Genomic DNA, 56562 nt, shown 5'->3' with positions numbered 1-56562 from the left:
TACGTGGGAACCGATGCCGCCAAGCACCGCCCCGTGATGCTGCATCGGGCCATTCTCGGCTCGTTTGAGCGCTTCATCGGCGTGCTGATTGAGCATTATGCGGGCAAGCTGCCCATGTGGCTGGCGCCCAAGCAGGTGGCCGTGTGCACCATCACCGACGAGGCCATGCCCTATGTGCGCGAGCAAGTGCTGCCCGCGCTGGACAAGCAGGGCGTGCGCTGGCTGCTCAACATGTTTGGCGATGACGAGAAACTGGAAAAGAATTTCGAGGAAGGCGCCAACCAGAAGATCGATTACCTGATCCGCCACCATTCCACCGCCAAGGTTCCGGCCATCGTGGTGGTGGGCAAACGTGAGGCGGAGCAAGGAACGCTTGGCATTCGCCGCCTTGGCAGCCAGCAGACCGTAACCCTGCCGCTGGCGGAGGCCGTGGCGCAATTAGCGCAGGAAGCCACACCGCCGGATTTGAAACGTTAATTAAGCATCAAATCTTTATGGGTATGATGGGGTTTGTGCTGGCGCATATCCTTAAAAACCGCTAATCACGCGAATATCTACCGTAACAACTCCGCAGGAGAACCATGCTCGAGAAGAAGAATAGCAACGAACCGCGTATCAATAACCAGATAACGGCTCGGGAAATCCGCTTGATCGGCGCAGATGGTGAAATGATTGGTGTTGTTCCCCTGGCTCAGGGAATCCGCGCGGCAGAGACCGCCGGGCTTGACCTGGTGGAGATTTCTCCCGGTGCAGCGCCGCCGGTGTGCAAGGTGCTGGATTACGGCAAATACAAATACGAGCTTCAGAAAAAGGCCAACGAGGCCCGCAAGAAGCAGAAAATTGTGCAGATCAAGGAAATCAAGCTGCGCCCGACGATCGACAAGCATGACCTTGAGATCAAGCTGCGCAAGATCAACGAATTCCTTGAAGAAGGCGACAAGGTGAAGGTCTCCATGCGCTTCCGCGGCCGCGAGATCACCCACCAGGAATTCGGCGTGGAAGTGTTCCGCAAGGTGCGCGAGCACACGGCCGAAGCCGGTAAGGTGGAGATGGAACCCCGTTTCGAGGGTTCGCAGATGATCATGATTCTGGGATCAGCTAAACATTAGGCAAGGCCTAATGTTTAGCAGGCTTTTGCTGGCTCGCGCTGCGCGCTCCAGACTTTTTGCGATGTTTCCTGCGCAGCAAGCTGCGCAATGAAACAGCGGCATGCGCGCCGCGCTCACGGCTGTGTTCTTACACTAGGCACATGGCATTTCTTTTTAATTCGGCGTGGCGAAAATACAGTGAAGCGCTATAGTCCCGTCCATGCTTTGCTATGTGCGCTACATCGCCCGCAACATGATCGGGCCGACGCTGTTCATCACGCTCAGTTTGACGGGTATCGTCTGGCTGGCGCAGTCCTTGCGTTTCATTGATCTTATCGTCAATCAGGGCCTAAGCATCAGCCTGTTTTTGTATCTCACGCTGCTGCTGATGCCATCCCTGCTTTCGGTGGTGCTGCCGGTGGCGCTGTTCTGCGCCACGCTTTATGCCTATAACCGGATGATGGGCGAATCCGAGCTGGTGGTGCTGGAGAGCGCGGGCATCAGCATGATGCAACTGGCCAAGCCAGCCCTGATGGTGGCGGCAGCCATGACGGCGGCTGGTTATCTTTTCACGCTTATATTGCAGCCGGTATCATACCGCGAATTCAAGGATATGCAGTTTTTCATCCGTAATAACTATGCCTCATTGCTGTTGCAGGAGGGCGTGTTCTCCAACCCGGTGCCGAACATGATGGTCTACATCCGCAAGCGCGAGCCGGACGGCGTGTTGCGTGGCATCCTGGTGCATGACAATAGCGGCCATCAGCCGGTGACCATGATGGCGCGCCAGGGCTACCTGGTGAAGACCGACCAGGGGCCGCAATTCATTTTGCAGGACGGCAACCGGCAGGAAGTGAACCGCGACACGGGTCAGCTTTCGCTGCTGCATTTCGACCGCTATACGCTGAACCTCAGCATGTATACCGAAACCAGCGACATGCGCGAACGCGAGGGGCAGGAAATGTTTGTGCATGAGCTGCTGAACCCGCCCGCCAACACGAAGGACGACCTGCGCCTGCGTTATGCGGCCGAGGCGCATCAACGCCTGACCTGGCCGTTTTACAACATGGTGCTGGTGCTGATGGGCGCAGCGACCATCCTGTGCGGCGAATTCAACCGGCGCGGCAATATCAAAAAGCTGATCGTGGCGGCCGTCGTCGGCTGCGGAGTGATTGCGCTGGCTATCGTGCTGCAAAGCAACGCGGTCAAGCACAGCTGGGGTATTCCGCTGATGTATATCAACCTGATTGTGTGCAGCCTGATCGGCCTGCAGGCGCTTCACAAGCAGGCCCTGCCCTGGCATTATCTGATGAAGAAAACAGGCTGACATGGCTTCGATTCCCCTCATCCTTTATCGCTATATCGGCAAGCAGTTTCTGCTGAGCCTGCTGATGGTGCTTGGCGTGATGATGGGCCTTATCCTGGTAATCGATACGGTGGAGCTGATCCGCCGCGGGTCGGAACATGGAGAAATGACCACCGGCATCATCCTTCAGCTTTCCTTCCTCAAGCTGCCAAGCATGGCGCAGCGCGTACTGCCCTTTGCGGTGCTGATTGGCGGGATGCTCTGCTTCTCGCGGCTTACGCGCTCGCGCGAGCTGATCGTGGCGCGTTCGGCGGGTATTTCCGCCTGGCAGTTCATCACGCCGAGCCTGCTGGTGGCGGTTTCCATCTGCGTGCTGATGATCGGCGCGCTCAGCCCGCTGACCTCCACCATGCTGCTGCGCTACGAGCAGCTGGAGGCGCGTTATCTTAAAGGCCGCACCAGCCTGCTGACGGTTTCCACCTCCGGGTTGTGGCTTCGCCAGCATGAGGAGGACCCCGAGGGCAAACTGGAAGGCGCCGATACCATCATCCATGCATTGCGGGTTTCGGCCAAAGATATGCGGCTGTTTGACGTCATCATTTTCACGCTCGGCAATGAGGATAAATTCCTGCGGCGCGTGGATGCGCAATCCGCCCAGTTGCGCGATGGCTACTGGCTGCTGGACGAGGCGCTTGTCACCGCGCCGGAAACCACGGCGCTGCGCTACCCCAAGGTGACGCTGCCTACACGGCTGACCGTCAACCAGATCCAGGAAAGCTTCGCCCCGCCGGAGACCCTCTCCTTCTGGGCATTGCCCACCTTCATCCGCAATATGGAGGCATCCGGCTTTGCCGCGCAGCGCCACCGGCTTTACTGGTACAGCCTGATGGCCATGCCGCTTTTGATGTGCGCCATGGTGCTGGTGGGCGCCGTATTCGCGCTGAAATACCGGCGCGTGGGCAGCACGGGCATGCTGATCATCGCCGGGGCGAGCGTGGGGTTTGGGGTGTATTTCCTTTCCGACCTGATTGGCGCACTGGCGCTTTCGGGCACGATGCCGCCTGCCCTGGCGGCGTGGTCCATCGCTTCGGTGGCGACCGTGGTGGGGGTTATTACCCTGCTCCATCAGGAAGACGGCTAGGGTCAGCCTGGCAGCTTCATAAAAATTTCTTCCTATTTCACTGGCATTTTTATGGGCAAATGCGTAGGTTTCGGCGCTTTTTAGCGGCCTGGAACGGCTTTATGGCGGCCCGACCAGGCGAACCACTATCTGTAGATAAAAACTCGCTTTTTATACCAGATTTTGTTAAATAATGCTTACCTTACTGGGGAGAGTGTGACGGCATTTGGCGCATGGTTCAGGGCTTGCGTGAAACCGGCATGGCGAATGGCCATGCTGGCATTTGCTTTTTGTTGCCTGATATCCCCCCTGTCCCAGGCGCGCGAATCGGTCGGCAGCGAGGCCGAAGCCGCCGCCCAGACGCCCGCCGAAGGCAAGGAACCGGTTTATATCGAAGCCGACAGCATGCATTTCGACCAGACCAGCCAGATCGCCTCGGCGGTCGGCAATGTGGTGATTGTGCAGGGCAAGCGCGTGCTCAGGGCCGACCGTGTGGCCTACCATGAGCCGAGCGGCGCGGTGCGCGCCAGCGGCAATGTCAGCATGCTGGAGCCGGACGGCAACGTGTTCTTCGCCGAGCATGTGGAACTGCGCGACGGGTTGAAACGCGGCATCATTCACCAGTTGCGCGCCCGATTCATCGACAACTCCATGATGGCGGCGAATGAGGGTGAGAAGGTCAGCGATTCGGTGACCAAGCTGAAGAAGGCCGTTTATTCGCCCTGCAAAATCTGTACGGATGCCACCACGGGCGAGGAGGAATCCCCCCTGTGGCAATTGAAGGCCAGCAGCGTGACGAAGGATGACGAGGAGCAGCGCATCACCTACCGCAACGCGCGGATGGAAGTGCTCGGCGTGCCGATTTTCTACACGCCTTATCTTTCGCATCCTTCGCCCGATTCGGGCAGCAAAAGCGGCATTCTCGCACCGAGCTACAAGGTGTCCTCTCAGCTCGGCACGATGATCAGCGTGCCTTATTACTGGTCCATCGCGCCGAACATGGATGCCACCATCACGCCCACTACAGCTTCCAACGAAAGCCCGATTCTGGGAGGCGAGTTCCGCCACATGACGGATATGGGCCGTTATGAATTGCGCGGCAGCATCACCAATCCGGTGCGGCGCGACGATATAAGCGGTCAGGTTCTGCCGGGACATGAACTGCGCGGGCATATTGAAGGAACCGGGGATTTCAGGTTCAACGACGTGTGGAAAACCGGCTTCAACGCGCGTTATACATCCGACGACACCTACCTGCGCCGTTATGAAATCTCTTATGACCCGCTGCTGACCAGCAATGCCTGGCTGGAAGGTATCGGCGACGGGCAATATGACGAAAGTTACGCCCGCGCCGAACTGCTTGCATTCCAGGATTTCCGTACCGGCAGCGTGGATACGGCGGTGCCGGTCATTCATCCGCTGATTCAGGGCGAGCATGTGGTGCCGTTGAGTTTTCTGGATTCCACCCTGCGGCTGGAGGGCAATATTCTGTCGCTTTCCCGTCGCGACGGCAATGACACCAATCGGATCAGCGGTACGGCGGGCTGGGAAAAAAGCTTTATCACGGATAGCGGCAACCGCTTTGACGCCAAGGCCAGCGTGCGCGCGGACGGTTACTACACCCCGGAACTCAGCGTGAATGGGGGCCCGCGCGAGGACCAGGCCAATGGCCGCGTGGTGCCCAAGGCATCGCTTATGTGGCGCTACCCCCTGCTGGCCAGCGCGGGGGATGTGACCACGCTGATTGAGCCAATTGTGGATGTTGTCGCCATGCCGAGCGGCGTGAACCCGGAGGATATTCCCAATGAAGACGGGTTGCTGCCGGAGCTTTCCGACACGACGATTTTCAGCGACGAACGCAGCCGCGGGTATGACCGCATCGAATCCGGCTCACGCGTGACGTATGGGTTTCGCACGGCGACGAATATCGTCAATGACTGGGATATCGAAACCAGCGCCGGGCAAAGCTACCTGGTGGAGCCGGACCCGTTCTTTTATTACAGCACCGGGCCGACGGAACACTGGTCGGATTACACAGGCCGTGTATCACTGCGAAACAGCATGGTCGGCGTGACCTATGGCTTCCGCATGGACAAGGACGACCTGAAACTCACCCGCAATGAGGTGCTGCTCGACTTCAACTGGAAAGGCCTGAGCGCGCACCTGGCTTATAACGACTTTATCGAGAACCCGCTCTTCGGCGAAAGCGAGGAGATATATGGGAATGTCAGCTGGAAATTTGCCGATGAATGGCGCTTTTTCGCCAACTCCTACCGCGACCTGGATGACGAACGCTGGGTTGCCAACGGGCTAGGTCTGGCCTATCAGAATGAGTGCGTCACGGTTATCGGGCAGGCATCGCGCATTTATGCGCGTGACCGCGACCTTGAGCCGTCAACGTCTTACACCGTCAAACTGTTCCTGAAGAACCTGAACTGAGGCCCATTATGCTGCGACGTTTATTGCCTACGCTGCTGTTTGCCATGTGCATCATGGCGCTGGTTCCGATGAAGCATGCGGATGCCAAGGCCAAGCAAGCCGCCAGGCCCGCCACTGAGGCCGAGGCGCCCGCAAAAAGCGGCGGCACGTCCGATACTGTGAAAGTGCTGGCGCTGGTGAACCGCGATATCATCACCACGCAGGATGTGGATGAACGGGTGAAAATGACGCTGGCGCTGACCAGCATGAAACCGGACGACGAAAGCATCAGCCGGTTGCGTAAGCAGGTGCTTCAGAAGCTGGTGGATGAAACGCTGATGCGCCAGGAAACCAAAAAACAGGGCGTATCCCTGACCGAGCGCGAGCGCGAAGGCGGCTGGGCCATTCTTGCCAAAAGCCAGCAGAAGGAAGTGCCCGAGCTGAAGCAATGGTTCAAGGACCACGGGTTGAGCCCGGCCACGGCGCAGCGGCAGATGGATGCCGAAATGACCTGGAGCAAATACCTGTTCACCCGCGTGCAGCCGCGCCTTCAGGTTTCGGATGGTGAATTGCAGGAGGCGGTGGAGATCATCGCCAATGAACGCGGCTTTGATGAATGGCGCATCGGCGAGTTGCTGGTGCCAGCCAATGCCAACCCGAATGAAGGCGAGCAAGACCCCGAAGCGCTCGCCGCCGACCTGGTGAAGCAATTGCAGGAAGGGACCGATTTCAGCAAGCTGGCAAAACAGTTCCCAAGCGTTTCCGGCGGCCCGACGGAAGAGGACGGCACGCGCTGGGTGAGCCCAAGCCAGCTGGACCCCGATATCGCAAAAGCGTTGGAGAATCTGGAGCCGGGCCAGATATCCGCCCCCGTGCGCACGGCCGCGGGCGTGCATGTGCTGAAATTTTACGAAAAGCGTAAAATGCTGGAGGCGGACCCCAGTGATACGGAAGTGGCGCTGCGCCAGGTGATTTTGCCTGTGGCGGCGGACGCTTCGCAAAAGGACGTGGCCGCGCAGATGGAAAAAGCCAAGGCGATGGTGAAGGACGTGACCAGCTGCGATGCGCTTCAAGCGGCGGGTGAGAACACGCTGGGCGCCAATGTGCATGATCTGGGCCGCATGCAGATCCGCGAGCTGGATCCCAAGGTGAAACCCATCGTCATTCCGCTTGCCACAGGCACCCCAAGCGAACCCTTCATCAGCCCACTCGGCGTGCATGTGCTGATGGTGTGCGAACGCATTGAAGCGCGCTCCACGGCGGTGGATAAAAACCGCGTACGCGAGATGATCCTGCAAAAGAAGCTTGGGCTTGAGGCGCTGCGCCTGCTGCGCAACCTGAGACGCGACGCGCTGCTGGAAGTGCGTGGGCAACCGTGAGCCAGCTTCCCTCCATCCGCGACCATATGCAGCAGCATGGGTTGTGGGCAAAGAAAAGCTTTGGCCAGCATTTTCTGCTCGATGGGCAGTTGCTCGCCAAAATCGTGCGCGCGGCAGGCGGGCTTGAAGAGAAAACTGTGGTGGAGATCGGCCCCGGCCCGGGCGGGCTGACACGGGCCATCCTTGATGCGGGACCGAAGCGATTCATCGCGGTGGAGAAAGACCGCGACCTGGAGCCGTTGCTGCGCGAAATCGCCGAGCAGAGCCACGGGTTGATGGAGTTGCGCATGGGCGATGCCACGCGCGTGAACTGGCAGGAATTCGGCGAGCGCATCACCGTGATTTCCAACCTGCCCTACAATGTTTCCACGCTGATTCTCACCGGTCTTATCGAAGCGGGCGCGGCCATTGAAAACATGGTGCTGATGTTTCAAAAGGAAGTGGCGGAACGGCTTTATGCCGCGCCGGACAGCAAGGATTACGGCCGACTCAGCGTGCTGTGCCAGCACCGTTGCCATGTGACGCGCGCCTTTGATGTGCCGCCCGGGGCCTTTGTGCCGCCGCCCAAGGTGATGTCGAGCGTGGTGGTGGTGACGCCGAAAATGCCGGTTCCGTCCCTGCCGCTGGAATGGCTGGAACGCGTGACCGGCAGCGCCTTCGGCCAGCGGCGCAAGATGCTGCGCAGCAGCCTGAAATCGCTGAATGTGCCGGTGGAGGAACTGCTGGCCGATGCAGGGATAGACGGCACCCGCCGCGCCGAAACCCTAAGCGTACCTGAATTTGAGCTGCTGGCGCGGGCATATGGCAAACTTGGGCAGGCATCGGCCTGATTATTTCGGCGCGTTGAATTCCGTCATCAGCCCATCGACGAAGGTGACCAGTCCTTCCTGGCGGGTGCGGCGCACGCGCTCGGCATGGAGGATGGCCATCACGCGTTTGAGCGCATCGTCGATATCGTGGTTGACCACGACGTAATCATATTCATCCCAGTGGCTGATTTCGTCGGAACATTTCTGCATGCGGCCGCGCACCACGTCGTCGCTGTCCTGCGCGCGTTTGCGCAGGCGCTGCTCCAGCTCGGCGATGGAAGGCGGCAGGATGAATACGCTCACCAGGTCGCGCCGCTCGGTGGTTTTCAGCTGACGGGTGCCCTGCCAGTCGATGTCGAACAGCACGTCATGGCCTTTGCTTAGCTGGTCCAGCACGTTCTTTTTGGGCGTGCCGTAATAATGGTCGAACACTTTGGCATGTTCGTAAAATTCGCCGTTCATGATCATGTCGGCGAAGGTTTCCTTGCTGACGAAGATGTAGTCCTTGCCGTTCACCTCGCCCGGGCGGGGGGCGCGGGTGGTGACGGAGATGGAGATGTGCAGATTGGAATCCGCCGCCAGCATCAGTTTGGAAATGGTGGTTTTACCAGCGCCGGACGGCGACGACAGTACGAACATGATGCCACGGCGGGCAATGGAGGCTGGGCTGGTCATGGAACTCCCTATGTATATCTATGCCATAACGCATCATGCGCGGTTGTTCAATTCCACTGGCGCACCGCATGCGGATAGAATCGCACATCGCAGATGCCAAATCCGGGCTTTCATACTATATATGGATGATAATATCATTATACGGACAGGTCATGATCCCGCTGCATGTCATTCAAGCGCCGCAATTCCGCCATTGGCTGGGCAGCCAGCCCGCCGCCACCCAGCAGTGGGTGCGCAGCTTCTGGGGCGAAAAACCGCCGCTGGGCCAGGCGTTGATGGTGCCGGACGAAACCGGCAGGCCCGCCCTGGCGCTGGTGGTGGCCGACCCGCAGCCGTCGCTGTGGACATTGGGCGACGCACCGCTTCAGCTGCCCGCGCTGGATTACCGGCTGGAAAAGGACCAGTGGAAGAAAAATGACCTGCTTAAACTGAAGCAGGGATGGGAGCTGGGGAGCTACCGTTTCACGCGGTACAAAAAGGCGACCAAATCCCTGCCGCGCCTGCATGTGCCGGGCATCCCCAAGGATGATTCCAGCATGAAGCAGGCCGTGTATCTGGCGCGCGACCTCATCAACACCCCGCCGGCCGACATGATGCCACGCCATCTGGCCGAGGCGGCAAGGAAGCTGGCAAAGCAGCATAAGGCCGCCATTCGTGTCATCAAGGGCAACGCCCTGCTGGAACAGGGGTTTGAGGCCATCCATACGGTGGGCCGCGCCAGCGCCGAGGCCCCTCACCTGATCGACCTGACCTGGGGGGACAAGAAACATCCGAAAATCACCCTGGTCGGCAAGGGCGTGTGCTTTGATACGGGCGGGCTGGACATCAAGCCATCTTCCGGCATGAAGCTGATGAAAAAAGACATGGGCGGCGCGGCCATGGTGCTGGGGCTGGCGCATCTCATCATGAGCGACGCATTGCCGGTGCGGCTGCGTGTGCTGATTCCCGCCGTGGAAAATGCCGTGAGCGGCAATGCCTACCGCACCAGCGACGTCATCCATACCCGCAAGGGGCTGACCGTGGAAGTGGGCAACACGGATGCCGAAGGCAGGCTGATATTATGCGATGCGCTGGCCGAGGCCGACCGCGACAAGCCGGATGTGCTGGTGGATATTGCCACGCTGACGGGCGCGGCGCGCGTAGCGCTTGGCACCGACATGCCCGCGCTGTTCTGCAGCAATGATGCCGAAGCCCAGGTGGTGGCCGCTGTTTCCCGTCAGGTGGAAGACCCGCTCTGGCCTATGCCACTATGGCAGGATTACCGCACAAGGCTGAATAGCACTGTTGCCGATTTGCACTCAACCGGCGATGATGGAACCGGCGGTGCGATTTTAGCTGCTTTGTTTTTGCAATCATTCGTAGAACGTGCAAAACTATGGATGCATATTGACACCATGGCATGGAACCAGTCAAGCCGTCCCGGACGGCCAAAAGGCGGGGAAGCCATGGGAATGCGGGCCATCTACGCATGGCTCGCACAACGTTATGGGAGGTAGACGTAGATGAGCCAGCCGCAGCAACAGCAAGCACTCCGCTTCTGGAAACTGGTGCATGAAGCATGCCTGGAGCAGGACCTGGACGAGCTGTCCATGCGTCAGATGGCTATTCTGCTGAAAATCTATATCGATGCACCGCCGCACAGCGTCAAAACGCTGTCCGAGCAGTTGAACATCCCCAAAGCCGCCGTGAGCCGCGCCATCGACAGCCTTTCGGCCAAGAACCTGGTGAAGCGCGAGCGCAGCAAGCACGACAAACGCTGCGTGATCCTGCATCGCACGCTGAGCGGCATGACCTGCCTCGGCACGCTGGCAGACGCCATCACCAAGGCAAGCGGCGAAGTGAAACAGGGCGCCACCGTCGCGGCCTGATTCGCCACCTTCAGCAGCAGCCAGCCCAACCGGTCTGACGGAATTTAGATCGCAAACGGCAATTAGTGATTGCTTGGTTAGAAATTCGAACCGGAGCCGGGACGAGTAATCCTTCCTTCACCATCCTCCCTTTATGCTGCCACTCAGGAGGAAAAGCACATGCTGTTTTATATCATGCACGAAGGCCAGGAAACGGGCCCCTATGACATGGCCGGGCTGGTACGCAAGGTCAAGAACGGCAGCCTTCAACCCAATTCACTGGTGCGCACCGATGCAAGCCAGACGCACTTGCCTGCCAGCCAGTATCAGGAACTGCAGCAGTTTTTTCAAAACGACCTTGACCATTACCCCGCCAGCGCGCCCGCGCATCGCGGCCCGCTGGACCTCAAGCAGATCATCAAGGGCGGCTGGAAATTCGCCAGTACCAGCACCCATGCGCTGAAGGCAACGGGCATTGGCCTGATCATCACCGTGGTGTTGTGCGCCCTGCTGGTGAGGATTCCTTTTTATATCGGGCTGATTCCGGCATTTGCGATCGGCTTTTTGATTTACGGCATTCTGTTTACCTATATCGCCAAGTTCTCTCGTGGGCAGTTTCTTGAACTTTCCGAGCTGAAGGCCCGTGCGAAGGATAAGAAGAAAGACCTGTTTCTGGCAGGACTTGTACTCAGCATACCGGTGATGGTCGGCTCCGTGCTGTTTCTGGCACCGGGCATTCTGGTGCTCTCGCTGTTTGCCTTCACACCGCTCCTGATCATGGAACGCGGCATGGGCTTTAAACAGGCGATGGGTGCAAGCCGCAAGGCCGTGACCAGCATGAATGCGGATAATTTCGGCATTCTGTTCACGCTGATGGCCATCCTCACCCTTGGCGGGGTGATGGGAATTCTGCCTTTGCTGGTGATTCTGCCGATGGTGATTTACGGCCTGACGGAAATATTTGACGAGGCTTTTCAAGGCTAAAAAAATTTTCATCTGTTGATGATTTTTCCAACAGATTGCATTCCTATAGAATTTTTATGTGACCCACGAAAAAATATGCGAATACTAGGCAAATTTTGCCTATTGTTAACGAATTTTTCACTTCGCAAGTGTTAGTTTAGCATCTACATCCTGTATCAACAGGGATGCGAAGTGAAGGTGCCATGCTGCAGCAAATCAAAGATTTAGGCCCAATGAAACTCGGCATTATCGGGGGTGTTGCGGCCCTGATGCTGGGGTTTTTCACTTTTCTGGGCATGCGCGGAAGCAGCACCGGCCCGATGGAGCTGCTCTACAGCAACCTGAAGCCCGAAGAGAGCAGCGGCATTGTCACCTATCTGGAGCAAAACCAGATTCCTTATGAATTACGCGCCGGCGGCACGCAGATTTTTGTGCCGGACACCAAGGTGGACCGCACCCGCGTGCAACTGGCGGGCCAGGGCATGCCCAATGCCAATTCCGGCGTGGGTTTTGAGATTTTTGATAAAAACGAAGCGCTGGGAACCAGCCAGTTCGTCAATAACGTCAATTACATGCGCGCGCTGGAAGGCGAGCTCGCCCGCTCCATCGCCACGCTGGACCCGATTTCCGAGGCGCGCGTGCATGTGGTGATTCCCAAACGCGAGCTTTTCTCCCGCAACATGCAGCCGCCGACGGCCTCGGTGGTGGTGACCATGAAAAACGGCAAGACGCTGGCCAAGCAGGAAATCCAATCCATCCGTCATCTCGTTTCCACCGCTGTGCCGGGGCTTGAGCTCAACCGCATTACGCTGGTGGACAATACCGGCAAGCTGCTTGCACGCGGCGCGCTGGATGAAAATGACATCGGCGAAGCCGCCAGCGAGGCTGATGAATACCGCGTGCGTTACGAGCAACGCATGAAGAAGCAGATTGAGGAGCTTCTCGAGCAGACGGTCGGCCTGGGCAATGTGAAGGCCAACGTCACCGCCGATATCGACTTTGACCGTATTGTGAAAAAATCCGAGAATTTCAACCCGGACGGCCAGGTTGCGCGATCCACCCAGACGATTGACGAAAAAGAGCAGAGCAAAGAAAAATCGCAGGACACCAACGTGACGGTGAAAAACAACCTGCCCGACCCCAATCCCGAAAATGCCGGGCTGGTGACGGAAAACCAGAAGAGCAAAAGCGACGAGACCATCAATTACGAAATCTCAAAAGAAGAGATCAACCAGGTCCAGGAAATCGGCACAGTGCAGAAAATCTCGGTCGCTGTGCTGGTAAACGGCACGATGAAGGCAAGCGAAGACGGCGCTGCGATGAAATATGTCGAGCGCAGCCCCGAGGAGCTTGAGCAGATCGGCAAGCTGGTGAAATCCGCCATCGGGTTCGATGCCGACCGCGGCGATATGGTGCAGGTCGTTAATATGCCCTTCTCCGGCTCTCTGGACGATATGAAGCCGCCCTCCTCACTGGATTGGCTGAAGGATGACTTCCACAATATTCTGCAGACGGCCATCCTCGGGATTGTGGCTATCCTGGCTATCCTGCTGGTTATCCGTCCGCTGGTGAACCGCGCGATTGAGACGACGACCTTCACCGAAGAAGAGCCCGAAGACGTCAATGCGCTTCTGCCAAGCAACCAGGTGGCTGGGCAGTTGACCGACCAGCGCGGCGTGCCCATCGGCCCCGATGGGCAGCCCATGAACGATATGCTGGAAGACGATACGCTCGTCAGCATCATGGGGATCGAGGGCGGCATCAAATCCTCCTCGATGCGCCGCGTGACGGCACTGATCGACAAAAACCCCGAGGAAGCGCTGAACGTGCTCCGCGGCTGGCTCACCAACGATAAATAGGAACGGATATCATGGCGCCGAAGCTTGAAGATTACCGCAAACTCACCGGGCTCGAGAAGACCGCGATCTTCATGATGGCCTGCGGCGAGGAAAGCGCAGGCAAGCTGTTCTCCATGATGACGGATGACGAGATCCGCGACATCTCCCACGCCATGTCGAGCCTTGGACGCATCAGCAACGATTCGGTGGAGAAGATCTTCCTCGAATTCGTGGAGGATATGTCCGGCACCGGCGCGGTGGTGGGCACGTATGATTCCACCGAACGTCTGCTTGCCAAAGCGCTGGGTAAAGACCGGGTGGCACAGATCATGGAAGATATTCGCGGTCCGGCCGGCCGCACCACGTGGGACAAGCTCGGCAACGTGAGCGAGGAACTGCTGGCGGCCTATTTGAAAAACGAATACCCGCAGACGGTAGCCCTTGTCCTTTCCAAACTCAAACCAGACCATGCGGCCCGCGTGCTGACGCAATTGCCGGATGACTTTGCCATGGAAGCCATCATGCGCATGCTGAAAATCGAGCCGGTGAAGAAGGAAGTGCTTGATGGAGTGGAACGCACACTGAAAAACGAGTTCATGTCCAACCTCGCCAAAACCCAGCGCCGCGATACGCATGAGGTGATGGCAGAGATCTTCAACAATTTCGACCGATCCACCGAGGCCAAGTTCATGACTCACCTGGAGGACCGCGACAACGAAGCGGCCGAGCGCATCCGCCAGCTGATGTTCACCTTCGAGGACCTCACCAAGATCGACCCGATGGGCATCCAGACGCTCATCCGCGGCATCGACAAGGACAAGCTGGCCGTGGCGCTCAAGGGCGCATCGGATGCGCTGCGCGACCTGTTCTTCTCCAACATGTCCGAACGCGCGGCCAAAATCATGCAGGAGGATATGGAGGCGATGGGTCCTGTCCGCCTGAAAGATGTGGACGAGGCGCAGATGGCCATTGTGATGAAGGCCAAGGAACTGGCCAACAAGGGCGAGATCGTGATTGCCGATACGTCCGGCGAAGACCAACTTATCTACTGATGAATTGAGAGCTTATGCGTTTTGAGAAATTCAGCTTCCGCACCATCAACGACCGCGACCACCGCGAGCTGGCCGGCGTGGTGGTGGGCAGTTTTCAGGAAGCCGAGGAGGCGGCGCATTTTCAGCCGCTGTTCAAATCCAAACGCCAGATGATGCATGAGGCGGAACAGGCTGCGCTGCTTGAAAAACCGCCTATCAGCGACGAAGAGGTGAAAGAGGCCGCGCAGCGCGGCTATGACGAAGGCTACAGCGCGGGCCAGCATGCCGGGCTGGAAGAAGGCACGCAAAAGGGCCTGGAACAGGGCCGTGCAGAGACTAAGGCCGAATATGAAGTGAAAATGAAAGAAGCGGTGGAAAAGGCCGTTACCCGCCATCACCATGCACTGGAAGCCGCCACCCAGGCCTTGAACCTGCAGCTGATGCAGGCATTCGGCGAGGCAATGGAACATACGAAATCCCAACAGCAGGATGTGCTGCGGCTGGCGCTTGGCATTGCCAAAAAGCTGGCAGGCGCGGCGCTTGCGCGCTATCCGCTGGACTCCATTATTCCCATGCTCTCCAACGTGCTGGAGGCGCAGACCGCCCTGCCCGAGCTGCGCGTGCGCGTGACGCCGGATCTGGTGGAGATGATGAAGCCGGTATGCGAGAAACTGGCCAAGGAAAGCGGATTCAAAGGGCAGATTCATTGCACGGGCGACAGCGCACTGGGCGACGGCGACGCGGCGATTGACTGGAACCACGGGCATGTGGTGCGCGACAGCAATGCCATCCTGGCGGAGATCGCGGCCATCCTCAAGCATGCCGACGAAGGCGAGGCCGCAAGTGCTGCGAAAGAAACCAGCAACCATCCGGCAGCCGAGACAGCCGAAACAATGGAATCCGCAACGGCATCAGAAACCCCTGTTCAACCACATACGAGCGTGTAAACTGTCACGGTCAAGAGAGGAGCCCTTATGAGCGACATTATGGAAACGGAAGGCAACCTGACCCTGGAGGCGATGTATGACATCCCCGTGCAGGTGTCGGTAGTGCTGGGCCGCACGCAGATGCAGGTGAGCCAGTTGCTCAAGCTGGGCCGCGGGGCCGTGATCGAGCTGGACCGCAAGGTGGGCGAGCCGATCGACATCCTCGTGAATAACCGCCTGGTCGCACGTGGCGAGGTGGTGGTGGTGGAAGACCGTATCGGCATCACCATGACGGAAATCATCAAAAGCGACAAGAACGTCTAGCATGTCCCTGCAAGCTCCCGAACGCCGTTTTGACCTCGCGACCGCCTTCGGCATTCTTTTTGCTCTTGGCATCGTGGCGGCCGCCATTCTGGAAAACGGCGCCCTTGCCCCTTATCTCGACCTGGCCTCCGCCCTGCTGGTGCTGGGCGGCACGCTGGCGGTGACCACGGCCTGTTTTACGCTGGGTGATATGCTCCGCGCCACGGGGCTGGTTGGAAAGACGGTTGTGTACCCGCATTACAATGCGCTGCAAACGGCGGAATCCATGCTCGATCTGGCACGGCACGCCCGCAAAAACAACCTGCTGGCGCTGCAGAACAACATCGCCAAAGGCACGCTGGACGCCTTCATGGAAAAAGGCATGGCGATGGTGGTGGACAATGTGGCACCCGACAAAGTGGAACAATTGCTGATGCAGGATATCCACTCGCTCGCCGAACGGCATAACAAGGGGGTGTCCATTTTCCGCAAGGCGGCGGACATCGCCCCGGCGATGGGGCTGATCGGCACGCTGATCGGCTTGGTGCAGATGCTTGGCAACCTGTCGGACCCGAGCAAGCTCGGCCCGGCGATGGCCATTGCGCTGCTGACCACACTTTACGGCGCGCTGCTGGCCTATGTGCTGTTCATACCGCTGGCAACCAAGCTGGAACGCAACACGGACGAGGAACTGCTGGTGCGGCATATCCAGCTGGAGGGCATCCTTTCCATCGCGCGGCAGGAAAACCCGCGCAAGCTTGAGATGGCGCTGGCGACCATCCTGCCGCCGTTGAAATACCATGTTTCACCTAAACCGTTAGCGAAAGCATCGTGATAGAGGGCTAGACTATGCAATTGCTTATCATCGGCGAGCTGGAAGGCCAATTCATCGCAGCCAGCAAAATCGCGCGGGACCGTGGGGCGCGCGTGATGCAGGCGGGCGGTGTGGACGAAGCGCTGGACATTTTGCGCGGCGGCAAAAGCGCCGACCTGATTTTGATGGATGTGAAGGATAATATCGCCAAGCTGGTGCAATCGCTCGAGCAGGAGCGCATCTGCGTGCCGGTGGTGGGCTGCGGCTTCAACGCCACCAGCGACGACGCGGTGCAGGCCATCCGCGCGGGAGCGAAGGAATATCTGCCGCTGCCGCCGGAGGCGGATTTGATTGCCGCGGTGTTTGAGGCGATTGCCTCGGAAGATCATGATGTGGTGTTCACCTCCGATGCGATGAAAAAGACGATCGGACTGGCCGAGCAGGTCGCCAAATCCGACGCAAGCGTGCTGGTGACCGGTGAGTCCGGCACGGGCAAGGAAGTGATGGCGCGCATCATTCACCAGAAAAGCCGCCGCGCCACGCAAAAGCTGGTGTCGGTCAATTGCGCGGCCATTCCGGAAAACCTGATGGAATCCGAATTATTCGGCCATGAGAAAGGCGCCTTCACGGGTGCCGTGGCGCGGCGCATCGGCAAGTTTGAGGAAGCCAACGGCGGCACGCTGTTTCTCGATGAGATCAGCGAAATGGACATTCGCCTGCAGGCTAAACTGCTGAGGGCAATTCAGGAACGGGTGATCGACCGCGTGGGTGGCAACAGCCCCGTGAAAGTGGATATCCGCATCATCGCCACCTCCAACCGCGACCTGCAGGAGGCGGTGGCCAAGGGTGAATTCCGCGAGGATCTGTTTTTCCGCCTGAATGTAATCAATCTGCATCTGCCCCCGCTGCGCGAGCGTAAGGAAGATATCGAGCCGCTGGCCGAGCATTTTATTGCCAAATACGCCAAAGCCAATGGCATGCCGCTGCGCCCGCTCTCCGATGCGGCGCTGACCAAGCTGCTCAATTATCACTGGCAGGGCAACGTGCGGGAGCTGGAAAACACCATGCACCGCGCCGTGCTGCTGGCAAGCGGAACGGAAATCGGCCCTGAGGCGATCTTTCTTTCCGGCAATATTACGGCCAACAGTATCAGCCCGGCCATTGCGCCGACACCGGCCCCCGCCCCCGCGCCACAGCCGGCGGCCAGCAGCGGCGCGGCGGTGCCGCTTATCGGACGCACGGTGGAGAGCGTGGAGCGCGAACTCATCATCGGCACGCTGGATCATTGCCTGGGCAACCGCACACAGGCGGCGAATATCCTCGGCATTTCCATCCGCACGCTGCGTAACAAGCTGCGTGAGTATAATGACAATGGGTATGCCGTTCCGCCCGCGAAGGACGGTACGAATATTTAATTCGTCCCCTGCGAAATCCTCCTTGATTTCGCAATGGGACACCGCCCAAGGCTGAAGCGCGACGTACTGTCGCGCAGGCCGGGGCGGGTGAAGATACAGAACGGAGCGATTACTTGGCAACGGCCCAGAAAGCAGCATTGCCAGTTCCCTTTTCAGCCAGTGAGGCGCTGAAGAAATTTCCTATTCGCGGCGATATTATCTTTGCCCTGGGCATTATCGGCATTCTGACGGTGCTGCTGTTTCCAGTGCCGACCTGGCTGCTGGATTTCCTGCTCGGCCTTTCCATCACCTGCTCGGTGGTGGTGCTGATGACGGTGGTGTTCGTGGAACGGCCGCTGGATTTGAACTCCTTCCCTACCATTTTGCTGGTGGTGACGATGTTCCGACTTTCGCTCAACATCGCTTCCACACGCCTGATCCTTTCGCACGGGCATGAGGGGCCGGAATCGGCGGGGCATATCATCCAGGCATTCGGCAGTTTCGTGATGGGCGGATCGGTGGTGGTGGGTATCATCGTGTTCGCCATCCTTACCCTCATCAACTTCGTGGTGATCACCAAAGGTTCAGGCCGTATCGCCGAGGTATCGGCACGTTTCAGCCTGGACGCCATGCCGGGCAAACAGATGGCGATCGACGCCGATTTATCCGCCGGGCTGATCGATGAGGAAACGGCCCGCAAGCGCCGCAAGGACCTGGAAGATGAAAACACCTTCTACGGGGCGATGGACGGTGCGAGCAAATTCGTGCGCGGGGATGCCATCGCGGGCCTCATCATTACCTTCATCAACTTCATCGGCGGCATGATCATCGGGATGGTGCAGCGGGATATTACGTTTGAAGAAGCGCTGAACAGCTACACCATCCTGACGGTGGGCGACGGGCTGGTGGCGCAGGTGCCGGCCATTGTGGTGTCCATCGGCGCGGGTATGCTGGTGACCAAGGCGGGCACGAAAGGTTCCGCCGATAAGGCGGTATTTGAGCAATTAAGCGCCAATCCCAAGACGATGTACATGACATCGGGCGTGCTGGCCTCCATGGCCATGATTCCCGCCCTGCCCGCCACGCCGTTTCTGATTCTGGCCAGCATCATCGGCGGGTTCGGCTTTTTCTCTTACCAGGCCAACAAGGTGAAAAAAGTCGCCGAGGCGGAAACCGCAGCCAAGAGCGCCCAGCCCGCCAAGCCGGAAGAGGAGCCCATCAGCAATGTGCTGCATATCGACGCGCTTAAGCTGGAGCTGGGTTACGGGCTGCTGCCGCTGATCAATTACCAGAAAGGCCACCGCCTGACGGAACAGATCAAGGCGCTGCGCAAGCAGATCGCCCGTGAGTTCGGCTTCGTGATGTCGCCGGTGCGCATTCAGGACAATATGCAATTACCCGCCAACAGCTATGTGCTGAAAGTGAAGGACATTGAATGCGCGCGCGGCGAGGTGCGGCCGGACATGCTGCTGGTGATGAACCCTTCGGGCGAGAAAATCCAAATTCCCGGTGAGGCCACGCACGAGCCGACCTTCGGCCTGCCGGCCATGTGGATCACCGAGGATTACCGCGAGGAGGCGGTGTTCAAGAATTACACGGTGGTGGACCCGCCGACAGTGATCACCACCCACATCACCGAGGTCATCAAGGATAACATGGCCGACCTGCTCTCCTACTCCGAGACGCAGAAACTGCTGAACGACCTGGATAAGGAACATCAGAAACTGGTGGCCGACCTGGTACCCGCGCAGATCACCATCGGCACATTGCAGCGTGTGCTTCAGAACCTGCTGAGTGAGCATATCTCCATCCGCGATCTGCCGGGAATATTGGAAGCGATTGCCGAGGTGGTGCGCTCCACCAGCAATATCGTGCTGATCACTGAGCATGTGCGCGCACGGCTGGCGCGGCAGATATGCCACCAGCTTTCGCTGAATGACGGCTTCCTGCCGCTGGTGACGCTGGCGCCGCGATGGGAGGAAGAATTCGCCAAGTCTCTTTCCGGCAACGGTGAGGACCGGCAGCTGGCCATGGCCCCGAGCAAAATTCAGGAATTTATCGGCAGCGTACGCAAGATTTTCGACGAGCTTGCCATGCAGGGCTCCATGCCCGTATTGTTAACCAGCCCCATGGTACGGCCCTATGTGCGCTCGATCATCGAGCGCTTCCGGCCGAGTATCGTGGTGCTGTCGCAAAACGAGGTTCACTCGAAGGCAAAAATCAAAACCCTGGGGCAATTGGGTTAGGGAGATAGGTTTGTATGCGGGTAAAGAATTTTCATGGGGCCTCGGTGAATGAGGTGATGAAGCAGATCCGCGAGAGTCTGGGTGATGACGCGGTGATTATTTCCACCACGCGCCTGCCGGGCGGCGGCGGCGTGCAGGTGGTGGCCGCGCTGGAAGCCAGCGAGGATGACGAGGTGCTGGTGGCCACGCCACAGCCCGCCGCCCCAACCATTACCGACAAGACGGCAGAGGATGTGGCGAAAGCGCTGCTGGCGGCGATGCAGACAACCATTCCCGAGAAGCTGGCCAAGGCCACCAAGGCAGCAGCAGCCAAAGCTAAAGCAGCCAAACCGGCGGCAAAACCCGAACCGGAACCCCACCCTGTCGGCATGCATGACGGGCAGCTGGAGGCGCTCAGGGCGCTTTCCAAGGTGCTGAATTACCATAACTGCCCGGGCTATCTGATTCGCCAGCTTATCGGCCAGGCGGAACGGCTGAACGGCACAAACCCGGGCAAGCTGGTGCTGACCCTGCTGGCGCAGGCGTTCGATTACGACCCCGTGCAACTGCTGCCGGGCGAGACGCCGGTGATGCTGATCGGCCCGCCGGGCGTGGGCAAGACCATGACGGTGGCCAAAATGGTGACCAGCGCGATGCTGAAGAAGATCCCCATCGCCGTCATCACCACCGACAGCCACAAGGCCGGCGGCATCGAACAGCTGCAGGCCTTTACCGACATTCTCGGCCTCACCCTGCATGTGGCGGAAACGCCGAAGGAGCTGGCCGCCACCATCGACAAGCTGGTGCCGCGCCATGCGGTGATCATCGATACGGCGGGATATAACCCTTACGATACCGATGAGCTGAAAACGCTCGGCCAGTTCATCAGCTGCCACGACATTGAGCCCGTGCTGGTGTGCCATGCGGGCATGGACGGGCTGGACGCGGCGGATATCGCCAGCAATTTCGCCTATCTCGGCACGCAGAAGCTGATCGTCACCAAAATCGACACGGCACGGCGCTATGGCGGCATCCTGACGGCGGCGCACGCGGGCAACCTCGCCTTCAGCCATTTCAGCCGCCATGCGGGCGCGGTGGACGGGCTCGACCCCGTGACGCCGGAACGGCTGGCCAAAATTCTTCTCCACAGCAATGTAACCCAAAAGGTAGCGCCATGACGATGGAACTCTCCACTCCGCCAGCAACGGCTCGCACGCCGAATAATCTGGTGGCGATCGCCTCCGGCAAGGGCGGCGTCGGCAAGACGTGGCTTTCGGCAACGCTGTCGCACCTTATCTCGCGCTCGGGGCGCAGGGTGCTGCTGTTCGACGGCGATATCGGGCTGGCCAACGTGGATGTGCAGCTTGGCATTACCCCCACGCGCGACCTAAACACCTACATGCAGGGCAAGGCCGAGCTGAAGGATTGCATCACGCAGTATGACGAGGGGAACTTCGACGTGATCGCGGGGCGGAGCGGATCGGGCCTGTTGAACAATGTGGGGCTGGACAGGATGCGCCAGTTCGGGCGGGACCTGTATAAGATCGCCCCGAACTATGACGTGGTACTGCTGGATCTGGGCGCGGGGGTGGAAAGCCATGTGCGCTTCCTGGCTGGCATGGCGTCGCGCCTTGTGATGGTGATCACCGACGAGCCGACCTCGCTGACGGATGCCTATGCCTTCATCAAGCTGTGCAAGCGCGAGCACCCGCATGTAGATATTCAGGTGGTGGTGAACCAGGCGGGCAACAAGAAGGAAGGCGAGAAAACTTACGGCGCCATCAGCACGGCCTGCGCGAATTTTTTACGCTTCACACCACCGCTGGCCGCCGTCATCCGGCGCGACCCGAAGGTGAAAGACGCCATCCGTAACCAGACATCGCTCATCACCCGCTCGCCCAGCACGCTGGCGGCGACCGATGCCGCGGCGCTGGCCGTGAAGCTGATGGCGAAGTAGGAGACGCGTATGGTCAGCGCCCCGTTACCGCTGCTGGCCATCACCAATATCAGCGGCCAGTTGACGCAGCTGCAGACGCAGATTGCCGGGCAGCCGGGCATGCCCGTTGGGGATTTGCCGACCGATTTGCCCATCGGTAAAATCCTGGATGCCATCGTTACGCCGCGCGACCCGCTGAACCCGCAATCGCCCGTCAACCGGCCGGGCGCGGGCGGCAGCGAAACGGTGCGCCTGAGCCTGCCGCAAGGCACCATCACCCTGAAGCCACCACCGCAACTGCAGCAGTTTTTGCAGCCCAACACGCCGGTGGAAGTGAAGCTTGAACGTACACCGCAGGGATTGGCCGCGCGGCTTGTGAGCGTGGCCAGCGTGCCGGTGGAAAAGCTGATGGAAGCCACCACCAGCAAGGGCACGCCGCCTGCCATCATCACGCCCGGTGAGGTGGAGATTCCGCTGCCGACCACCACCACGGCCCTTCCGTACAATAAACTGAAACCACCCGTGCCGCTGGATATGCCATTGCCAGGTGGGGTGAAGCCCGTATTGGTGGCGCCCGCGCAGCTGATGGAAGCGGATGCGCCGCAGCAGCAGGCGTGGCAAAAATTCGTGGAGCAGATGCCCGTTATGCAGGCTTCCCTGCCCGCTGCGGCCACGGCGCAACCGCGCCTACCTGCGGTGCTGAGCCCCGGCATGCAATTGCTGATGCGGGTATTCTTTGTGCCTGCGCCGACCATGCCGGCCTCCTCCTCGCCCGCTATGGCTACCATGCCGGTGCAGTCGGGCCAAACCACCGCCATGCCCACCGTGCAAGCGCCGCTGCCGGGCGGTGCGCAACCCGGCATGCCCGCACCGCCTGCCATGGCCGCGCCGCTTATGCCTTCCCTGCCCGGTATGCCGCAAAGCACGTTACCGACCGTACCGCAGCTAGGCACGGCAGCTGCCCTGCCATTTGCACCCGCGCCCGGTCAGGCGACCATTTCACCCGGCATGCAACCAGCCACACAGCCTGCCGCTGTGCCGGGGCAAGTCGTCGCCACCGCCACGCCGCTTCCCGCCGCACCAGTGGCAGCGCAGAGCGGAAGCCCGTTGCCCGCAGCGAATGCCGTTCCCGCTACGACACCCGCCATGGCTGCCGTACCGAACCCAATGACCGGCACCGCTTCACCTGCAGGCATGCCGCCTGCCCCATCCTTTGCCGCCACACCTTCGCTGCCGCCAAACCTTTGGCCTGTAACACCCGTGGCTACCCCTTCCGTGGCGGGCACACCCGTGCCCACACAGGCGGCGGCAACGGCGGCGCTTCCCAACAGCAGCATGGCCACACCCGTCGGCACGTGGCAGACCATGCCGCTGCCCGCGCCGCCACCGGGCATGGGGCTGGCGGTGGAATTCATGCCCCTGCCGAATGCGGTATCCCTGCAGCCGAGTTTGCCCTTACCGCAAGATGGGAATGTGCGATGGCCCGCGCTGCAGGAAGCGGTGCAGTTGCTGCAGAAGCTGGAATCACCGGTATCGAACCATTTCATCCAGCAGCGTTTGCCGCAGATCGGCGCGAAGCTGCTGCCTGCCAGCCTGTTTTTTTTGCAGGCGTTAAACGGCAAGGGAACCGACGACTGGCCCGGCGAAGAGGTGATGAAGATTCTTCAGCACAGCAGCCCGGAACTGGCTACCAAGCTGACGCGCGACGTGCACACGCTGCAGCAGCAATGGCAGCAGTCGGCGGATCAGCCCTGGCAATCAGCCATGATGCCCATGTGGTTTCAGGATGAGATCGAGCCGGTGTCGATGTATTTCCGCAAGCAATCGAAAAAGGCGGAGAACGGGATGGAGGGGCACCGGTTCATGGTGGACCTCAACCTGTCGCATTTCGGGCCGATGCAGCTGGACGGGTTTTATAAGCAATGGGCGCAGGGTGTGGAACTGCCCAATACGGAATCCAGCCGGAAGCAGTTCTCCCTCACCATTCGCACGCAAAGGCCATTGGAAAGCGATGTGGGCGAAGGCATCCGGCATTTGTTTTACACGTCGATGGAGGCCATGCGGCTGCAGGGCAATCTCAGCATCCGGCATGATGAGCCGTTTGTTATTGCCGAGAGCCCGCCGGGCGGATTATTTTCGGTTTTGAAGGCGTTTAGCGGGTAAAAAGCCAACATCCCAATCTGGTGTTCTGCCGCTGGATCCCGGATCAAGTCCGGGATGACGGCTTTCTAGGCTCGGACCTCGCCAAGAAAGCGGATCTATTCTTTTTTAGGTGTCCTTTTCAGCAATGCACCGCATTGTTCACGCAGGACTTTGCCGCTGATTTCTTTCACCTGGCCTTCGGGCAGGTTGCCCAGGGTGAAAGCGCCGTAGCCCACGCGGATGAGGCGGCTCACCGGGTGGCCGACATGCTCGAACACGCGACGGATTTCGCGGTTTTTGCCTTCGCTGAGGGTTACGTTCACCCAGATATTGCGGCCTTTAGGTTGATCCTTGGGGGTGGGTTTGTCTTCCAGCTGCACCTTGATGGGGCCGTAGCGAACGTCTTCCACCGTGACACCTTTTGCCAGCTTGGCGATGGTTTCAGGCGTAGGGGTGCTGTAGATGCGCACGCGGTAGCGGCGGATCCAGCCGGTGGCGGGAAGCTCCAGCGCGCGGGCAAGTTCGCCGTCATTGGTGAGCAGCAGCAGGCCTTCGGAATCCATGTCCAGCCGCCCGACGGACATGGTGCGGGGCATGCCGGGAGGGAGATGGTCAAACACGGTGGGGCGGCCTTCGGGATCGCGGTTGGTGGTGACCAGGCCGCGGGGCTTGTGGTAGAGCCAGAGGCGCGTCTGCTCGGCGCCTGCCAGGGGTTTGCCGTCTACGGTGATAACGCTTTCCGGCCCCACATCCAGCGCGGGGCTTTTGATGGTTTTGCCATCCACGCTCACGCGGCCCTGCTCAATCCAGGCCTCGGCCTCGCGCCGCGAGCAAAGGCCCGCGCGGGCCATGCGTTTGGCGATGCGTTCGCGACCTTCGGCTTTTTTGGTGGATGGCTGGGTTTTCATATTTATTCCTGTCATTGAACCAGCGACATAGCACTGTTATGGTGCCCGCGCCAGATGGTCAGGTGGACGCGGGCGGGCGCAAGCCCGCTCGAGGAAAGTCCGGGCTGCAGAAAATCAGGGTGCCGGGTAACGCCCGGTGGGGGCAACCCCAAGGACAGTGCCACAGAAAGCAAACCGCCACGGATTTATCCGGGGTAAGGGTGAAAGGGTGCGGTAAGAGCGCACCGCGCAGGCAGCAATGCCGGCGGCATGGTAAACCCCACCCGCAGCAAGGCCAGATAGGGGCGGTGCACGGCTTGCCGTGCCGGGATGATTTTCCCCGTTACCGTCCGGGTAGGCTGCTTGAGGGTGTGAGCAATCACACTCCCAGAAGAATGTTCACCCACGACAGAACCCGGCTTATCGACCATCTGGCAATTTTATTGCCAGATGGTCGATAAGCCGCTTTGGTTGGCTCGCTTTGCTCGCTACACGCGCCAATAAGGCGCGGGGCGCGGTCGCGCCCAGTCGCGCTTTGCGCTTCACCTTTTGCTGGCTCGCGTTGCTCGCTTTACGCCGCAATAAGCGGCGGGGCGCAGTCGCGCCCAGTCGCGCTTTGCGCTCCGCTATTGGGGGTGAGGATAGCGCTTGTATTTATTCTATTATAACGCCGGTTTGTTTGTTCAGCGTCTTGATGATGTCGGCTATCGCCTTGTCCGCCTGGCCGAGTTGCTGGGAGGCGGTCGCCCATTGAAAGGCGAGGTCGCGGGCCATTTCCAGCTGTTCTGCCGCATCAGCCGGAAATATGGAGAGAACGGGGATGAAGGCTTCCCACAGCTTGACGGGGGATTCGGGCATGGCGGCGGCCCATTCGCCGAGTTCAAGCTTCAGCAACGCAAGGGCGTGTTTTTCATTTGCATAATCCGGTAATGTTACCGACTCCGGCGAACCCTGCTCCACCCATGCATCCAGATTGGCCTGAATGCGAGTGTTCAGCAACTTCAGCGCCTGGTCCAGCCGCTCCACCATGTAATCATACACCGCACCATTTCTGAGTTTTGTATCGGCCCGCTGAACGGAAGCGCTCAGACGCTTGCCGGTGGTGATGGCTTTTTCAATGGGCATGACGGCTCTCGGCTAGGTGATAGGCCCTATTAGCAAGTCTATTTTACAATGCTGTGACGGCTAACGGATTATATTCACAGAGTTTATTTGTAAAATAGGTGTGTGGATAAGAAAATTATTTATCGGAAATCCCACCATTACCGTTTCATTAACCAGATATTTCCAATTTATCCCATATTATCCCACTTAATCCCATGCTATGATGGAATCCTTATTCAACTCACCCTAACTTCCAGGCCCCTCGACACCCCTATGGCGCTGTTTCTCTCAGCATTTACCAACAAGATCGATAAAAAGGGGCGCGTGTCGGTTCCTGCCAGTTTCCGGCAGGCTTTGGTTCAGGAGATTTTTCAGGGCATCGTCGCCTATCCGTCCTTCATCCACCCCTGCGTGGAAGCCTGCAGCATGCGCCGCATGGAACGGTTGAGCGAGAGTATCGATTCGCTGGACCCCTATGACGATGCGCGCGATGCGTTCGCGGCGAGCATCCTGGGTGCCGCCACCTCCATTCCGTTTGACGGTGAAGGGCGCATCATGCTGCCGGAATCGCTGATTCATGCCGCCGGTATCAAGGATGAAGTGACCTTTCTCGGCAAAGGCCAGCTATTCGAAATCTGGGAGCCAAAAACCTGCGCGGCGCATACCGCCAAGGCGCGCGAGCTGGCCATGCGCGAGCGTGGGCGCTTGCACCTGGCGCCCAAAGATGGGGGCCAGGCATGAGCGAGGCGGTGCATTTTCCCGTGTTGAAAAACGAGATGCTGGCGGCGCTTTCGCCCAAGGCGGGCGGGGTTTACGTGGATGGCACATTCGGCGCGGGCGGATATAGCCGCGCGATACTGGAACATGTGGATTGCACGGTGATCGGAATTGATCGTGACCCAAGCACCAGGAAATACGCAGATGCGCTCGAGCACGAGCATAAGGGAAAGCTTGTGTGGCTGAATGGGCGATTCGGCGAGATTAAACGCCTGCTCGACACACAAAATATTGGGCAAGTGGATGGAATAGTGCTAGATATAGGGGTATCATCGATGCAAATTGATCAGGCGGAACGTGGTTTTTCGTACAAACATGACGGTCCGCTTGATATGCGCATGGGTGAAGGGAGCGCCAGCGCGGCAGAGCTGGTGAATAACGAAAGCGAGCAGGCATTGGCCGACATGTTTTATTACTACGGGGAAGAAAGGCTTTCCCGCCGGGTGGCAAAGGCCATCGTGGAAGCACGCACGCTCGCGCCCATCACCCGCACGCTGCAGCTGGCCGAGATCATCGGCAACGCCGTGCCGCAGAAAATACGCCTGGATGCCATCAGCCGCTGCTTTCAGGGGCTTCGCATCGCCGCCAATCAGGAACTGGACGAATTGAAGGCCGCGCTGGCCGCCAGCCTGGAACTGCTCAAGCCGCTGGGACGGCTGGTGGTGGTCACCTTCCACTCGCTGGAAGACCGCATCGTGAAGCAGTTCATGGCAAGCCACTGCAAGCCTGCTGCGCAGAATAACCGCTACCTGCCCGCGCATGAACCGGAGAAGCCACCTCTTTACCGGCTTATCACCCGCTCGGCGGTGACGGCGGGCGAGCAGGAATTAAAGCTCAACAACCGCTCTCGCTCCGCCAAGCTGCGTGCCATGGAATATGCCCCCGTGAGCTTCGGCTTTCCGCAGACGGGAGGCACGCATGCCTAAGCTCATCGTCAGCCTGCTGGCTGTCTGCATCATGGCTGTGCTTTTTCTCACCTTCCAGCTCAGCTACAAGGTGCAGCAGACGGATGACAATATCAGCCGCCTGAAGCACCTGGTGAAGCAGGAACAGCAGGCGCTGCACGTGCTGGATGCCGAATGGGCCTACATCACCCGCCCGGAACGGCTGAAGGAACTGGCCGAGCAATATACGGGTATGCAGCCGGTGATTCACTCCTCGCTGATCACCATTTCGGCCATTCCCGCAAACGGGCAGCAGGCCAGCGTGATGCTTGCCAATTACAAACCCGGCCAGAAGGCCAAGCCGGTGACGCCACCGGCGGCCGCGCAGGCCAACAGCTTTGCCATGGCGGCGGCTCCGGCACCGGCGCCCGTCCCCAAACTTGCCATGCGCGCGCCGGATATTTCCATGCGCGCACCGAAAGACGCCCCGGCCACGCGCCGTGCTTCGGTGTGGGATGTGCTGAACGCAGGCGCTTCGGACGAGGCCCAATAGCATGCACTGGCAACCCTGGCGTACCGTTTCTTCCACCCGCGCCAGCGGTGAACGCGCACGCAAGAATCTCTACACCCCCACCCCCACCCCCGTGGATGCCGCCGTGGCGCGGTTTCACCAGCGGCTGGCGCTGGTGATTGTCGGCATGCTGCTGGCGGGTTCGATTATTGCCTACCGGCTGATGGACCTCTCGCTGTTCTCGTCTTCGGACAATGTCGTGAAAGTGGCGAACAGCAAGGACCATAAGCCCATCCTCGGGCGCATGGATATCGTGGACCGTAACGGGCAATTGCTCGCCACCAATCTGCAGACTTCCTCCGTTTATGCCGATGCCAAGCTGATCAAGGACGCGGCCGATACGGCGCAGAAACTGAACAAGGTATTTCCCGATGTTCCCTATGAGCATCTGCGACACCAGCTGGCATCGGGCAAAAGTTTTGTGTGGATCAAACGTAATATCACGCCGAATGAGCAGTTCGAGGTGATGAAGCTCGGTATTCCGGGGGTGGAATTTCAGCAGGAGGAGCGGCGGGTTTATCCGCACCGTGAACTGCTTGCGCACGTAATCGGCTATGTGGACCTGGATAATCACGGCATCGCCGGGCTGGAACAGTCGCTTGACCCGGTGTTGAGCGGCAAAGAGCAGAATACCGAAGGGCCGCTGGAGCTCTCGATTGATCTGCGCATTCAATATGCGCTGCATGATGTGCTGGCGGATGGCATGAAGCAATTCAAGGCCAAGGGCGCGGCAGGCGTGGTGATGGACGCCTTCTCCGGTGAAGTACTGGCCATGGCCAGCCTGCCGGATTTCAACCCCAACCAGCCGAGCCGCGTCAGCAACGACGCAAAGTTCAACCGTGCCACGCTCGGCGTGTATGAGATGGGCTCCACCTTCAAAACCTTCACATTTGCCTCTGCCATCAACGAAGGCAAGGTGAAGTTGACGGACATGTTCGATGCGCGCATGCCCATCCGCTATGGCCGTTTCACCATCCATGATTATCACCCGCAGGCGAAGCTGATGAACGCATCGGAAATCTTCCTGCATTCCTCCAACATCGGCACGGTAAAGATTGTCGAGACGATCGGCGCGGCCAAGCAGCAGGAATATCTGCGCAAGCTCGGGCTGTTTGAACCGGTGGATATCGAACTGCCGGAGCGCGGCCAGCCGATGGTGCCGCAGAACTGGCCGGATATCACGATGGCCACCACCTCCTACGGCCACGGCATCGCCGTGACGCCGCTGCACATGGTGCGCGGGGTTTCCGCCGTGGTGAATGGGGGGCGCATGCTGCCCATCAGCCTGCTGAAGAACCAGAAGGACGAACTGCCGGTGGGTGAGCAGATATTCCGCCCGCAAACCTCACTGCTGATGCGCCAGCTGCTGCGCAGCGTGGTGGAACATGGCACGGCCAGCAAAAGCAATGTGGCGGGCTATATCGTGGGCGGCAAAACCGGCACGGCCATCATGGCGGTGGGCGGCAGTTACAACGCCAAGCGGCTGCGCACCTCTTTTGTTTCGGCCTTTCCGATGAACAACCCGCAATATGTGAGCATCATCATGTTTGAGGAGCCTCAGGCCACGCCGGATTCCCACGGTTATGCCACGGCGGGCTGGAACGCCGCGCCGATGACTGGGCAGCTGATCGAGCGCATTGGACCCATTCTCGGGGTAGAACCCTCCACCCTGCCCCACCAGCCGCCGGTGCTGCAGCCGGGGGTGGCCAAGCAGGCATCCTTTGTGGCGGATGACTAGGCCGGAAACCAGGAAATTGCTGCGCTGCAGCGTTATTTTATGCCCATGGTAACTGAACCGTTACTTTATTTTGCTACGATTATCCTGTAGAAATCATCTCATTTAGAATGATTACAGGTTACAAAAGAATGGCTGATATGGATGTCACACAGATTCGCGGACGTTCGATTGCGGGGCTCACCCGTGGTCTTGGTGTCGACGTCTCGCTGGAAGATATCAATATCAACGATGTGCCGGTGACGCATGATATTTATCTGTGTGCCACGGCAAGCAACACGGTTGGCGGGCTGAACATGGAGCCCGGCGGCAAGAAGGCCTTTCCTCACGATGTGTTTTTAAACTGGCTGCAACGGGCAGAAGGTTACGCACGCGAAAACCCCCAAGCCAATAACGGCCATCCGGTGACCCATTCGCCCGGGGGCTCCACAGGCAATAGTGCCTTCAATATCGGCCTGCTCCTGCGCAAGATGGGCATGCCTTTTCATTTCACATTATACACCGCATTCAATCCCTATGCGGATGAAACACAGCTCATTCAGCAGCAATATCGGGAAGCCGGCATCGAAGTGGCCGACATCCCGCTTGAGACCCTGTCCCAGGCCGATATCGCGCGCTCCATCGTCATCAACCCCATTGATGGCGACAAGGCCGTCAACCGCATCATCATCAAATGGCCGGGCAATGCGGAGAAAATCCTCAAGGCCGACCTACTGCACGAGGAAGACCTGGAGCGGGCGCAGTATTTCCTGGTGCAAGGCGCAGGCTGGCAGAAATTCGCCGACAGCAAAAGCACCTATGGTTCCGCCTTGATGGATAAGGTGATGACGGCCCGCTGGCGTCAGGGTGAGCATGAACCCAAACCCCTGCTGCTGGCCCTGCCGACGGATACGGAATATTCAAAGGAACATGCCGATGTGTTCAAATGGCTGATGGGCAGCGCCGATTATGTGCTGGGCAATGCCACGGAGCTGGTGGGCGTGTTCTACCACGATCTGGAGCCCGATTTTTCCGACATCATCGCCGGGTATCCGAAATTCCGCAAGGAAGATGGCTTTGATGTGGATGATGCCACACGCGCGGTGTGGTGCGAGGATATCGAGATGGCCGCCATGCGCGAGCTGCGCCTGCACCTGAGCACGGCGCGCAAGAACGTGGCCGAGAGGGATAAGCGCGACATTTACCCCATTGCCTACATCACCTGCGGCGAACGCGGCGCGGCGATGGTTTATCCCGATATGCATCTGGAAATCCCCACCTTCAAGCCACAGCGCATCACCAACCCGCATGCGAAATATGTCGGCGCGGGGGATGCGGCCTATTCCGGCTTTGTGCTGGGGCTGCTGCTCGGTCTTTCGCCATATGAGGCGGCCGAATATGGTGTGGAGATGGCGGCGGCGAAAATCAACCACGCAGAAGGCGCGCGCATCACCAACCCGGAAACGCAATTGCGGGATCATGGGTTCTACGACAAGATCGTTCAGCTGGCGCGCGATACGCACTGGCTGGAAAACGGCATCGCCTCTCCCACCGCCGCCTAGCGTCCATCAACAGAAACATGAATCGTGGCCTATTACGCCGCGTTGGCGGGCTTGCCGATTTTGCCGGTTTTGGGAGCAGCCTTGGCCTGTTTGGCGGGCTTTTCTTCCTCATCCTCGGGCACGTTGGGATCAAACTCCAGCATGATTTGACCTGTCTGGACAGAATCACCCTGTTTGATGTGCACGGATTTGATGATGGCCGGAAATTCGGCGCGGATGAGGTTTTCCATTTTCATGGCCTCAATGGCTACTAGCTCGGCGCCGGATTTGACCTTGTCGCCCTCTTTCACGCGGACGGAGACGATGAGGCCCGCCATCGGCGCTTCCAGGCGCGTGGGGCGCGTGACGGTGCTGGTTTCGGGCAGGTATTTGGCATAGGCGGCGGCGCGCGGCGTGCGGACAATGACATCCACGCTTGAGCCGCTGTACAGCAGGCGGTAGCCCTCGATCAGCGGCTGAACCTTCATGATAACCGGCTTGCCGTTGATGGTGCCCTGGAACAGGCGGCGGCCCGTTTGCCACGGGCTGCGGATGGTGATGTGCTCGCCCTGGCAGTTGACGTCGTAACCATTTTCACGCGGGGAGACACTGACGGTGAATTCCTCGTCGCCCATTTTGATGGCCCAGCGGTCCAGAAAAACGACCGGATGGCCGGGAAGCTGGCCGGAGATTTTGCTGTCGCGCTCGCGCAGTTTCAAGTGGATGTAGAGCGCAGTGACCATCACCCATTTGCCTGCCTCGGTGGAAAGCTCCGCGCCCGTGAAACCGTTGGGATATTCCTCGGCGATGAAATTGGTGGTGGTGTGGCCTTTGCCGAAGCGCGGGTTGTTGATGATGGCTTCCAGAAAGCCGATATTGTGGGAAATGCCGCGGATGACATAGGCCCCGAGGGCGGCACGCATCTCGTCAATGGCGCGGTCGCGGTTTTCGCCATAGGTACAGAGCTTGGCGACCATGGGGTCGTAGAACATGCTGACTTCCGCGCCTTCATAAACGCCGGTATCCAGTACCATGCCGGGGATCTGCTCAGGCTCCTGATAGCGGGAGATGCGGCCGACGGAAGGCATAAAGTTGCGGGTGGGGTCCTCGGCGTAAATGCGTGCCTCGATGGCATGGCCGTGGAATTTGATGTCGTCCTGTATGAAAGGCAGGCGCTCGCCCTCGGCCACGCGGATCATCTGCTCCACCAGGTCGATGCCGGTGATGAGCTCGGTGACGCGGTGCTCCACCTGAAGGCGGGTGTTCATTTCCAGGAAATAGAAATTGCGGTTTTCGTCCATGATGAATTCCACCGTACCGGCGGAATAATAGCCGACCTGCTTGACCAGGCTGACGGCCTGCTTGCTCATGGCTTCGCGCACTTCGGGCGTGAGGAAGGGGCTTGGGGCCTCTTCGATCACTTTCTGGTGGCGGCGCTGGATGGAGCATTCGCGCTCGCCCAGCGTAACGACGCCGCCGAATTTGTCGGCCAGCACCTGAATTTCGATGTGGCGGGGGCTGGTGATGAATTTCTCGATGAAGACGCGATTGTCTCCGAAGCTGGAACCGGCTTCATGCACCGCACCGCGGATGCCCTCTTCCAGTTCCTTCTCCTCAAACACCACGCGCATACCCTTGCCGCCGCCACCGGCCGCGGCCTTGATCATGACCGGGTAGCCGATTTTGTCAGCCACCTGCTTGGCTTCCTTCATGCCGTCCACGGCGCCCTGGCTGCCGGGAAGGATGGAGACCCCCGCCTGTTTGGCGATTTTCTTGGCTTCAAGTTTGTCGCCCATCTGTTTGATGGCGGTGGCGGAGGGGCCGATAAAAATCGCGCCTTCCTGCTCCACGGCTTTGCAGAATTCCGTGTTCTCAGACAGAAAGCCGTAACCGGGATGCACAGCGTCCGCACCCGTCTGGCGGATGGCATTCACGATGGCCGGAATGTTCAGGTAGCTTTGCGTGGAAGGCGACGGGCCGATGAAGACCGCCTCATCCGCCATCTGGACGAAGAGGGAGCTGGTGTCGGCCTCGGAATAAACGGCCACGGTGGCGATGCCCAGGCGGCGCGCCGTCTGCATGATGCGGACGGCAATTTCCCCACGATTGGCAATGAGCAGTTTCTTGATCATGCAAATTGTCTCTGTTGAGGCTCAGTTGAGGAATATTTACAAGCCATCTTTTGGCTCTTTCCGGCTGCAAATAAGCGGCCATTTTTTGACGTAGCGCCACTATGCCTGCAAAATGGCCGCTTATTTTCGCTCAGCAATAGCTCAAAATCTGGCATGCAAATATTCCTCAACTGAGCCTAAAGGGGAAGGTTATCGTGTTTTTTCCACGGATTCTCGAGCTTCTTGGAACGAAGAAGATCGAGCGCGCGGCAAATGCGCCAGCGCGTGTTCTGCGGCCGGATGATGTCATCCAGATAGCCGCGCGAGGCCGCGGCGAAGGGACTGGCGATCTTCTCGCGGTATTCCATGGTCTTTTGCTCGACCTCCTCGGGGCTGGCGCCGCGGAAGATGATCTCGACCGCGCCTTTGGGGCCCATCACGGCGATTTCGGCCGTCGGCCAGGCGTAGTTGATGTCGCCACGCAAATATTTGCAGCTCATCACGATGTAGGCGCCGCCATAGGCCTTGCGGGTGATGATGGTGACTTTGGGCACGGTGGCCTCGGCATAGGCATACAGCAGTTTGGCGCCGTGGGAGATGATGCCGTCATATTCCTGGCTGGTGCCGGGCATGAAGCCGGGGACGTCCACGAAGCTGACGATGGGGATGTTGAACGCATCGCAGAAACGGATGAAACGCGCAGCCTTGCGGGAGGCGTCGATATCCAGACAGCCTGCAAGGTGGAGGGGCTGGTTGGCCACAATGCCAATCGTTTGCCCCGCCATGCGGCCAAAGCCGACGATGATGTTTTTGGCATAGTCCGGTTTGATCTCGAAGAAATCGCCCTCATCCACCACGCGGGTGATGAGCTCGTACATGTCATACGGCTTGTTGGGGTTTTCCGGCACCAGCGTGTTGAGGGAGACCTCCACCCGATCGATCGGGTCGGTGGTGGGCACGAAGGGAGGCTGCTCGCGGTTGGAGAGCGGCAGGAAATTCAGCAGGCGGCGAGTCTGCGTGATGGTGTGGATGTCGTTGTCGAACGCCAGATCGGCCACGCCGGTTTTCTGGGTGTGGACTTCGGCGCCGCCGAGGGCTTCCAGCGTGACTTCCTCATGTGTCACCGTTTTGACCACATCCGGGCCGGTGACGAACATGTAGGAAGTGCCGCGGCCCATGAAGATGAAATCGGTCAGCGCAGGGGAATAGACCGCACCACCGGCGCATGGGCCCATGATGAGTGAGATTTGCGGGATGACGCCGGAGGCCAGCACGTTACGCTGGAAAATCTCGGCATAGCCGGAAAGGGAATCCACGCCTTCCTGAATGCGCGCGCCGCCGGAATCATTCATGCCGATGACGGGTGCGCCGACCTTCATGGCCATGTCCATGATCTTACAGATCTTGCGGGCGTTGCTTTCGGAAAGCGAACCGCCGAACACGGTGAAATCCTGGCTGTAGACGAATACAGGACGACCGAAGATGGTGCCGTAGCCGGTGATGCAGCCATCGCCCGGGATCTGTTTTTGCTCCATGCCGAAATTGGCGCAGCGGTGTTCGATGAACATGTCGAACTCTTCGAACGTGCCTTCGTCGAGAAGAAGTTCGATGCGCTCACGGGCGGAGAGTTTGCCACGGGCATGCTGTGAATCGATGCGGTCTTGACCGCCGCCAAGGCGGGCGCGTTCGCGTCGTTGTTCGAGTTCACGGACAATCGGCGTTGGGCGCATGAAGATTCCTAAATTAGTTACACCTAAATAAACGCGTTCGGCATGTCATGCATCCGCTGGATGCCTGCCCTGCCCCGGCGCTTTAAGCAGACCGGTAACCGCCACGAAACGTAGTGTTACCGTGATGCAAGGCACCCTACATAAAAGATACTATCCCTTGTGGCAAAGCGATAATTCGCTTGACATGTGGCTTTCATGTTTAGCCCTCTAAAATCAACGATTTATTGCTGTAGATATTCGAGGAATTTTACGATTTCCGTGAGTTCCGAAGCCACGGCATCCAGCCGTTTGCGGGCGATGGCATCCTCGCCCCAGTGCTCAAGCTGGTAATCATGCTCCATGTAGGCCAGACGCATGGCGGCATTTACATCCAGACGCCCCAGCAACAGCCCGGTTGAAACCACGATGGAACTGGTGAGCTGCACCATCTGGTGGAAGGCCGTGAGACGAAAATCATCCAGCCCGCTGAGCCAGTCGGTGAGCGCGGCATGCGCCTCTTCCGGCTGGTCAACCGGGAGGATGCCGGCGGTATTTACCAGCGTGATGCCGAGCGCATCATCCAGCCAGACAATTTCGGGCAGCCATTCGGCTTTCTGGCGTTCAAAAAGCTCGGGCGGATCGGTGGCGAGGTAGCAGAGCGTTTCACCGTTGAGCTGGGCGGAAAGCACGTGGATAACGTCTTCACGGCGAGGGGCGATGTGGTCCGTCACCATGCTGCTCAGCGTATAGCAGGGGCGCGGCTCCTGCTTTTTGGCGAGCATGGATTCAATTTCTTTGCTCACGGCGGAGGCCAGCTTTTGCGTGGGCAGCGTGAGTGGGCGTTTTTCCATGCTGTGCAAGGGCGTGCCTTTGCGGATGATCTGGTAGCCGTTATCGGCCAGTCTGATTTCCATGTTGTCGCTTGTCATTCTTAAGTTCGTCCTTTTTTTGCTGCCATCCCCTCACCCCTACCCTCTCCCCGCAAGCGGGGAGAGGGAGCAGGCTTTGCCTTGTGTATAATGTGTTGCACAAACGATGACTAAACTCCCTCTCCCCGCTTGCGGGGAGAGGGTTGGTGTGAGGGGTTATTCGGGCAATACCAGTTCAAATTTTCTCATGGCTTTTTTCATGGCGGGCGGCGGCGGCACGGTGACGAGCTTGGGCCTGCCCGTGCGCTGCGGCACGAGAATTTGCCAGGCGTGTAGCTGCATTTCCACCACGTCGGGGATTTCGACACAGGCGTTTTTGCCGTATTTCTCATCGCCCAGAATAGGATGGCCGATGGCGGCCATGTGAACACGTAACTGGTGAGTGCGGCCGGTAATGGGCTTTAAGGCAACCAGTGCGACATGGTCGGAGAAAAGGTCCAGCACTTCGTATTTGGTGAAAGCGGGATCTCCGCCTTTTTGTACGGTCATCTGCTCATAACCACCACCCACCTGCCCTTTGGCGATGGGCAGCTTGATGTCGCCACGCCGCTTTTCCGGCACACCCATGACAAGGGCGATGTAGGTTTTTTCCATCTCGCGCTCGCGGAACTGCTGCGTGAGAAAGCGCGCGGCCTGCGACGTGCGCGCCACCAGCAGCGCACCGCTGGTTTCCTTGTCCAGCCGGTGGACGAGCTTGGGCACTTCGCCATCCTTCTTCAGCGCCACCAGCATGTTATCCAGGCTTTGCCTGATTTTGCTGCCGCCCTGCACGGCCAGGCCGGCGGGCTTGTTCAGCACCATGACGTCCTTGTCCTGATAGACGACCATGTTCTTCACCAGCGCGGCATCCTTGGCGCTGAGCTCGGCGACATCCTTCTCCGGCTTGGCGGTGAAGAGGTCCGGCGCAAGGTGCACCGCCTGCCCCGCCTTGATGCGGTCATTGCCGTCGGCACGTTTGCCGTCCAGCTTGATACGGCCTTTGCGGATGAGCGTCTGCGCGGCGACGAAGCTGACATCCTTCATGTATTTCTGGCAGAACCGGTCCAGCCGCATGCCGTCATCGTCGGATTTGACGGGCAGATGCTTCCAGGGGGTTTTGGCGGGGGTCTCTTCGTGGCTCATGTGGCGAATCCTTTGGTCAGGCTGTATGCCACAGCGCAGGCCCCCACGCTACCGATAACGCTCACCAGCGCATAGCCGAACGCCCAGCTCCACTGGCCGCGCTCGATGTAGGTGGTGGCGATCATCGAAAAGCTGGAAAAGGTGGTGAAGCCGCCCAGCACGCCAATAACCGCGAAATTGCGCCACCAGGCGGGCAGATCCAGCCCGAGCATGACGCCTGCCGCGAGGCTGCCCAGAATGTTGGCCACCAGCACGGCCAGGGCACCTGCATGCTCGCCGGTAATGCTTTGCATCAGCCCCATGCGGCACAGGCTGCCAAGCGCGCCGCCAAGGCCAACCAGCAAGGGTAATTGCAGCATCTGCATCATCATGATGTTTTCTCCTTCTGTCGCTTTTCCCTGGCCGCGCGCCAGCGGGTGAGACGTTCGGCGATGACGGCCTCCTGCCCTGCCTGCTTGGGCTGGTAGAAGCTCTTGCGGCCGACGGATTCAGGAAAATAATCCAGGCCCGAACTGGCATCGCCCGTGCCAAGCTCATGGTCGTATTCATAGCCTTTGCTGTAGCCGAGGTCCTTCATCAGCTTGGTCGGCGCATTGACGCTGTGCATGGGGGGCATGGCGTGGCTGGTGGCTTTGGCTTCACGGAAGGCAGCATTCCAGGCCATGTAGACGCGGTTGGATTTGGGCGCAGTGGCGAGGTAAACGACCGCATGAGCGATGCAGAGCTCACCTTCCGGGCTGCCCATACGGTCATAGGCATCCCAGGCGGACTGGGTGACGAGCAGCGCGTTGCTGTCGGCCATGCCGATATCCTCGCTGGCGAAGCGCACCATGCGGCGCAGGATGTAGGCGGGGGATTCGCCGCCGTCGATCATGCGGCCGAACCAGTAGAGCGCGGCATCCACATCCGAAGAACGGAGGGACTTATGCAAGGCGCTGATGAGGTTGTAGTGGCTTTCGCGGTCCTTGTCATACACGGCGGCACGGCGGGAGAGGAGTTTCTCCATGCCCGCGACATCCAGCGGCTTTTTGAGCGCGGCCTGCCAGAGCTGCTCGGACAGGCCGAGGGCGTAGCGCGCATCGCCCTGGGCCATGCTGACGAGTGTGGCGCGGGCTTCGTCCGTCAGGGGGAGTTTTTTGCCTTCCAGGCGCTCAGCACGTGTGAGAAGGTCCGCCAGGTGGGGTTCGTCGAAGGCGTGCAGCACCAGCACCGTGGCGCGGGATAAAAGAGCCGCATTGAGTTCAAATGATGGGTTTTCAGTCGTCGCGCCGATGAGTATGACGCTGCCTTCTTCCAGATAAGGCAGAAAGACATCCTGCTGGGCGCGGTTGAAGCGGTGGATCTCGTCGGCGAAGACGAGCGTTGGGCCGAGGTCGGCATGGTGTTTTCGGGCGTCCTCGCACACATCGCGAATGGCGACCGCGCCGGAGGTGACGGCGGGCAGCGCGACATAGGGCATGTGAAAATGCTCGGCCAGCAGGCGGGCCAGCGTGGTTTTGCCACTGCCGGGCGGACCCCAGAAGATGAGCGATCGCAGCTGGCCGCTGGCGAGGATGCCGGCCAGCGGGCCGCCCTCTTCCATCAGATGCTCCTGGCCGATGACCTCATCCAGCGCCTTGGGGCGCAGGCGCTCGGCCAGCGGTATATGCTCCGCCTTCACCTTGCGCGGCCGTGGCGGCGCGATGAAGAGGTCGTCTCCCATCAGCGCACCCAGCGCAGTTCAAGCTTTTGCCCACCACGGGCGACGACGATCACCCATTCGCGCGTGGCATCCTTCAGCAGGCGCACCAGCGCCTGGGTGGATTCCGCCTTGCGGCCGTTGGCCTGGTCGATCATATCCCCGGGTTTGAAGCCGATGCGGGCGGCCGGGCTGTTCGGCTCCACTGCGGTGACGACCACGCCGCGGGATTCCATGTCGAGATCCAGCTCATTGGCCAGCCCCGGCGAGAGGTTGGCGATGCGCGTGCCGGAGAGCGGGTGTTCGCCCTTCAGGTTCAGGTAATCCGGCGCGGGGTTGTAGGTGGGGGATTCCAGCCGGAGCGGGATATTGAGCGTATCGCTAGAGCGCTTGACGGTCAGCGTCACCTGGCGGCCCGGGGCCAGCGTGGCGATGCGGTAGCGCAGCGTCTGCGGGTCGTTCACCTCGTAATTGTCGATTTTCAGGATGATGTCCTGAAGTTTCAGGCCGGCACGGTCTGCCGGGCCCTTGTCCATCACGCGGGCCACCAGCACGCCCATGGGGCGCGGCATGCCGAGGGATTCGGCGATTTTGCCGTCAATGGCCTGAAAGCCAGCGCCGATCCATGGGCGTAGGATTTTGCCATCGGCCTGGAGGCTGCTTTGGATGGCGCGGATGATGTTGGCAGGCGTGGCGAAGCCGATGCCCTGTGAACCACCACTTTTGGAGAAAATAGCCGTGTTGATGCCGAGCAGCTTGCCGTCCATGGTGACCAGCGCGCCGCCGGAATTGCCGGGGTTGATGGCGGCATCGGTCTGGATGAAGAACTGGTAGTCGGTGATGCCGACGGTGGTGCGCGCAAGGGCGGAGACGATGCCGGTGGTCACCGTCTGCTCAAGGCCGAAGGGGTTGCCAATGGCCACGACCAGATCGCCCACCTGGGCCTCGTCGGAATCCTTCAATTCAAGGTAAGGCAAAGGCTCGCCACCTGCATCGAGCTTTAACAGGGCGATGTCGGTTTTGCTGTCGGCTACGATCACTTTGGCATCCATCTCGCGTTTATCGGCCAGCACCACGCGAATTTCCTCCGCGCCCTTGATGACATGGCCGTTGGTGACGATGACACCCTTGGGATCAATAATCACTCCAGAACCGAGGGACTGCACGACCCGCTCTTTGATAACGGCAGGAACCTGCCCGCCGGAAAAAAGCTGGTACATGGGGTCGTTGACGATGGGAGAGAGGGTGCGTTCCTTGCGGCGGCTGTAGATGTTCACCACCGCCGGGGCGGTTTTCTTCACCAGCGGGGCATAGCTGAACATGAGATCCTGCCGGGTGGTGGGAAGCTGCGCCGCCGCGCCCTGGGATTGCGCCTCAGGGCGCAGAAATAACAGGATGGCAAGGGCGGCAACGGCCAGGGAAAGCCAACGCATGGGGAGAATCCTCGAACAAGGGAGACAGGGGTTGTTTGCGCCGCATCATAGCGTGCCTGCCGCAGAAGAAAAGAGCGCTGCAAGCGAGGCACAGAAACAAAAAGGGCTGCCGGTGGGCAGCCCTTGAGTTGGAATCATCGCCGTGGCTTATGCAGCGGCGGTTTCTTCCGTTTCCTGCACCTGAACGGGGCCGGAATCCTGGCCGCGGGCGGCTTCGTTGCGGTCCACGAATTCGATGATGGCCATGGCGGCATTGTCACCATGACGGAAACCCGCTTTCATGATGCGGATGTAACCGCCCTGGCGGGCTTTGTAACGCTCAGCGATTTCGCTGAAGAGCTTGCCGACGGTCTGCTCGTTGTTGGTCAGGGACAGAGCCTGACGGCGGGCATGCAGGCCGCCTTTCTTGCCGAGCGTCACCAGCTTCTCCACATAGGGGCGAAGTTCCTTGGCTTTCGGCAAGGTGGTCACGATTTGTTCGTGCTTCACCAGGGCGTCTGCCATATTGGCAAACAGCTGATGGCGGTGGGCCGTGGTGCGGCCGAGTTTGCGTCCTGCTACATTATGGCGCATGGTAGTCTTTCCTTCTTTTAGGCCCTTTTCTCAGGCCTTTGGCTTATGCGTAGGGGTCTTCAAATTTCTTGGCGAGTTCTTCGATGTTCTCCGGCGGCCAGCTGTCCAGCTGCATGCCGAAGCGCAGGTTCATGGAGCCGAGAACTTCCTTGATTTCGTTCAATGACTTGCGGCCGAAGTTCGGGGTTTTCAGCATTTCGGCCTCGGTTTTTTGAACCAGGTCGCCAATATAAACGATGTTGTCGTTTTTCAGGCAGTTTGCCGAACGTACGGAAAGCTCCAGCTCGTCCACCTTTTTCAGGAGGTACGGGTTGATGGACGGGGAATCGCTCTCGGCGCCACGGCTCGGGGCTTCGTCCTTCAGGTCGAAATTGATGAACAGCGTCAGCTGGTCCTGGATGATTTTGGCGGCGAAGGCCAGGGCATCTTCCGGGGAAACGGTGCCGTTGGTCTCGACTTCCAGGGTCAGTTTGTCATAGTCGGTCACCTGGCCAACGCGGGCGTTTTCTACTTTGTAGGTCACGCGCTTGACGGGGCTGAAAAGGGAATCAACCGGGATAACGCCGATCGGGGCATCTTCCTGGCGGTTCTGGTAAGCAGGCAGGTAGCCTTTGCCAACGCCGATGGTCAGGTCCACATTCAGCTTGGCGCCTTTGTCGAGGTGGCAGATCACCATGTCCTTGTTAATGATTTCCAGATCGGCCGGGCATTGAATCATGGCGGCGGTCACCACGCAGGGGCCCTCGGCGCGGATGCTGGCCTTGGAACCTTCCGAACGGTGGGAACGGATGGCCAGTTGCTTGATGTTGAGGATGATGTCGGTCACGTCTTCGCGCACGCCTTCAACGGAGCTGAACTCGTGCAGAACGCCTTCGATCTTCACGCTGGTGACGGCCGCACCCTGAAGGGAAGAAAGCAGCACGCGGCGAAGCGCGTTGCCAAGGGTCGTGCCGAAGCCACGCTCAAGCGGTTCAGCCTGGAAGGTGGCGTGCAGCTTGCCATCTTTGGTTTTCTGCACATCGAGCTTGGTCGGCTTAATCAATTCTTTCCAGTTGCGGCTGATCACGGATGGAACCTCTTGGTGATGCGTTGGAGAAGGTCGAAAAAGGAGTTAATTACACGCGGCGACGCTTGGGAGCGCGGCAGCCATTGTGCGGAATCGGGGTGATGTCCTTGATGGCGGTGATGCTGTGACCGATGGCCTGCAGCGCGCGCAGCGCGGATTCACGGCCTGAACCGGGGCCCTTTACCAGCACGGAAACGGTCTGGAGGCCGTGTTCCTGAGCGGAGCGGCCGGCCTTCTCAGCAGCGACCTGCGCGGCATAGGGCGTGGATTTGCGGGAGCCTTTGAAACCATTGGCACCAGAAGAAGACCAGGAGATCACGTTGCCCTGAAGATCGGTGATCGTGATCATGGTGTTGTTGAAGCTCGCATTCACATGCGCCACACCGGTGGAGATGTTCTTCTTATCCTTACGCTTAACGCGAGCGGTGTTGTCTTTGCTGTTCATGGTTAAGACCTATGCTGAATCAATTACTTGGTGACTTTTTTCTTGCCGGCGATGGCGACCGCTTTGCCCTTGCGGGTGCGGGCGTTGCTGCTGGTGCGCTGACCGCGAACCGGCAGGCCGCGGCGATGACGCAGGCCACGGTAGCAGCCAAGGTCCATCAGACGCTTGATGTTCATGGCCACCATGCGGCGGACATCCCCTTCCACCATGTAGTCGCGGTCGATGATTTCGCGCAGTTTGATGACCTCACCCTCGGTCAGGTCCTTCACGCGCTTGTCGGCGCTGATGGCTGCTTTGCCAAGAATCTCATGGGATTTGGCAAGGCCAATGCCATGAATGTAGGTGAGCGCGATTTCAACGCGTTTTTGGGTCGGAATGTTTACACCGGCAATACGTGCCACAGATAATCTCCATATTCTGTTTGCTAACCCTAGCATTTCCGCCACGCGCGGCGCGGCTGGAGGCACGGGTGCACCCTTTAAAGAGGGTGCATCATAGGAAGAAAGTTCGCCTTGTCAACGATTCTTTAGGGGTTTTTTATGGTTTTTCACATGCGGGCTTTTCACGGGATTTTTCGCCCGGAAAGGCCGTTGCCCCAGTCCCATTTGGCATTCGCGCCGCCATTTGCTGAAAAGCGGCGGATTTCCTTTAAATGCGACTCGGCTGGGACATGATGATTTTGCGGATGGAGGCGGTGACGTCTTCCATGGGGGCCATGCCGTCCACGGAAACCAGCAGCCCCTTTTTCTTATAGTAAGGGAGCAACGGAGCCGTCTGCGCATGGTAGGCCTTCAGGCGCTTGGCAACGGTCTCGGCATTGTCGTCCGCCCGGCGGGAGAACTCGGCGCTACCGCAGGCATCGCATATGCCCGATGCCTTGGTCGGCTTGAAATGATCATGATAGCCTGCCCCGCATTTGGCGCAGCTGAAACGGCCTGAAATACGGTCCACCAGGATTTTATCGTCCACGGCCAGTTCAATGACGAAATCGAGGGATTTCTTTTCCTTCGCAAGCATCTCATCCAGCGCGGCAGCCTGCCCTTCCGTGCGGGGAAAGCCATCAAGCGTGAAGCCGTTGCCGCAATCGGGCTTCTGGATGCGCGCGCGGATCATGTCGATCATGATGTCGTCGGGCACCAGTTCGCCGCGGCTCATGATGGCCTGAAGCTTGGAACCGATGGCAGAGCCGCTGGCCACCTCCGCCCGCAGCATGTCGCCGGTGGAGAGCTTGGCCATGCCGTAATGCTCGGTCAGCATGTCCGCCTGGGTGCCTTTGCCCGCACCCGGAGGGCCTAGCAGAATGATGTTCACGCTTTCTGCCTCTTGGTGACAAGGCGGGATTTTTTGATGAGCCCCTCATACTGATGGGCGAACATGTGCGACTGGATTTGCGTCACCGTGTCGATGGTGACATTGACCACGATCAGAAGACTGGTGCCGCCCAGATAGAAAGGCACGGAATATTTGGCGATCAGCACCTCGGGAATTACGCAGACGATGGAAATATACGCCGCGCCGATCACCGTCAGGCGGGTGAGTACGTAATCCAGGTAATCCGCGGTGTTCTGGCCGGGGCGGATGCCAGGTACGAAACCGCCGTTTTTCTTGAGGTTTTCCGCCGTATCCTTGGGGTTGAACACCACGGCCGTGTAGAAGAAGCAGAAGAACACAATGGCTGCCACATACAACAGAATGTAAAGCGGCTGGCCATGGCCCAGATGGGCGGAGACCGCGCGCAGCCATTCCGGCCCCTTGCCCGCGTTGAAGTTGGCGATGGTGAGCGGGAACAGCAGCAGCGAACCGGCAAAAATCGGCGGAATCACGCCTGCGGTGTTCAGCTTCAGCGGCAGGTGCGTGGCTTCGCCACCGGTCATTTTATTGCCAATCTGGCGTTTCGGGTATTGCACCAGGATGCGGCGCTGGGCGCGCTCCACAAACACGATCAGGATGATCAGGCCGGCAGCCAGCGCAAGCACGGCCAGCACCAGCTCAATCGGAAAAGCCCCTCGCCTGCCGAGTTCGAACATGTTGCCGAGCGCGTTGGGAAGGTTGGCCACGATACCGGTGAAAATGATGAGCGACGTGCCGTTGCCGATGCCGCGCGAGGTGATTTGCTCACCCAGCCAGAGCAGGAACATGGTGCCGCCGCAGAGCGTAATGGCGGTGGTGACGCGGAAGAACAACCCCGCATCCATCACCAGCGGCCCGCTGGCGCCCTGCATGCCTTCCAGTCCGACAGAGATGCCGTAGCCCTGCACCAGAGCCAACATGACGGCGAAATAACGTGTATACTGGTTGATTTTGCGTCTTCCTACTTCGCCTTCCTTCTTCATCTGCTCCAGGCTTTTGAAGACACCGGTCATCAATTGCATAACAATGGAGGCGGTAATGTAGGGCATGACGTTGAGGGCAAAGATGGTCATACGCTGAAGCGCGCCACCGGCGAGCATGTTGAACATGCCGAGAACACCCTGGGAATGCTGGCTGAACACCTCTTTCAGCACCACGGGATCGATGCCGGGAAGCGGAATGTAGGTGCCGATGCGGTAAACGATGAGGGCGCCAAGTACAAACCAGAGGCGGTTCTTGAGTTCGGTGGCCTTGGCAAAACTGCCCATGCTGAAATTTCGTGCCAGTTTCTCGGCGGCGGATGCCATTCTTTTCTCCGTCATGAATAGGCGTATGGGCATTACCCCATGAAACGCCGAAATGTTGTAGTGGCTCTAACCCGCCATCACAATAGATTTTGTAATGGTGAGCAAAAGATAGGCCAAAAAAAAATGGCTTCCAAGAACTGGAAGCCATTTTCTGGTCAGTCATTCATCGGTTAAGCAGCTTTTTCAGCCTTGGCCGGAACTTCAACGGAACCGCCAGCTTTTTTCACCGCTTCGATGGCAGCAGCGGAAGCCGCGTCGATTTTCAGCGTGATTTTGTCGTTCAGCTTGCCTTTGGCGAGCAGTTTAACGCCATCAAGCTTACGGCGGATGATGCCTTTTTCGACGAGCGCGTCGCTGGTGACGGTTTCACCGGCTTTCAGCTTGCCGCTGTCGATGAAGCGCTGGATGTCAGCCAGGTTGATCACGGCGTATTCCACCGGGTTCATGCTGGTGAAGCCGCGCTTCGGCAGACGACGGTACAGCGGCATCTGGCCGCCTTCAAAGCCTTTGATGGCCACGCCGGTACGAGATTTCTGGCCTTTTACGCCGCGTCCGCCGGTTTTGCCTTTGCCGCTACCGATACCGCGACCGACGCGGATTTTGCCTTTGCGGGCGCCGGGGTTATCGGCCAGTTGATTCAAACGCATGGATTCCTCCTAAAGTGGGGTGGCAGTTAGCCGACCACCTTCACCAGATGTTGCAGTTTCGCGATCATGCCACGAACGGCAGGTGTATCCTGAAGTTCGTTTTCACGATGCAGTTTGTTGAGGCCGAGGCCGATCAGCGTGGCGCGCTGGTCCTGGGTGCGGCCAATGGGGCTTGCAACCTGGCGCACCTTGATCATTTTGCCACCGGCAGCCTTGTAAGCGGCCGTTTTTGCCTTGGCTACGCGCACAGGCTTGTTGGATGCCTTGGCGGGTTTGGCTTTGGCCGGAGCGGCTTTTTTAGCAGCAGGCGCAGCCTTGGGGGCAGCGGCTTTTGCTTCATCCTTCGGGGCAGCCGCTTTTTTAGCGGGGGCCTTTTTGGTTTCGGTTGCCTTCGGGGCAGCTTCTTTTGCCGGAGTCATGACCTATATCCTTCGTGCCACTATGCTTGTTGGGCTTCTTGTTCAACGGCGGCTTCATCCACGGCCTTACCGAATGCGGTTTCGCGACGGCCGATGATTTCACCGATTTTCTTACCGCGTTTGCCGGCGATGGCACGCGGGGAGCGCACGTCCTGCAGGGCATGAAAGGTTGCCTTGATCAGGTTGTGCGGGTTGGAAGAACCGGTCGATTTGGCTACCACGTCCTGAATGCCGAGGGCTTCGAACACAGCGCGCATCGGGCCGCCGGCGATGATGCCCGTACCGGCCGGGGCCGAACGCATCACGATTTTACCGGAGCCGTAGTGGCCGCGGATATCATGGTGAATGGTGCGACCTTCGCGCAGCGGCACGCGAATCATGGTGCGTTTGGCGGAGTCGGTCGCTTTCTTCACGGCATCGGGCACCTCTTTGGCTTTGCCGGTGCCGAAACCGACACGGCCTTTGCCATCACCCACCACCACGAGAGCGGCGAAGCCGAAACGACGGCCACCTTTCACCACTTTAGCTACACGATTTACCGCAACCAAGCGGTCGATCATGTCGCTTTCCTCGCGAGCGGGACGCTCTTTACCACCGGGACGAGCCATATTCTTTATCCTTCCTAGAATTTCAAGCCGTGTTCACGAGCCGCTTCGGCCAGAGCCTTCACGCGGCCGTGATAGTTGTAACCACCACGGTCGAATGCAACATTTTCCACTTTCGCCTTCTTGGCGCGCTCGGCGATCAGTTTGCCGACTGCGGCCGCTGCGTCCTTGTTGCCGCCGTTTTTCACAGCAGAAGCAAGTTCCTTATCCAGCGAGGAAGCGGATACGATGGTTTTACCTTCGGCATCATCGATGATCTGGGCATAGATGTGCTGGTTGGAACGGAAAACGCTCAGACGCTTGCGCTCGCCCAGGGTTTGCTTCACCCGGTAGCGGACACGGCGTTGGCGACGTTCAAAAAGATTTGCTGCGTGCGTCATATCCAACCTACTTCTTCTTGCCTTCTTTCATATTGATATATTCGCCATCGTAGCGAACACCCTTGCCTTTGTAAGGCTCCGGCGGACGCAGCGAGCGAATTTCAGCGGCAATCTGGCCGACTTTCTCTTTGTCGGAACCGGAAATCACCAGCGTGGTCGGCTTTTCGGCCACGATCTTGATACCCTGAGGAATGCCGAAGCGTACTTCATGGCTGTAACCAAGCGTAAGGTTCAGGATATCGCCCTGAACGGCGGCACGGTAACCCACGCCAAGAATTTCCAGGCGCTTTTCGTATCCTTTGCTGACACCCTGAACCAGGTTGTTGACGATGGCGCGGCTCATGCCCCACATGGCGCGGGCTTCGCGGCTTTCGTCAGCCGGTTTCACGGTCAGTTTTTTATCCGCGAACTCGACTTTCACCAGGCGGTGCAGCTTCGTGTTCAGTTTACCCAGCTTGCCGGACACATTCAGGTCCTGGCCGGAAAGCTCGACATTGACCCCTTCGGGTACTTCAATTGGCAGTTTACCAAGGCGTGACATGATGAGCTCTCCTTAGAATACGCTGCAGAGAACTTCGCCGCCGACATTCTGCACACGGGCCTGGTAGTCGGACATCACACCTTTGGAGGTGGACACGACACAGATGCCAAGGCCGTTGTGGATGCGGGGCAGTTCGCTGGCGCCATAATACATGCGGCTGCCCGGCTTGGACAGGCGGGTGATGCGGCTGATCACCGGTTCGCCATCGTGATATTTCAGGTCGATCACGATGTTGCGCTTGTTATCTTGTTCTTCCACGCGGAAGTCGCGGATGTAGCCTTCGTCTTTCAGCACGTTCAGCACGTTGATGGACAGTTTGGAGCTCGGGGCTTCCACCACTGCCAGTTTGGCGCGCTGACCATTGCGAACACGCGAAAGCATATCGGCTAATGGATCGGACATGGTCATGTTATTACATTCCTTTTGTTATTGATGTAAGCGCTTACCAGCTGGCTTTGATGACACCTGGCAGTTCGCCTCGGGATGCCAGATCGCGGAGCGCAATACGCGACATGCGCAGCTTGCGATAAAACCCGCGGGGGCGGCCCGATAGCTCGCAGCGGTTGCGCACGCGGTTTTTAGCACTGTTGCGCGGCAATTCTGCAAGTTTCACCTGAGCGGCAAAACGGTCTTCGAATGAGGTCTGCTTATCCATGATGGTGGCTTTAAGCGCTTTACGGCGTGCCAGAAACTGTTTGGACAGTTTCACGCGGCGCTTGTTTTTTTCCATCGAGCTGAGCTTGGCCATGTCGAATCCTAATTAAGCTGCTTTGTTTTGTTTAATAAAGGGAAAGCCGAAACCTTCAAGAAGATCTTTCGCTTCCTTGTCGGTGGCGGCGGTGGTGCAGAAGGTAATGTCCATACCACGCACTTTTTCCACTTTGTCGTAATTGATCTCCGGGAACACGATGTGTTCCTTGAGACCGAGGGTGTAATTGCCCTGCCCGTCGAAGCTGCGATCCGAAATACCACGGAAGTCGCGGATACGGGGCATGGCCATCGTCACCAGGCGGTCCATGAATTCATACATTTGTGCGCCGCGCAGCGTGACTTTGGCACCGATGGGCAGACCTTCGCGGATTTTGAAGCCGGCGATGGCCTTCTTGGCGCGGGTGATGACCGGCTTCTGACCGGCAATCAGGCCCAGCTCGTTGGCTGCGGCTTCCACGGATTTGGAGCTGGCCACGCCGTCACGGCCTACGCCCATGTTGATGACCACTTTGGTCATTTTGGGCATTTGCATCACGTTCTGGTAATTGTACTTCTTCTGCATCTCCGGACGGATGGTGCTGTTGTACAGTTCCTTGAAACGCGGCGTGTAATTTTCTTGCTTAGCGGCCATACGGCTCTCCTAACCTTCTACTTGTCGAGTACTTCGCCAGAATCCTTGGCGAAGCGTACTTTGCGGCCATCCCCCAGGAGCTTGAAACCAACGCGGGTCGGTTTGTCGCTTTTGGGATCGACGATCGCGATGTTGGAAATCTGCAGCGGGGCTTCTTTCTCAATAATGCCACCAGCGGACAGCATGGACGGCTTGGTGTGACGCTTGATGCGATTCACACCGGCAACCACCACGCGGTTTTCGGTCGGCAGAACCTTGACGACTTCGCCACGCTTGCCTTTGTCGCGGCCGGTCAGAACCTGAACCCGATCGCCCTTTTTAATCTTAGCGGCCATGATTACAGCACCTCCGGAGCCAGCGAGATGATTTTGGTGAATTTCTTGGCGCGGAGCTCGCGGGTCACCGGGCCGAAGATACGGGTGCCGATCGGCTCGCCCTGCTTGTTGATGAGCACGGCGGCGTTGCGGTCAAAACGGATGGCGGTGCCGTCGATGCGGTTCACTTCCTTTTTGGTGCGAACCACCACGGCGCGGTACACATCGCCTTTTTTCACCTTGCCCCGCGGAATGGCATCCTTGATGGACACGACGATGATGTCGCCCACCGATGCAACGCGGCGCTTGGAACCACCCAGCACCTTGATGCACATCACGCTGCGAGCGCCGGTATTGTCGGCTACATCGAGGCGGGTTTGCATTTGAATCATGACTTACTCCAGTACAAGCTTTTCAGGCTCTAATTACTTTTTCTTCGGCTTAGGCTGTGCTGCTTCGGCCGCTTGTTCATACACCACGTGCCAGCGCTTCAGGCGGGAAATCGGCGCGCTTTCAATGATGCGCACGTCATCGCCCTTCTTGAAACGGTTTTCCGGATCATGGGCATGGTATTTCTTCGAAAGACGGATCGTCTTGTGATAGATGGGGTGCTTGATCTGGCGCTCCACGCTGACCACGACGGTCTTGTCGTTGGCATCGCTCACCACTACACCTTGTAATAGACGCTTTGGCATCGTTAACCCCTAGGCTTTCTTTTTCTCGTTGATCACGGTCAGTATCCTGGCCGCATCACGACGCACCTGACGGGCGCGCACCGTGTTTTTCAGTTCACCGGAGGCAGCCTGGAAACGCAGGTTGAACGCCTCTTTACGCAATTGCTTCAAAAGGTCAAGCAATTGGTCGGCAGTTTTGGTACGAAGTTCCTGAGCTTCCATCTTACACCTCACCGGTATGAATGCGGCTGATGAATTTGGTCTTCACCGGCAGCTTGGCGGAAGCGAGCTCAAACGCCTCGCGGGCGATCTCTTCGCTAACACCTTCAAGTTCAAACAAAATACGGCCAGCTTTAACACGAGCTGCCCAATATTCCGGCGTACCCTTACCGCTACCCATGCGCACTTCGGCGGGCTTTTGGGAAATGGGAACATCCGGAAAAATACGGATCCAGAGACGGCCGACGCGCTTCATGTGGCGGCTGATCGTGCGGCGGCAAGCCTCGATCTGGCGCGCGGTGATGCGCTCGGTTTCCATGGCTTTGAGGCCGTAGGAGCCGAAATTCAGAGCGGAACCGCCTTTGGCCAGGCCGTGAATGCGGCCTTTATGGGCTTTGCGGTATTTGGTGCGTTTTGGCTGTAACATGACTCAGTTTCCTATTGGCGCAGCGATTGCTGTTCAAAGGCTTTGCGTTCTTGCGCCATCGGGTCATGGCCGAAGATCTCACCTTTGTAGATCCAGACCTTTACCCCAATGGTGCCGTAGGTGGTTTCAGCGCGGGCGGTGCCGTAGTCAATGTCGGCGCGCAGCGTGTGCAGCGGAACCTGACCTTCACGGTACCATTCCAGGCGGGCGATCTCAGCACCAGCCAGACGGCCGGAGCAGTTCACGCGAATCCCTTTGGCGCCCAGACGCATAGCAGACTGGGTGGCGCGCTTCATAGCGCGACGGAAGGAAACGCGACGCTCGAGCTGTTGAGCAATGGATTCGGCCACCAGGGTCGCATCCAGCTCAGGCTTGCGCACTTCCACGATGTTCAGGTGAACTTCGTTTTTGGTGAACTTGCCGAGGTCCTTCTTGATCTTGTCGATATCGGCGCCTTTTTTGCCGATCACCACACCCGGACGGGCGGAGTGGATCGTCACCACGGCCTTTTTGGACGTGCGCTCGATCACGACGCGGGCAACACCGGCACTTTTGAGGTGCTTTTTGATGTAGCCCTTCATTTTCAGATCCTCATGGAGAGAATCCGCGTATTCACGGTCAGCGAACCAGCGGGAATCCGCGGTGCGGTTGATACCGATGCGCAAGCCAATGGGATTGACCTTCTGACCCATTATGCCGTCTCCTCTTTCACTTCGCGGACCACGATGGTCATGTTGCTGAATGGCTTAAGAATGCGTGCACCACGGCCACGGGCGCGAGCGTGGAAACGCTTCATCACCAGGGCTTTGCCAACGTAAGCTTCGGAAACAATCAGGTTATCCACGTCGAGATTGTGATTGTTTTCAGCGTTGGCAACTGCGGACTGCAGCAGTTTTTTGACGTCGCTGGCTGCGTGCTTTTGCAGGAAGGTGAGCTGGGCCAGCGCGTTGCTTACATGCATGCCGCGGATCATCTGCGCCACAAGGTTGAGCTTGCGGGGACTGATGCGGTTCATGTTCAGCACGGCGCGCGCTTCATTAGCGGCCAGGCTGCGGGGTGTTGCTTGTTTACCCATCGCGTTTCTCCTTACTTGCGCACGGCTTTTTTGTCACCGCCGTGGCCATGGAAGGTACGCGTGGGTGAAAACTCACCCAGCTTGTGCCCAACCATTTCCTCGGTCACGAGGACGGGAACAAATTTTTGACCGTTATACACGCCGAACGTCACGCCCACGAATTGCGGGAGGATGGTCGAACGGCGCGACCAGGTTTTAACAACCGTGTTTTTACCCGAACTACGTACGGTTTCTGCCTTCTTCAGCAGATAACCATCAACAAACGGGCCTTTCCAAACCGAGCGAGGCATACTTAACCCTTCAGACCATGGCGGTTGCGAACAATATACTTACGGGTGGACTTATTGGTACGCGTCTTGTTACCTTTGGTCCCTTTACCCCAGGGCGTCACCGGATGGCGACCACCGGAGGTGCGGCCTTCACCGCCACCATGCGGGTGATCGACCGGGTTCATGGCCACGCCGCGCACCGTCGGGCGAACGCCCAGCCAGCGGCTGCGACCAGCCTTGCCCCATACTTCGTTCTGGTTGTCCGGGTTGGACACGGCGCCAATGCTTGCGTAGCATTCGCCGCGTACCGTGCGGAGCTCGCCGGAGCGAAGTTTCAGCATCACATAACCGGCATCTTTACCGGCCACTTGAGCATAAGCGCCGGCAGCGCGGGCCATTTGGCCGCCTTTGCCGATTTTCAGCTCAACGTTATGAACCAAGGTGCCCACCGGAATGCGCTGCAGCGGCAAAGCATTGCCCGGCTTGATGTCGGCATCGTTACCGGCCATCACTTTGTCGCCAATGGCAAGGCGCTGCGGGGCCAGAATATAGGCCTGCTCGCCATCCTTATAGGTTACCAGGGCGATGAAAGCGGTACGGTTGGGATCGTATTCAATGCGCTCCACCGTGCCTTCCACATCGCGCTTGGCGCGCTTGAAATCCACCAGACGGTAACGCTGCTTGTGACCGCCACCGATATGGCGCGTGGTGATACGGCCATTGTTGTTGCGGCCGCCGGTTTTGCGCTTACCTTCGGTCAGTTCTTTTACCGGAGCCCCTTTCCACAGTTCGGCGCGGTCGATGAGGACCAGCTGACGCTGCGCGGGGGTGGTTGGGTTGTATTGCTTCAAGGCCATGGTTAGACTCCCACTGCCATATCAATGGTTTGACCTTCCTGGAGCGTGATGATCGCCTTTTTGCGATCGCTGCGCTTGCCAAGACGGCCACGGAAACGCTTGGTTTTACCTTGCGTGCGGATGGTATTGACGGATTCGACCTTCACTTTGAAGAGCTCTTCCACCGCTTTTTTGATTTCCGGCTTGGAAGCATCGATAGATACTTCAAACACCACCTTGTTTTCCGCGGACAGGACCGTGGATTTCTCGGTGATCACCGGGCGACGAACAATGTCGTATGCTTTGAGCAGGCTCATTATTGCAGCCTTTCTTCAAGAAGTTGCACGGCCTCTTTGGTCAGCACCAGGTTGTCATGGCGCAGGATGTCGTAGACGTTGGCGCCGATCTGGGGCAACACGTCAACGGAAACCAGGTTGGCAACGGATTTTTTGAAGCCTTCGTTCACCGCATTGCCATCCACGAAGAGAACAGAGGAAACGCCCAGCTGGGTCAGCTTCTGCTTCATTTCGGCGGTTTTCGGCTTGTCGAAGCTCAGGCTGTCAACAATCATCAGTTCACCGGCGGCGGCTTTCACGGACAGGGCCGTCTTCAGCGCCAGTTTGCGGACTTTTTTCGGCAGATCGATGGCATGGGAACGCACAACCGGACCAAAAATCGTGGCACCGCCGCGGAACTGAGCGGAACGGAGCGAACCCTGACGGGCGCGGCCACCACCTTTTTGCTTAAACGGCTTAGCTTTACGGCCGCTGATTTCGCTGATGGTCTTGGTCTTGTGGGTGCCTTGACGAGCCTTGGCGCGCTGGTATTCCACCATGCGCTGCAGGATGTCGGCACGCTCAGGCAGACCGAAAACGGCATCATTCAGCTCGATTTCGCCAGCGGCTTTGTTCTCTAGGGTAACAACCTTGACTTTCATGGTTATTCACCTTTCCCTTCGCTGTCAGCCGGGGCTGCGGCTTCCGCCGGAGCTTCGGTCGACTCGTTTTTCACTTCCTCAGCCTTGGCTTCAGCAGCTTTGGCGGATTCATTTTTCTTAAGCTGTGCGGGGTACGGCGCATTGCCAGGCAGCGCGCGCTTTACAGCGTCCTTCACCACCAGCAGCGTACCTTCGGCACCCGGAACGGAACCGCGCACCACGATCAGGCCGCGTTCGTCATCCGTGGAAACCACGCGCAGGTTTTGCTGCGTGATGATTTCGTTGCCATAATGGCCGGCCATTTTCTTGCCTTTGAAGGTACGGCCCGGATCCTGACGCTGACCGGTAGAACCGTGCGAGCGGTGGGAGATGGATACGCCGTGGCTGGCTTCAAGACCGCGGAAATTGTGACGCTTCATAACGCCCGCAAAACCCCGACCTTTGATGATGCCCTGCACGTCAATATATTGACCGGGAGCGAAATGGCTCGGGAGGATTTCGGCACCAACCGGCAGAACCGCGTTCTCGCTGACCGTGAAGGTCACGAGGCGGGTTTTCGGCTCGACACCGGCTTTAGCGAAATGACCACGCAGCGCTTTGCTGGTATTTTTCGCTTTGGCCTTGCCAACGCCAACCTGCACCTGGAACTTGCCAGAAACGGCTTCCTTGCCGGCTTGCACCACCTGGGCGCTCTCAACCTGGAGAAGCGTCACGGGGATGTGCTCACCCTTTTCATTGAATACGCGGGTCATGCCCAGCTTTTTTGCGATCAGACCGGTCCTCATGCTGCGACTCCACCAGCAAGCTTGATTTCAACCGCAACACCGGCAGCCAGGTCGAGCTTCATCAGCGCGTCCACGGTCTGTGGGGTCGGGTTAACAATATCAATGAGACGCTTATGGGTACGGATCTCGAACTGCTCGCGTGACTTTTTGTCAATGTGAGGAGAGCGGTTGACCGTGAAGCGTTGAATGTTGCGCGGCAGCGGGATCGGGCCACGAACCTGGGCTCCCGTGCGCTTAGCCGTATTGACAATCTGTGACGTGGACTGATCCAGCACACGATGGTCAAAGGCTTTAAGCCGAATACGAATACGTTGGCCTTCCATACTTTCCTCTTCACGCTTTCAAACAGCGGGTAGTGTTAGGCGGTAGTGTCGCCCTGCCATTTTCCCCTGAGTTATCCTAGGGATTTCCTCAGGGGGTAGCGGCAGGGCGCGTAGACATAGCAGAAAAAATCGGTCGTTCAACCAAAATTTAGCGTTTTTTTATTTACGCCGCGATTTTGGACACGACGCCTGCGCCGACGGTGCGGCCGCCTTCGCGGATGGCGAAGCGGAGGCCTTCATCCATGGCGATCGGAGCGATCAGCTCGACCGAGATACGGATGTTGTCGCCAGGCATGACCATCTCCGTGCCAGCCGGAAGCGTCACGGTGCCCGTCACGTCGGTGGTGCGGAAGTAGAACTGCGGACGGTAGTTGTTGAAGAACGGCGTATGACGGCCACCTTCTTCTTTCGTCAGCACGTAAACTTCGGCTTCGAACTTGGTGTGCGGCTTGATGGTGCCCGGCTTGGCCAGAACCTGACCGCGCATCACTTCCTCACGCTTCGTACCGCGGAGCAGAATGCCCACGTTGTCGCCAGCGCGGCCTTCGTCCAGCAGTTTGCGGAACATTTCAACGCCCGTGCAGGTCGTTTTGATGGTGTCTTGCAGACCGACGATCTCGATCTCCTCGCCCACTTTCACGATGCCCTGCTCAACGCGGCCGGTAACCACCGTACCGCGGCCGGCGATGGAGAATACGTCCTCAATCGGCATCAGGAACGGCTTGTCCAGAACGCGCTCAGGCTGCGGGATGTATGCATCCACTTCAGCCATCAGCTTCAGGATGGCGTTCTCGCCCAGATCCGGGTTCTTGTCTTCCAGAGCGCACAGCGCGGAACCGCGAACGATGGGGATCTTGTCGCCGGGGAACTGGTAGGAAGACAGAAGTTCGCGAACTTCCAGCTCAACCAGATCCAGCAGCTCAGGATCGTCCACCATGTCGGCCTTGTTCAGGAACACAACGATAGCAGGGACGCCAACCTGGCGGGCCAGAAGAATGTGCTCGCGCGTCTGCGGCATCGGGCCGTCAGCAGCGGACACAACCAAAATCGCGCCATCCATCTGAGCCGCACCGGTGATCATGTTCTTCACATAATCCGCGTGGCCAGGGCAATCCACGTGAGCATAGTGACGGTTGGCCGTCTCATATTCAACGTGAGCCGTCGAAATCGTAATACCACGGGCCTTCTCTTCCGGCGCCTTGTCAATCTCATCATAGGCCGTGTATTTCGCACCGCCAGCCTTGGCCAGCGTCTTCGTAATCGCAGCCGTCAACGACGTCTTGCCATGGTCAACGTGACCAATCGTCCCAATGTTTACGTGCGGCTTATTCCGCTCAAACTTCTCTTTTGACAT

63 protein-coding genes and 1 other RNA gene (1 of these 64 only partly in view) are annotated in these 56562 nt (G+C 58.7%); 26 read left to right on the top strand and 38 right to left on the bottom strand.

Features of this window, described 5'->3' with window-relative positions; genetic code table 11:
• The 7 genes from thrS to rsmA form a co-directional block, all read left to right on the top strand.
• Positions 1 to 477 carry the final stretch of a threonine--tRNA ligase gene (thrS, locus tag GC177_01540; protein MBI1274637.1) on the top strand. It extends 1485 nt beyond the left edge of the window, so 477 of the gene's 1962 nt are visible here — the last part of the coding sequence; the start codon falls outside the window, past its left edge; its stop codon occupies positions 475 to 477.
• 104 nt (positions 478 to 581) lie between these two features.
• Positions 582 to 1109: a translation initiation factor IF-3 gene (locus GC177_01535; protein MBI1274636.1), complete on the top strand. Its 528-nt coding sequence runs from the start codon at positions 582 to 584 to the stop codon at positions 1107 to 1109.
• Between the two features lie 199 nt (positions 1110 to 1308).
• Positions 1309 to 2415, top strand: coding sequence for an LPS export ABC transporter permease LptF (gene lptF, locus GC177_01530; GenBank protein MBI1274635.1), 1107 nt, complete (start codon positions 1309 to 1311; stop codon positions 2413 to 2415).
• Between the two features lies 1 nt (position 2416).
• The gene (gene lptG, locus GC177_01525; protein MBI1274634.1) at positions 2417 to 3535 is read left to right on the top strand and encodes an LPS export ABC transporter permease LptG; all 1119 of its coding nucleotides are present in this window, start codon (positions 2417 to 2419) and stop codon (positions 3533 to 3535) included.
• Between the two features lie 246 nt (positions 3536 to 3781).
• On the top strand, positions 3782 to 5953 hold the full coding sequence (gene lptD / locus GC177_01520) for an LPS assembly protein LptD (GenBank protein MBI1274633.1): 2172 nt from the start codon (positions 3782 to 3784) through the stop codon (positions 5951 to 5953).
• Between the two features lie 8 nt (positions 5954 to 5961).
• Positions 5962 to 7311 carry a hypothetical protein gene (locus GC177_01515; protein MBI1274632.1) on the top strand — a complete coding sequence of 450 codons (1350 nt, stop codon included), beginning with the start codon at positions 5962 to 5964 and terminating at the stop codon, positions 7309 to 7311.
• Between the two features lie 26 nt (positions 7312 to 7337).
• A complete protein-coding gene (gene rsmA, locus GC177_01510; protein MBI1274631.1) occupies positions 7338 to 8141 on the top strand; it encodes a 16S rRNA (adenine(1518)-N(6)/adenine(1519)-N(6))-dimethyltransferase RsmA in 804 nt (267 codons plus the stop codon).
• Here rsmA and GC177_01505 read toward each other — a convergent pair whose 3' ends face one another.
• Positions 8142 to 8795, bottom strand: a complete 654-nt coding sequence (locus tag GC177_01505; GenBank protein MBI1274630.1) for a guanylate kinase — start codon at positions 8793 to 8795, stop codon at positions 8142 to 8144. It abuts the gene before it with no gap.
• 125 nt (positions 8796 to 8920) lie between these two features.
• Between GC177_01505 and GC177_01500 the strand changes: the two genes are divergently transcribed.
• The 13 genes from GC177_01500 to GC177_01440 all read left to right on the top strand — a co-directional run bounded on the left by GC177_01500 (position 8921) and on the right by GC177_01440 (position 24235).
• Positions 8921 to 10291 (top strand): leucyl aminopeptidase family protein, encoded by a 1371-nt coding sequence (locus GC177_01500; GenBank protein ID MBI1274629.1) that lies wholly within the window; start codon positions 8921 to 8923, stop codon positions 10289 to 10291.
• Positions 10292 to 10297: 6 nt separating this feature from the next.
• Entirely contained in the window at positions 10298 to 10663 is a 366-nt protein-coding gene (locus GC177_01495) for a MarR family transcriptional regulator (protein ID MBI1274628.1), read from the top strand.
• Positions 10664 to 10822: 159 nt separating this feature from the next.
• Positions 10823 to 11626: a hypothetical protein gene (locus GC177_01490; protein MBI1274627.1), complete on the top strand. Its 804-nt coding sequence runs from the start codon at positions 10823 to 10825 to the stop codon at positions 11624 to 11626.
• A 164-nt stretch (positions 11627 to 11790) separates the two neighbouring features.
• A complete protein-coding gene (gene fliF, locus GC177_01485) occupies positions 11791 to 13464 on the top strand; it encodes a flagellar M-ring protein FliF (protein ID MBI1274626.1) in 1674 nt (557 codons plus the stop codon).
• Between the two features lie 11 nt (positions 13465 to 13475).
• A complete protein-coding gene (gene fliG / locus GC177_01480; protein MBI1274625.1) occupies positions 13476 to 14495 on the top strand; it encodes a flagellar motor switch protein FliG in 1020 nt (339 codons plus the stop codon).
• A 14-nt stretch (positions 14496 to 14509) separates the two neighbouring features.
• On the top strand, positions 14510 to 15421 hold the full coding sequence (locus GC177_01475) for a hypothetical protein (protein MBI1274624.1): 912 nt from the start codon (positions 14510 to 14512) through the stop codon (positions 15419 to 15421).
• A 27-nt stretch (positions 15422 to 15448) separates the two neighbouring features.
• The gene (fliN, locus tag GC177_01470; protein MBI1274623.1) at positions 15449 to 15724 is read left to right on the top strand and encodes a flagellar motor switch protein FliN; all 276 of its coding nucleotides are present in this window, start codon (positions 15449 to 15451) and stop codon (positions 15722 to 15724) included.
• A gap of 1 nt (position 15725) precedes the next feature.
• A complete protein-coding gene (locus GC177_01465; protein MBI1274622.1) occupies positions 15726 to 16538 on the top strand; it encodes a flagellar motor protein MotA in 813 nt (270 codons plus the stop codon).
• A gap of 14 nt (positions 16539 to 16552) precedes the next feature.
• Positions 16553 to 17932, top strand: a complete 1380-nt coding sequence (locus GC177_01460; GenBank protein ID MBI1274621.1) for an AAA domain-containing protein — start codon at positions 16553 to 16555, stop codon at positions 17930 to 17932.
• A 113-nt stretch (positions 17933 to 18045) separates the two neighbouring features.
• On the top strand, positions 18046 to 20157 hold the full coding sequence (gene flhA / locus GC177_01455) for a flagellar biosynthesis protein FlhA (protein MBI1274620.1): 2112 nt from the start codon (positions 18046 to 18048) through the stop codon (positions 20155 to 20157).
• Positions 20158 to 20171: 14 nt separating this feature from the next.
• Positions 20172 to 21314: a hypothetical protein gene (locus GC177_01450; GenBank protein ID MBI1274619.1), complete on the top strand. Its 1143-nt coding sequence runs from the start codon at positions 20172 to 20174 to the stop codon at positions 21312 to 21314.
• A complete protein-coding gene (locus GC177_01445; GenBank protein ID MBI1274618.1) occupies positions 21311 to 22093 on the top strand; it encodes an AAA family ATPase in 783 nt (260 codons plus the stop codon). Before GC177_01450 ends, GC177_01445 begins: the two co-directional genes overlap by 4 nt.
• Before the next feature lie 9 nt (positions 22094 to 22102).
• Positions 22103 to 24235, top strand: a complete 2133-nt coding sequence (locus GC177_01440) for a hypothetical protein (protein MBI1274617.1) — start codon at positions 22103 to 22105, stop codon at positions 24233 to 24235.
• Positions 24236 to 24330: 95 nt separating this feature from the next.
• Here GC177_01440 and GC177_01435 read toward each other — a convergent pair whose 3' ends face one another.
• Positions 24331 to 25137: a pseudouridine synthase gene (locus GC177_01435; protein MBI1274616.1), complete on the bottom strand. Its 807-nt coding sequence runs from the start codon at positions 25135 to 25137 to the stop codon at positions 24331 to 24333.
• Between the two features lie 35 nt (positions 25138 to 25172).
• Between GC177_01435 and rnpB the strand changes: the two genes are divergently transcribed.
• Positions 25173 to 25540: RNase P RNA component class A (rnpB, locus tag GC177_01430), an RNA gene on the top strand.
• A gap of 215 nt (positions 25541 to 25755) precedes the next feature.
• Here the strand turns inward: rnpB and GC177_01425 are convergent.
• A complete protein-coding gene (locus GC177_01425) occupies positions 25756 to 26226 on the bottom strand; it encodes a hypothetical protein (GenBank protein ID MBI1274615.1) in 471 nt (156 codons plus the stop codon).
• A gap of 252 nt (positions 26227 to 26478) precedes the next feature.
• On the opposite strand from GC177_01425, the gene mraZ reads away from it, so the two are divergent.
• The 5 genes from mraZ (at position 26479) to GC177_01400 (ending at position 31713) form a co-directional block, all read left to right on the top strand.
• Positions 26479 to 26946, top strand: coding sequence for a division/cell wall cluster transcriptional repressor MraZ (gene mraZ / locus GC177_01420; protein ID MBI1274614.1), 468 nt, complete (start codon positions 26479 to 26481; stop codon positions 26944 to 26946).
• On the top strand, positions 26943 to 27908 hold the full coding sequence (gene rsmH, locus GC177_01415; protein MBI1274613.1) for a 16S rRNA (cytosine(1402)-N(4))-methyltransferase RsmH: 966 nt from the start codon (positions 26943 to 26945) through the stop codon (positions 27906 to 27908). Before mraZ ends, rsmH begins: the two co-directional genes overlap by 4 nt.
• Positions 27901 to 28419, top strand: a complete 519-nt coding sequence (locus tag GC177_01410; protein MBI1274612.1) for a hypothetical protein — start codon at positions 27901 to 27903, stop codon at positions 28417 to 28419. Before rsmH ends, GC177_01410 begins: the two co-directional genes overlap by 8 nt.
• 1 nt (position 28420) lies before the next feature.
• Positions 28421 to 30175 (top strand): penicillin-binding protein 2, encoded by a 1755-nt coding sequence (locus GC177_01405; GenBank protein ID MBI1274611.1) that lies wholly within the window; start codon positions 28421 to 28423, stop codon positions 30173 to 30175.
• Between the two features lie 107 nt (positions 30176 to 30282).
• Positions 30283 to 31713, top strand: coding sequence for a hypothetical protein (locus tag GC177_01400; GenBank protein MBI1274610.1), 1431 nt, complete (start codon positions 30283 to 30285; stop codon positions 31711 to 31713).
• Positions 31714 to 31745: 32 nt separating this feature from the next.
• Here the strand turns inward: GC177_01400 and GC177_01395 are convergent, their stop codons facing one another.
• The 35 genes from GC177_01395 to tuf all read right to left on the bottom strand — a co-directional run bounded on the left by GC177_01395 (position 31746) and on the right by tuf (position 56562).
• Positions 31746 to 33824 (bottom strand): acetyl-CoA carboxylase biotin carboxylase subunit, encoded by a 2079-nt coding sequence (locus GC177_01395; GenBank protein ID MBI1274609.1) that lies wholly within the window; start codon positions 33822 to 33824, stop codon positions 31746 to 31748.
• A gap of 176 nt (positions 33825 to 34000) precedes the next feature.
• A complete protein-coding gene (locus GC177_01390) occupies positions 34001 to 35533 on the bottom strand; it encodes a methylmalonyl-CoA carboxyltransferase (protein ID MBI1274608.1) in 1533 nt (510 codons plus the stop codon).
• Between the two features lie 221 nt (positions 35534 to 35754).
• Positions 35755 to 36441, bottom strand: a complete 687-nt coding sequence (locus GC177_01385) for a hypothetical protein (GenBank protein ID MBI1274607.1) — start codon at positions 36439 to 36441, stop codon at positions 35755 to 35757.
• Between the two features lie 156 nt (positions 36442 to 36597).
• Positions 36598 to 37563 carry an RluA family pseudouridine synthase gene (locus GC177_01380; GenBank protein ID MBI1274606.1) on the bottom strand — a complete coding sequence of 322 codons (966 nt, stop codon included), beginning with the start codon at positions 37561 to 37563 and terminating at the stop codon, positions 36598 to 36600.
• Positions 37560 to 37931 carry a fluoride efflux transporter CrcB gene (locus GC177_01375; GenBank protein MBI1274605.1) on the bottom strand — a complete coding sequence of 124 codons (372 nt, stop codon included), beginning with the start codon at positions 37929 to 37931 and terminating at the stop codon, positions 37560 to 37562. Before GC177_01375 ends, GC177_01380 begins: the two co-directional genes overlap by 4 nt.
• Positions 37931 to 39265, bottom strand: a complete 1335-nt coding sequence (locus tag GC177_01370; protein MBI1274604.1) for an AAA family ATPase — start codon at positions 39263 to 39265, stop codon at positions 37931 to 37933. Before GC177_01370 ends, GC177_01375 begins: the two co-directional genes overlap by 1 nt.
• Positions 39265 to 40674, bottom strand: coding sequence for a Do family serine endopeptidase (locus GC177_01365; protein MBI1274603.1), 1410 nt, complete (start codon positions 40672 to 40674; stop codon positions 39265 to 39267). The genes GC177_01370 and GC177_01365 overlap by 1 nt, the downstream gene beginning before the upstream one ends.
• Positions 40675 to 40821: 147 nt before the next feature.
• Entirely contained in the window at positions 40822 to 41247 is a 426-nt protein-coding gene (locus GC177_01360; GenBank protein MBI1274602.1) for a 50S ribosomal protein L17, read from the bottom strand.
• Positions 41248 to 41290: 43 nt separating this feature from the next.
• Positions 41291 to 42313, bottom strand: a complete 1023-nt coding sequence (locus GC177_01355; GenBank protein ID MBI1274601.1) for a DNA-directed RNA polymerase subunit alpha — start codon at positions 42311 to 42313, stop codon at positions 41291 to 41293.
• Between the two features lie 49 nt (positions 42314 to 42362).
• Positions 42363 to 42758 (bottom strand): 30S ribosomal protein S11, encoded by a 396-nt coding sequence (gene rpsK / locus GC177_01350; protein MBI1274600.1) that lies wholly within the window; start codon positions 42756 to 42758, stop codon positions 42363 to 42365.
• Positions 42759 to 42781: 23 nt separating this feature from the next.
• Positions 42782 to 43159 (bottom strand): 30S ribosomal protein S13, encoded by a 378-nt coding sequence (rpsM, locus tag GC177_01345; protein MBI1274599.1) that lies wholly within the window; start codon positions 43157 to 43159, stop codon positions 42782 to 42784.
• Between the two features lie 247 nt (positions 43160 to 43406).
• Positions 43407 to 44069, bottom strand: coding sequence for an adenylate kinase (locus GC177_01340; protein MBI1274598.1), 663 nt, complete (start codon positions 44067 to 44069; stop codon positions 43407 to 43409).
• Positions 44066 to 45415: a preprotein translocase subunit SecY gene (gene secY / locus GC177_01335; protein ID MBI1274597.1), complete on the bottom strand. Its 1350-nt coding sequence runs from the start codon at positions 45413 to 45415 to the stop codon at positions 44066 to 44068. The genes GC177_01340 and secY overlap by 4 nt, the downstream gene beginning before the upstream one ends.
• A 170-nt stretch (positions 45416 to 45585) precedes the next feature.
• On the bottom strand, positions 45586 to 46062 hold the full coding sequence (locus GC177_01330) for a 50S ribosomal protein L15 (protein MBI1274596.1): 477 nt from the start codon (positions 46060 to 46062) through the stop codon (positions 45586 to 45588).
• A 26-nt stretch (positions 46063 to 46088) separates the two neighbouring features.
• Positions 46089 to 46259, bottom strand: coding sequence for a 50S ribosomal protein L30 (gene rpmD, locus GC177_01325; protein ID MBI1274595.1), 171 nt, complete (start codon positions 46257 to 46259; stop codon positions 46089 to 46091).
• 242 nt (positions 46260 to 46501) lie between these two features.
• Positions 46502 to 47089: a 30S ribosomal protein S5 gene (locus tag GC177_01320; protein MBI1274594.1), complete on the bottom strand. Its 588-nt coding sequence runs from the start codon at positions 47087 to 47089 to the stop codon at positions 46502 to 46504.
• A 14-nt stretch (positions 47090 to 47103) separates the two neighbouring features.
• Positions 47104 to 47466 (bottom strand): 50S ribosomal protein L18, encoded by a 363-nt coding sequence (locus GC177_01315; protein ID MBI1274593.1) that lies wholly within the window; start codon positions 47464 to 47466, stop codon positions 47104 to 47106.
• 7 nt (positions 47467 to 47473) lie between these two features.
• Positions 47474 to 48007, bottom strand: coding sequence for a 50S ribosomal protein L6 (locus GC177_01310; GenBank protein ID MBI1274592.1), 534 nt, complete (start codon positions 48005 to 48007; stop codon positions 47474 to 47476).
• 12 nt (positions 48008 to 48019) lie between these two features.
• On the bottom strand, positions 48020 to 48415 hold the full coding sequence (gene rpsH, locus GC177_01305) for a 30S ribosomal protein S8 (protein ID MBI1274591.1): 396 nt from the start codon (positions 48413 to 48415) through the stop codon (positions 48020 to 48022).
• Between the two features lie 34 nt (positions 48416 to 48449).
• Positions 48450 to 48755, bottom strand: a complete 306-nt coding sequence (rpsN, locus tag GC177_01300) for a 30S ribosomal protein S14 (GenBank protein MBI1274590.1) — start codon at positions 48753 to 48755, stop codon at positions 48450 to 48452.
• A 12-nt stretch (positions 48756 to 48767) separates the two neighbouring features.
• Entirely contained in the window at positions 48768 to 49349 is a 582-nt protein-coding gene (gene rplE / locus GC177_01295; GenBank protein MBI1274589.1) for a 50S ribosomal protein L5, read from the bottom strand.
• A 17-nt stretch (positions 49350 to 49366) separates the two neighbouring features.
• On the bottom strand, positions 49367 to 49684 hold the full coding sequence (locus GC177_01290; GenBank protein ID MBI1274588.1) for a 50S ribosomal protein L24: 318 nt from the start codon (positions 49682 to 49684) through the stop codon (positions 49367 to 49369).
• Between the two features lie 2 nt (positions 49685 to 49686).
• Positions 49687 to 50055, bottom strand: coding sequence for a 50S ribosomal protein L14 (rplN, locus tag GC177_01285; protein MBI1274587.1), 369 nt, complete (start codon positions 50053 to 50055; stop codon positions 49687 to 49689).
• A gap of 33 nt (positions 50056 to 50088) precedes the next feature.
• A complete protein-coding gene (rpsQ, locus tag GC177_01280) occupies positions 50089 to 50358 on the bottom strand; it encodes a 30S ribosomal protein S17 (protein MBI1274586.1) in 270 nt (89 codons plus the stop codon).
• A gap of 9 nt (positions 50359 to 50367) precedes the next feature.
• Positions 50368 to 50559 (bottom strand): 50S ribosomal protein L29, encoded by a 192-nt coding sequence (locus GC177_01275; protein ID MBI1274585.1) that lies wholly within the window; start codon positions 50557 to 50559, stop codon positions 50368 to 50370.
• A gap of 1 nt (position 50560) precedes the next feature.
• Positions 50561 to 50983: a 50S ribosomal protein L16 gene (gene rplP, locus GC177_01270; protein ID MBI1274584.1), complete on the bottom strand. Its 423-nt coding sequence runs from the start codon at positions 50981 to 50983 to the stop codon at positions 50561 to 50563.
• An 11-nt stretch (positions 50984 to 50994) separates the two neighbouring features.
• Complete coding sequence (gene rpsC / locus GC177_01265) at positions 50995 to 51675, bottom strand: 30S ribosomal protein S3 (protein ID MBI1274583.1); 681 nt, start codon at positions 51673 to 51675, stop codon at positions 50995 to 50997.
• The gene (locus tag GC177_01260) at positions 51675 to 52058 is read right to left on the bottom strand and encodes a 50S ribosomal protein L22 (GenBank protein ID MBI1274582.1); all 384 of its coding nucleotides are present in this window, start codon (positions 52056 to 52058) and stop codon (positions 51675 to 51677) included. Before GC177_01260 ends, rpsC begins: the two co-directional genes overlap by 1 nt.
• Before the next feature lie 11 nt (positions 52059 to 52069).
• On the bottom strand, positions 52070 to 52348 hold the full coding sequence (gene rpsS / locus GC177_01255) for a 30S ribosomal protein S19 (protein ID MBI1274581.1): 279 nt from the start codon (positions 52346 to 52348) through the stop codon (positions 52070 to 52072).
• Between the two features lie 2 nt (positions 52349 to 52350).
• Positions 52351 to 53184 carry a 50S ribosomal protein L2 gene (rplB, locus tag GC177_01250; protein MBI1274580.1) on the bottom strand — a complete coding sequence of 278 codons (834 nt, stop codon included), beginning with the start codon at positions 53182 to 53184 and terminating at the stop codon, positions 52351 to 52353.
• Between the two features lie 2 nt (positions 53185 to 53186).
• Positions 53187 to 53483, bottom strand: coding sequence for a 50S ribosomal protein L23 (locus GC177_01245; protein MBI1274579.1), 297 nt, complete (start codon positions 53481 to 53483; stop codon positions 53187 to 53189).
• Positions 53480 to 54100: a 50S ribosomal protein L4 gene (rplD, locus tag GC177_01240; protein MBI1274578.1), complete on the bottom strand. Its 621-nt coding sequence runs from the start codon at positions 54098 to 54100 to the stop codon at positions 53480 to 53482. Before rplD ends, GC177_01245 begins: the two co-directional genes overlap by 4 nt.
• A 2-nt stretch (positions 54101 to 54102) precedes the next feature.
• Positions 54103 to 54885 carry a 50S ribosomal protein L3 gene (locus GC177_01235; protein ID MBI1274577.1) on the bottom strand — a complete coding sequence of 261 codons (783 nt, stop codon included), beginning with the start codon at positions 54883 to 54885 and terminating at the stop codon, positions 54103 to 54105.
• On the bottom strand, positions 54882 to 55208 hold the full coding sequence (gene rpsJ, locus GC177_01230; GenBank protein ID MBI1274576.1) for a 30S ribosomal protein S10: 327 nt from the start codon (positions 55206 to 55208) through the stop codon (positions 54882 to 54884). Before rpsJ ends, GC177_01235 begins: the two co-directional genes overlap by 4 nt.
• Before the next feature lie 163 nt (positions 55209 to 55371).
• Complete coding sequence (gene tuf / locus GC177_01225; GenBank protein ID MBI1274575.1) at positions 55372 to 56562, bottom strand: elongation factor Tu; 1191 nt, start codon at positions 56560 to 56562, stop codon at positions 55372 to 55374.

Source organism: bacterium, from assembly GCA_016124905.1.
Taxonomy (GTDB): Bacteria; Pseudomonadota; Alphaproteobacteria; order Rickettsiales; family RI-342; genus RI-342.
This window is presented reverse-complemented; position numbering and strand designations above follow the sequence as displayed.

Bases quoted from the DNA above. Each gene is read 5' to 3' on its own strand.
- GC177_01535 (MBI1274636.1), top strand. From the start codon at position 582: ATGCTCGAGAAGAAGAATAGCAACGAACCGCGTATCAATAACCAGATA.
- lptF (MBI1274635.1), top strand. From the start codon at position 1,309: ATGCTTTGCTATGTGCGCTACATCGCCCGCAACATGATCGGGCCGACG.
- lptG (MBI1274634.1), top strand. From the start codon at position 2,417: ATGGCTTCGATTCCCCTCATCCTTTATCGCTATATCGGCAAGCAGTTT.
- lptD (MBI1274633.1), top strand. From the start codon at position 3,782: ATGGCCATGCTGGCATTTGCTTTTTGTTGCCTGATATCCCCCCTGTCC.
- GC177_01515 (MBI1274632.1), top strand. From the start codon at position 5,962: ATGCTGCGACGTTTATTGCCTACGCTGCTGTTTGCCATGTGCATCATG.
- rsmA (MBI1274631.1), top strand. From the start codon at position 7,338: ATGCAGCAGCATGGGTTGTGGGCAAAGAAAAGCTTTGGCCAGCATTTT.
- GC177_01505 (MBI1274630.1), bottom strand. From the start codon at position 8,795: ATGACCAGCCCAGCCTCCATTGCCCGCCGTGGCATCATGTTCGTACTG.
- GC177_01500 (MBI1274629.1), top strand. From the start codon at position 8,921: ATGATAATATCATTATACGGACAGGTCATGATCCCGCTGCATGTCATT.
- GC177_01495 (MBI1274628.1), top strand. From the start codon at position 10,298: ATGAGCCAGCCGCAGCAACAGCAAGCACTCCGCTTCTGGAAACTGGTG.
- GC177_01490 (MBI1274627.1), top strand. From the start codon at position 10,823: ATGCTGTTTTATATCATGCACGAAGGCCAGGAAACGGGCCCCTATGAC.
- fliF (MBI1274626.1), top strand. From the start codon at position 11,791: ATGCGAAGTGAAGGTGCCATGCTGCAGCAAATCAAAGATTTAGGCCCA.
- fliG (MBI1274625.1), top strand. From the start codon at position 13,476: ATGGCGCCGAAGCTTGAAGATTACCGCAAACTCACCGGGCTCGAGAAG.
- GC177_01475 (MBI1274624.1), top strand. From the start codon at position 14,510: ATGCGTTTTGAGAAATTCAGCTTCCGCACCATCAACGACCGCGACCAC.
- fliN (MBI1274623.1), top strand. From the start codon at position 15,449: ATGAGCGACATTATGGAAACGGAAGGCAACCTGACCCTGGAGGCGATG.
- GC177_01465 (MBI1274622.1), top strand. From the start codon at position 15,726: ATGTCCCTGCAAGCTCCCGAACGCCGTTTTGACCTCGCGACCGCCTTC.
- GC177_01460 (MBI1274621.1), top strand. From the start codon at position 16,553: ATGCAATTGCTTATCATCGGCGAGCTGGAAGGCCAATTCATCGCAGCC.
- GC177_01450 (MBI1274619.1), top strand. From the start codon at position 20,172: ATGCGGGTAAAGAATTTTCATGGGGCCTCGGTGAATGAGGTGATGAAG.
- GC177_01445 (MBI1274618.1), top strand. From the start codon at position 21,311: ATGACGATGGAACTCTCCACTCCGCCAGCAACGGCTCGCACGCCGAAT.
- GC177_01440 (MBI1274617.1), top strand. From the start codon at position 22,103: ATGGTCAGCGCCCCGTTACCGCTGCTGGCCATCACCAATATCAGCGGC.
- GC177_01435 (MBI1274616.1), bottom strand. From the start codon at position 25,137: ATGACAGGAATAAATATGAAAACCCAGCCATCCACCAAAAAAGCCGAA.
- GC177_01425 (MBI1274615.1), bottom strand. From the start codon at position 26,226: ATGCCCATTGAAAAAGCCATCACCACCGGCAAGCGTCTGAGCGCTTCC.
- mraZ (MBI1274614.1), top strand. From the start codon at position 26,479: ATGGCGCTGTTTCTCTCAGCATTTACCAACAAGATCGATAAAAAGGGG.
- rsmH (MBI1274613.1), top strand. From the start codon at position 26,943: ATGAGCGAGGCGGTGCATTTTCCCGTGTTGAAAAACGAGATGCTGGCG.
- GC177_01410 (MBI1274612.1), top strand. From the start codon at position 27,901: ATGCCTAAGCTCATCGTCAGCCTGCTGGCTGTCTGCATCATGGCTGTG.
- GC177_01405 (MBI1274611.1), top strand. From the start codon at position 28,421: ATGCACTGGCAACCCTGGCGTACCGTTTCTTCCACCCGCGCCAGCGGT.
- GC177_01400 (MBI1274610.1), top strand. From the start codon at position 30,283: ATGATTACAGGTTACAAAAGAATGGCTGATATGGATGTCACACAGATT.
- GC177_01395 (MBI1274609.1), bottom strand. From the start codon at position 33,824: ATGATCAAGAAACTGCTCATTGCCAATCGTGGGGAAATTGCCGTCCGC.
- GC177_01390 (MBI1274608.1), bottom strand. From the start codon at position 35,533: ATGCGCCCAACGCCGATTGTCCGTGAACTCGAACAACGACGCGAACGC.
- GC177_01385 (MBI1274607.1), bottom strand. From the start codon at position 36,441: ATGACAAGCGACAACATGGAAATCAGACTGGCCGATAACGGCTACCAG.
- GC177_01380 (MBI1274606.1), bottom strand. From the start codon at position 37,563: ATGAGCCACGAAGAGACCCCCGCCAAAACCCCCTGGAAGCATCTGCCC.
- GC177_01375 (MBI1274605.1), bottom strand. From the start codon at position 37,931: ATGATGCAGATGCTGCAATTACCCTTGCTGGTTGGCCTTGGCGGCGCG.
- GC177_01370 (MBI1274604.1), bottom strand. From the start codon at position 39,265: ATGGGAGACGACCTCTTCATCGCGCCGCCACGGCCGCGCAAGGTGAAG.
- GC177_01365 (MBI1274603.1), bottom strand. From the start codon at position 40,674: ATGCGTTGGCTTTCCCTGGCCGTTGCCGCCCTTGCCATCCTGTTATTT.
- GC177_01360 (MBI1274602.1), bottom strand. From the start codon at position 41,247: ATGCGCCATAATGTAGCAGGACGCAAACTCGGCCGCACCACGGCCCAC.
- rpsK (MBI1274600.1), bottom strand. From the start codon at position 42,758: ATGAACAGCAAAGACAACACCGCTCGCGTTAAGCGTAAGGATAAGAAG.
- secY (MBI1274597.1), bottom strand. From the start codon at position 45,415: ATGGCATCCGCCGCCGAGAAACTGGCACGAAATTTCAGCATGGGCAGT.
- GC177_01330 (MBI1274596.1), bottom strand. From the start codon at position 46,062: ATGCGTTTGAATCAACTGGCCGATAACCCCGGCGCCCGCAAAGGCAAA.
- rpmD (MBI1274595.1), bottom strand. From the start codon at position 46,259: ATGATCAAGGTGCGCCAGGTTGCAAGCCCCATTGGCCGCACCCAGGAC.
- GC177_01320 (MBI1274594.1), bottom strand. From the start codon at position 47,089: ATGGCTCGTCCCGGTGGTAAAGAGCGTCCCGCTCGCGAGGAAAGCGAC.
- GC177_01315 (MBI1274593.1), bottom strand. From the start codon at position 47,466: ATGACGCACGCAGCAAATCTTTTTGAACGTCGCCAACGCCGTGTCCGC.
- GC177_01310 (MBI1274592.1), bottom strand. From the start codon at position 48,007: ATGTCACGCCTTGGTAAACTGCCAATTGAAGTACCCGAAGGGGTCAAT.
- rpsH (MBI1274591.1), bottom strand. From the start codon at position 48,415: ATGACCATGTCCGATCCATTAGCCGATATGCTTTCGCGTGTTCGCAAT.
- rpsN (MBI1274590.1), bottom strand. From the start codon at position 48,755: ATGGCCAAGCTCAGCTCGATGGAAAAAAACAAGCGCCGCGTGAAACTG.
- rplE (MBI1274589.1), bottom strand. From the start codon at position 49,349: ATGGCCGCTAAGCAAGAAAATTACACGCCGCGTTTCAAGGAACTGTAC.
- GC177_01290 (MBI1274588.1), bottom strand. From the start codon at position 49,684: ATGGCCGCTAAGATTAAAAAGGGCGATCGGGTTCAGGTTCTGACCGGC.
- rplN (MBI1274587.1), bottom strand. From the start codon at position 50,055: ATGATTCAAATGCAAACCCGCCTCGATGTAGCCGACAATACCGGCGCT.
- rpsQ (MBI1274586.1), bottom strand. From the start codon at position 50,358: ATGCCAAAGCGTCTATTACAAGGTGTAGTGGTGAGCGATGCCAACGAC.
- GC177_01275 (MBI1274585.1), bottom strand. From the start codon at position 50,559: ATGGAAGCTCAGGAACTTCGTACCAAAACTGCCGACCAATTGCTTGAC.
- rplP (MBI1274584.1), bottom strand. From the start codon at position 50,983: ATGTTACAGCCAAAACGCACCAAATACCGCAAAGCCCATAAAGGCCGC.
- rpsC (MBI1274583.1), bottom strand. From the start codon at position 51,675: ATGGGTCAGAAGGTCAATCCCATTGGCTTGCGCATCGGTATCAACCGC.
- GC177_01260 (MBI1274582.1), bottom strand. From the start codon at position 52,058: ATGGGTAAACAAGCAACACCCCGCAGCCTGGCCGCTAATGAAGCGCGC.
- rpsS (MBI1274581.1), bottom strand. From the start codon at position 52,348: ATGCCTCGCTCGGTTTGGAAAGGCCCGTTTGTTGATGGTTATCTGCTG.
- rplB (MBI1274580.1), bottom strand. From the start codon at position 53,184: ATGGCCTTGAAGCAATACAACCCAACCACCCCCGCGCAGCGTCAGCTG.
- rplD (MBI1274578.1), bottom strand. From the start codon at position 54,100: ATGAAAGTCAAGGTTGTTACCCTAGAGAACAAAGCCGCTGGCGAAATC.
- GC177_01235 (MBI1274577.1), bottom strand. From the start codon at position 54,885: ATGAGGACCGGTCTGATCGCAAAAAAGCTGGGCATGACCCGCGTATTC.
- rpsJ (MBI1274576.1), bottom strand. From the start codon at position 55,208: ATGGAAGGCCAACGTATTCGTATTCGGCTTAAAGCCTTTGACCATCGT.
- tuf (MBI1274575.1), bottom strand. From the start codon at position 56,562: ATGTCAAAAGAGAAGTTTGAGCGGAATAAGCCGCACGTAAACATTGGG.